This window comes from Kitasatospora sp. CB01950 (assembly GCF_001905465.1).
In the GTDB taxonomy this organism is placed as follows: domain Bacteria; phylum Actinomycetota; class Actinomycetes; order Streptomycetales; family Streptomycetaceae; genus Kitasatospora.
In genome coordinates this window covers 420,055-477,725 of the sequence record NZ_LISX01000005.1, presented here as the reverse complement: position 1 = coordinate 477,725, position 57,671 = coordinate 420,055, and the positions used below count along the sequence as shown (strand labels likewise).

Genomic DNA, 57,671 nt, shown 5'->3' with positions numbered 1-57,671 from the left:
CCGCGGACTCCGACCGCGACCGCTGGTTCACGCCGGAGGAGGCCAAGGCGTACGGCCTGATCGACGAGATCATGCACAGCGCCGCGGACGTCCCGGGCGGCGGCGGCACCGGCGCCGGCCAGGCCGGCTGACCGGTATCGAAACCCAGACCGCACGCTTCGGAGGACCAGAGAACATGAACATCCCCAGCCTGTCCGGTGCCAAGGCCCGCCTGGAGGACATGCGGGCCGAGGGCCGCTACATCGTCCCGCGGTTCGTCGAGCGCACCTCGCAGGGCGTCCGTGAGTACGACCCGTACGCCAAGCTGTTCGAGGAGCGCATCATCTTCCTCGGCTCGCAGGTGGACGACGTCTCCGCGAACGACATCATGGCGCAGCTGATCTGCCTGGAGTCGATGGACCCGGACCGGGACATCTCGCTGTACATCAACTCGCCCGGTGGCTCGTTCACCGCGCTGACGGCGATCTACGACACCATGCAGTTCGTGAAGCCCGACATCCAGACGGTCTGCATGGGCCAGGCCGCCTCGGCCGCCGCGGTCATCCTGGCCGCCGGCACCCCCGGCAAGCGGATGGCGCTGCCGAACGCCCGGGTGCTGATCCACCAGCCGTACACCGAGACCGGCCGCGGTCAGGTGTCGGACCTGGAGATCCAGGCCAGGGAGATCTTCCGGATGCGCGAGCAGCTGGAGAACATGCTGGCCAAGCACTCCAACAAGGACGTCGAGCAGGTCCGCGAGGACATCGAGCGCGACAAGATCCTCACCGCCGAGGAGTCGCTGGAGTACGGCCTGATCGACCAGATCATCTCGACCCGCAAGAACTCCTACATGGAGTGATCGCTCGCCCCGGGGCGGTGCGTACGTGATGTACGCCCCGCCCCGGGGCGTTCCGGTCGGGGCCCCGGCCCCGGCACAATGGCTGTCGGGTCATGCACCCGCGACGGCATCTGTTCGGTATCAATTCGCCCAGGGCGTAGGGCAGACCGGTCGAAGTCGACGGAAACAACGGCTCGGCAGAGTACCGTCGGATACCAGACCGACCGCCGACGGCGCAGCCGGTCTCACAGCACCAGGCCCCGACCCCCGCGGGGCCCCTGGCGAAGGGGAAGCACCTCGTGGCACGCATCGGAGACGGTGGCGACCTGCTCAAGTGCTCGTTCTGCGGCAAGTCGCAGAAGCAGGTGAAGAAGCTGATCGCCGGGCCAGGCGTGTACATCTGCGACGAGTGCATCGACCTGTGCAACGAGATCATCGAGGAGGAGCTCGCGGAGAGCTCCGAGGTGCGCTTCGAGGAACTCCCGAAGCCCCGCGAGATCTACGAGTTCCTGGACCAGTACGTGGTCGGCCAGGACCTCGCCAAGAAGGCGCTGTCGGTCGCGGTCTACAACCACTACAAGCGCGTCCAGGCGGGCGAGGCCGGTCGTTCCGGCTCCGGCCGGGACGACGCGATCGAGCTGGCCAAGTCGAACATCCTGCTGCTGGGCCCGACCGGCTCCGGCAAGACGCTGCTCGCGCAGACCCTGGCCCGGATGCTGAACGTGCCGTTCGCGATCGCGGACGCCACCGCGCTGACCGAGGCGGGCTACGTCGGCGAGGACGTCGAGAACATCCTGCTGAAGCTGATCCAGGCGGCCGACTACGACGTCAAGAAGGCCGAGACCGGGATCATCTACATCGACGAGATCGACAAGGTCGCCCGCAAGAGCGAGAACCCGTCGATCACCCGCGATGTCTCCGGCGAGGGCGTGCAGCAGGCGCTGCTGAAGATCCTGGAGGGTACCACCGCCTCGGTGCCGCCGCAGGGCGGCCGCAAGCACCCGCACCAGGAGTTCATCCAGATCGACACCACCAACGTGCTGTTCATCGTGGGTGGCGCGTTCGCCGGCCTGGAGCGGATCATCGAGGGCCGGGCGGGTGCCAAGGGCATCGGCTTCGGCGCCACCATCCGCTCCAAGCGCGAGCTGGACGCCTCGGACCACTTCCGTCAGGTGATGCCGGAGGACCTGGTGAAGTTCGGGATGATCCCGGAGTTCATCGGCCGTCTGCCCGTCATCACCAGCGTCCACAACCTGGACCGCGAGGCGCTGCTGCAGATCCTCACCGAGCCGAAGAACGCGCTCGTGAAGCAGTACCGCAAGCTGTTCGAACTGGACGGCGTGGAGCTGGAGTTCACCCGGGACGCGCTGGAGGCCATCGCCGACCAGGCGATCCTGCGGGGCACCGGCGCGCGCGGTCTGCGGGCCATCATGGAGGAGGTGCTGATGTCCGTCATGTACGAGGTGCCGTCCCGTCAGGACGTCGCCCGCGTGGTGGTCACCGGGGACGTCGTCTCCAAGCACGCCATCCCGACCCTGGTCCCGCGGGACATGATCAAGCGCGAGCGTCGCGAGAAGAGCGCCTGACCCGGCGTCAACCCGGCGACACTGAAAGGGCCCCGCACCGGTGAACGGTGCGGGGCCCTTTCGCGTGCTCGCGCGACTGGCGTGCGGTGCGGGCTACTTGGGGACCTCGGCGAGCTTGCGCAGCTCCTGGGTGTCGGCGACGACCTTCGCCTTGGAGACGCCCGACGTGCCGCCGGCGTCCGTCTCCAGGATGATCACCGCGGACGAGCTGTCGGCCCAGGCGCAGACCCCGGCGGGCTGGCCGCCCAGATCGGTGGTGCCGCAGGACATCCGGCCGCCGAACGAGCCGGTGTCCACGTCGCTGCGGTCGGTGACCGGGACGCCGAAGCTGCTGATCAGGATGTCGACCTGCTTGGACGGGAACAGCACGTGGCCGGTCAGACCGGACACCACCAGCATCTGCGTCTCGTCCGAGGAGCGGTAGATGCCGCTGACCGGCTCCGGGTTGGTGAACGAGCCCTTCTCCGAGGACAGTCCGCTCTGCAGCATGTCGGCCAGACGCTTGGCGTCCGCGTCCGCCGGGTCGCTGGTCAGGTCGTGGAAGGACGGCGGCAGGGCGATCTTGTTCTTGCCGGTGTCGGCCGCGGTGTCGTAGATCAGGTAACCGATCACGCTCGCGCCGCCGAGCACCACTGCGGCCACCACGGACAGGCCGATCCACAGGCCCTTGCGGGACTTCTTGGCCACCGGCACGCCGGGCGGGTAGTAGCCGGCGGGGGCGCCGGGCGGGAATCCCTGCGGCGGCACACCGCCGCCGCCCCACGGCTGCTGCGGTGCGGCCGGCTGTCCCCAGCCGCCCTGGGGTGCGCCGGGCGCGCCCTGCGGGGGTATCTGGCCGTCCTGGGCGGGCGACCCGAAGCCGGGCTGCGGCGGGCCGAACTGGTTGTCGGACACGGGGGCTCCGTTCGAGCGTGAACTACGGGGTGGCGAGGCCTACTTGGCGGCGGTCGCGGCGTCGCGGAACTGGCGGGCGCGGGCCGCGGCCTCGGTGGAGGTGATGCTCTTGCCGCTGGCGTCCATGGAGACGAACGCGACCACACCGATGGTGGAGTGGCTGGCGAACATGCAGATCGGGATGCCCGGCGAGGCCTTGCCGGTGCCGTTGTCGGAGGAGCCCACGCCGCAGCGGAGCTTGGCGCCCGGGTCGTTCGGGTCGTTCGCGTCGACGTCCGTCAGCTGCTCCTTCCAGACCGGCTTGTCCGAAGCGGCCTCGCCGTCGCCCTCGTTGATCTTCTGGGCGGCGAGGTCGAGCGCCTTGGCCGGGTCCGGGACCTTGCCCCAGGAGCCGCTGAAGCTGGCCACGTCGGTGGCGGTCTTCTGGTACGTCGCGCTGATCGAGCCCTCGAAGGTGCCGATGCCGTCCAGGCCCGTCAGCTGGCCCTTCTCGGAGGCGTTCTTCTGGGTGTAGCCCGCCACGCTCTGCGGCGCCGTCAGCTTGTACTTGCCCGCGGTGTCCGAGCCCTTGGAGCCGCTCAGCGCGTACCAGGCGCCACCGCCGGCGGCGGCCAGCACCAGGACCACCACCAGGGCGATGATGCCGCCCTTGCCCTTGGACGGGGCGGGCGGCGGCGGGAAGCCGCCGTAGCCGGGCTGCCCGGGCTGACCCGGCTGCTGGGGCATGCCGCCCCACTGCTGCGGGGGCGGGGGCGCCTGCTGCGGGTAGCCGTACCCGGGCTGTCCGGCCGGCGGCTGGGGAGCGCCGTAGCCGGGCTGCCCGTCGGTGGGCTGCGGGGCGCCGTAGACCGGGGCCGGCGGCTGGGGAGCACCGTACGCGGGCGGTTGCGGGGCGCCGTACGCCGGCGGTTGCGGGGCTCCGTACGCGGGCGGCTGGGGGGCGCCGTAGGCCGGCGGCTGCTGCGGGGCGCCGTAGCCGGGCTGCGGCGGGGGAGCGCCATACGGCTGCTGCGGCTGCCCCTGCGGATACTGCTGTGGTCCCTGGCCCTGGCCGTACATATGTCTTTTCTCCCCCGCCGCCCCAGTGGGCGGCCCCGTCCGGTCGACTATGCGGGCACGCTACCGTACGGCCCCCCGGCCCGCCCGGTCGGTTGCTGCACTGCCGGGTCACAACCGCTGCCCCAACTTCCGTAAACTGTGCGTCGTGACCGACACGACGAACCAGCGCCCCGTGAGCAACAACCCCGGGGACGAAGCAGCCACCCTCCCGACGACCTACACCCCCGCGGACGTAGAGGGCGAGCTGTACGAGCGCTGGGTAGAGCGTGGCTACTTCACCGCGGACGCCAAGAGCGACAAGCCCCCGTTCACCATCGTCATCCCGCCGCCGAACGTCACCGGCAGCCTGCACCTGGGCCACGCCTTCGAGCACACGCTGATCGACGCGCTGGTCCGCCGCAAGCGGATGCAGGGCTACGAGGCGCTGTGGCAGCCCGGCATGGACCACGCGGGCATCGCCACCCAGAACGTGGTCGAGCGCGAGCTCGCCAAGGAGGGCAAGTCCCGCCACGACCTGGGCCGCGAGGCCTTCGTCGAGCGCGTCTGGAAGTGGAAGGCGGAGTCCGGCGGCCAGATCTCCGGCCAGATGCGGCGCCTGGGCGACGGCGTGGACTGGTCCCGCGAGCGCTTCACCATGGACGAGGGCCTGTCCCAGGCCGTCCAGACCATCTTCAAGAAGCTCTTCGACGAGGAGCTGATCTACCGCGCCGAGCGCATCATCAACTGGTGCCCGCGCTGCCTGACCGCCATCTCGGACATCGAGGTGGAGTACCAGGACGACGACGGCGAGCTGGTCTCGATCCGCTACGGCGACGGCGAGAACTCGATCGTCGTGGCCACCACCCGCGCCGAGACGATGCTGGGCGACACCGCGGTCGCCGTCCACCCGGACGACGAGCGCTACCGGCACATGGTCGGCACCGAGATCGAGCTGCCGCTGACCGGCCGCCGGATCCCGATCGTCGCCGACGCCCATGTCGACCCGGAGTTCGGCACCGGCGCCGTCAAGGTGACCCCGGCGCACGACCCCAACGACTTCGAGATCGGCCAGCGCCACAACCTGCCGAACGTCGCGGTCATGGACGAGCACGCGGTCATCACCGTGCACGGCCCGTTCCTCGGCCTGGACCGCCTGGAGGCCCGCTCGGCGATCGTCGCCGCGCTGCGCGCCGAGGGCCGGATCGTCGCCGAGAAGCGCCCGTACGTCCACTCGGTGGGCCACTGCTCGCGCTGCAAGACCACCATCGAGCCGCGGCTGTCCATGCAGTGGTGGGTCAAGGTCGGCCCGCTGGCCGAGGCCGCCGGCGACGCCGTCCGCGACGGCAAGGTCAAGATCCACCCGCAGGAGATGGAGAAGCGGTACTTCGACTGGGTCGACAACCTGCACGACTGGTGCATCTCGCGCCAGCTCTGGTGGGGTCACCGCATCCCGGTCTGGTACGGCCCGAACGGCGAGATCGTCTGCGTCGGCCCGGACGAGCAGCCCCCCACCGGCGAGGGCTGGCACCAGGACACCGACGTCCTGGACACCTGGTTCTCCTCCGGCCTGTGGCCGTTCTCCACGCTCGGCTGGCCGGAGCAGACCGAGAGCCTCGCGAAGTTCTACCCGAACTCCGTCCTGGTGACCGGCTACGACATCCTGTTCTTCTGGGTCGCCCGGATGATGATGTTCGGCCTCTACGCGATGGACGGCACCCCGCCGTTCCACACCATCGCGCTGCACGGCATGGTCCGTGACCAGAACGGCAAGAAGATGTCGAAGTCCTTCGGCAACGTGGTCAACCCGCTGGACTGGATGGACAAGTACGGCTCCGACGCGCTGCGCTTCACGCTGGCCCGCGGCGCCAACCCGGGCGTCGACGTGCCGATCGGCGAGGACTGGGTCCAGGCGGCCCGCAACTTCGCCAACAAGATCTGGAACGCCACCCGCTTCGCGCTGATGAACGGCGCCACCGTCGAGGGCCCGCTGCCCGCGGCGGAGGAGCTGACCGCGTCCGACCGCTGGATCCTGTCGCGCCTGGGCAGCACCGTCGCCGAGGTGGACGCGCTGTACGAGGACTACCAGTTCTCCAAGCTCTCCGAGGCGCTGTACCACTTCGCCTGGGACGAGGTCTTCGACTGGTACGTCGAGCTCTCCAAGACCACCCTGGCCAAGGGCGGCCCGCAGGCCGACGCCACCCGCCGGGTGCTCGGCGAGGTCCTGGACGTCACCCTGCGGCTGCTGCACCCGATCGTGCCGTTCGTCACCGAGGCCCTGTGGACCACGCTGACCGGCGCCGAGTCCGTGGTCATCGCCGACTGGCCGACCGACAGCGGCTTCCGCGACACCGCGGCCGAGGCCGAGATCGCCACCCTCCAGCAGGTGGTCACCGAGGTCCGCCGGTTCCGCACCGAACAGGGCCTCAAGCCGGGCCAGCGCGTCCCGGCCGCCCTGGAGCTGGACGGCACCGCGCTGGCCGCCCACGAGGACGCGATCCGCTCGCTGCTGCGTCTGACCGCGCCCGAGGACGGCTTCCACGCCACCGCCTCGCTGCCGGTCGCCGGCGCCACCGTGTCGCTCGACCTGTCCGGCACCATCGACGTGCCGGCCGAGCGCAAGCGCCTGCAGAAGGACCTCGCGGCCGCCGAGAAGGAGAAGGCGCAGACCGCCGGCAAGCTCGGCAACGAGGCCTTCCTGGCCAAGGCGCCGGACGAGGTGGTCGCCAAGATCCGGGTCCGGATGGAGACCGCCGAGGCCGACATCGCCCGGATCACCGCCCAGCTCGCGGCGCTGCCGCAGGGCTGATCGCGCGTCAGGAAGGGTCGCTGCTCCCGCACCGCGGGGCGGCGGCCCTTCGCCTTTTCCGAGTTGGGGCCGTCGGGTTGTCAATTCCCTTGGCCGCGCGTCGTCGTAACGGTTTCGCTGCGGCTATTCATCGTGCATTCCCGGCAATTGGCGCACTCCGCCAAAGGGAATACGTCGCGTTGCCGCCCCCCGCGCGTTCAGCGAACTTCGTACATCGAATGTGTACGGTGGGCGGAGTTCCCATTCGGGCGGGGCATCGAACGGAGGGCAGACGCATGGTGGCGACCAGGGAGTTGGCCGACGAACTTCCGATGGAGGAGGTGGAGGCGGCCAAGGCCCGGGCGGCGACCCTCCTGCTGGCATTCCGGCACGGAAACCAGCTCGCCTTCGACACCGAACTCGACCTGCTGCTCGCCGCGAACGCCGAGCGCGAGACGACCACCCTGCTGGTGTGGATCGCCGCCGAGGCGGTCCGCAAGGCGTACGCCCCCGACGTCGCCGACCGGGTGCTGCGCGGCCTGGCCCGGCGCGCCCCGTACGGCGTCGCCGAGGTCGCGGTGGACGAGGAGGCGGCGAGCGCCGCGCAGTTGCTGGAGGCCGTCGCCGACGGGGACGTCGCGGCGGTCCGCGCCCTGGTGGCCGGCACGCCCGACACCACCTACCTGCTGGGCGGCCTGGTGCAGGCGGTGGCGATGATGCTGCCGCTGCTCCCGGACGGCGAGGCCGAGGAGATCGGCGCCGAACTGCGCCGCCGGCACGCCGCCCGACTGCCCACACCCCGCGTCACCACGTGACGGATCGTCACTGCCCGGGCCCGGCGGGGTGTCTCCCGCCGGGCCCGGCGCCGTCCGGCCGTTACGGCATGGCGTGCAGGTGGGAGCCGATGGTGTTCGCGATGCCGCCGCCCGCGAGGGCGTCCCAGTTGGTCGACCAGGTCATCGCGCCGCCGATCCCCGGCCAGGTCTTCGCGGGCTTGTAGGAGCCGCAGTTGGTGCCGGCGGCGAGGCAGTCCAGCGCCGCGTTCACGGTCGCCGGGCTGGTGTAGCCGCCACCCGCCGCACTGGTGGAGGCGGGCACCCCGAGGCCGACCTGGCTCGGGTCGAGGCCGCCCTGCAACTGGATGCAGGCCAGGCCGGTGAGGAAGTTCTCGGTGCCCTGCGAGTACACGCCGCCGTCGCAGCCGAGCATCGCGCCGGAGTTGTAGTACTGCATGTTGACGATGGTCAGGATGTCCTTGGTGGCCAGCGCCAACTTGAAGTACTCGGTGCCGGTGGACTGCATGTCGATGGTCTGCGGAGCCATCGTCAGCACGAACCCGGCCCCCACCTTGGCGGCGAGAGTGTGCAACGCCTGTGCCATGTAAGTGGAGTTGACGCCGTTCTCCAGGTCGATGTCGATCCCGTCGAATCCATAAGTCTGGATCAGGCTGTACGCGGAGTTGGCGAAGTTGGTCGCCGCGGCCGAACTCGCCACCGACACCGTGCCGTTCTGCCCGCCGACCGAAATGATCACCTTCTTGCCGGCCGCCCGCTTGGCCGCGATGTCGGCCTTGAACTGCGCGTCGGTGTACCCGTTCAGCTTCGAGGACAGTGCCGGGTCCAGGGTGAACGAGATCCCGCCCTGGGTGCCGGTGGCGTCCGCGAACGCCACCGCGATGATGTCGTACGCCGCCGGGACGTCACTGATCCGCTGCGGGGTCGCGCCGTTGTAGAAGTTCTGCCAGTAGCCGGTCAGCCGGTGCTTCTGCCCGGGCGGCGGCGGGGTGGTGTTCGAGCTGCTGGGCGAGGGCGAGGGCGAGGGCGACGGCGACGAGGAGGTCGACGTCGACGGGGACGGCGAGGCGGAGTCCGACGGCTTCGGCGTCACCGAGCCGGAGCCCGAGCCGGACGGGCTGGGCGAGCCGGTGCCCGGGCCGACCATCGAGACCTTGTCCACCAGGTACGCGGACTGCCCGTACCAGCCGTGGAACCACACCTGCACCGAGGTGGTGGACGCGCCCGTGGTGAAGGTCGAAGTGAGCGTGTTCCACCCGGTGTTGGAGCTCCAGGTGGACGGGTCGGCGCCGCCGGTGCCGGTCGCGCCCAGGAACACGTACGTGCCCTGCGCCACCGCGGACAGGGTGTACGTCGAGTTGGGCAGCACGGTGACCTGCTGGCTGCAGTTGGCGTAGTCGGAGCCGGCCGGGGTGCCCTGCAGGTCCCAGCCGGTGGCGGAGTTGTTCACCGGGGCGACGGTCGGGCCGCAGGTCCACGGCGCGATGTGGTTCGCGGACGAGAAGTCGCCGTTCTGGATCACGTCCACGTTCGCGGCGGTGGCCGTCCCGGCGCCGGTCAGCACCATGCCGACCAGGGCCAACGCGGCCGACAGCAGCCCGGCGAGCAGCGCCCGCGCGCCGCGCGGGTCTCGATGTGGTGCACGCATGCCATCTCCATGTGGGGGAGTGTCGATGGGGGTGCGGTGCGGGGAGCGGGAGCGACTCACACGGTGGACTGGACCAATTCCGGTGTCAAGAGGGCGGGTCGGGGGAACGTCGCCCCGCCGCCGGCAGCGGGGCGATCCGCAGGAAGAACAGGTCCGTACCAATCGGGCTCACCGGCCGTCTGCCACCCCGGCCGTGGTCCTCGGACCCGTCGGCCCGGGACTTCGGTCCCGGTTTCGCGGGCTCCGGGGTGGCCGTCGGGGCCGCGCGTCGGGAGTCCTTAGACTGGCGGGGTGAGCGACAAGGCCGAGCCCAACCCCTATACCGTCCGTCCCGCCGACGCCGGCGGCACCGACTCCGAACTGCGCGCCGTCGAGGCCGAGCTGGCCACCCGCTGGCCGGAGAACAAGCTGGAGCCCTCGCTCGACCGGATCGAGGCGCTGATGGACATCCTCGGCCAGCCGCAGCGCTCCTACCCGTCCATCCACATCACCGGCACCAACGGCAAGACCTCCACCGCCCGGATGATCGAGCAGCTGCTCGGCGCCTTCGAACTGCGCACCGGCCGCTACACCTCCCCGCACGTGGAGTCCGTCACCGAGCGGATCAGCCTGGACGGGGTGCCGATCAGCCCCGAGATGTTCGTCGAGACCTACCGCGACATCGCGCCGTACGTGCAGATGGTCGACGCGGCGCAGCCGGTCGCGATGTCCTTCTTCGAGGTGCTCACCGGCATGGCCTACGCGGCCTTCGCGGACGCCCCGGTGGACGTCGCGGTGGTCGAGGTCGGCATGGGCGGCTCCTGGGACGCCACCAACGTGATCGACGCCCAGGTGTCGGTGATCACCCCGATCGGCCTGGACCACACCGACAAGCTAGGCGACACCACCGGCAAGATCGCGGTCGAGAAGTCCGGCATCATCAAGCCGGGCGCGCTCGCCGTGGTCGCCCAGCAGCAGCTGGACGCCGCCGAGACCATCCTGCGCCGGGCCGTCGAGGTGGACGCCACGGTCGCCCGCGAGGGCATGGAGTTCGGCGTGCTGCGCCGCGAGGTCGCCATCGGCGGCCAGCTGGTCACCCTGCGCGGCCTCGGCGGCCACGAGTACCAGGACATCTTCCTCCCGCTGCACGGCGACCACCAGGCGCAGAACGCGGCCCTCGCGCTGAGCGCCGTCGAGGCGTTCTTCGGCGTCGGCCAGGCCGGCGCCGAGCACCTGGACGAGGACAAGGTCCGGCAGGCGTTCTCCGGCGTCTCCTCGCCGGGCCGCCTGGAGGTGGTGCGCCGCAGCCCCACCGTCATCCTGGACGCCGCGCACAACCCGCACGGCGCGCAGGCCGCGGTCTCCGCGCTGGGCGAGGCGTTCGGCTTCACCAAGCTGGTCGGCGTGATCGGCACCAGCGGCGACAAGGACGTCAGCGGCCTGCTGGAGGCCTTCGAGCCGATCCTCGCCGAGGTCGTCATCACGCAGAACTCCACCCACCGCGCGATGCCCGTCGACGAGCTGGCCGCGCTCGCCGTCGAGGTGTTCGGCGAGGACCGCGTGCAGGTCGAGCCCCGGCTGGACGACGCCATCGACGTCGCGGTCACCCTCGCCGAGGAGGAGGACCTCGGCGGCGCCGGCGTCCTGGTCACCGGCTCCGTCATCACGGTGGGCGAGGCGCGCCTGCTGTTCGGAAGGAAGAAGTAGCCGCCGATGCGCACCCTGTGCTCCTCCACCCTGATCGGCGAGGCGCTGCTGATCATGTTCGCCGGCCTGGTCGCGATGAAGCTGACCGACGTCGGCACCGGCACCATCTGGACGGTCAGCGCCATCGCCATCGCGCTGTGCGTGCTGCTGTGCGGCGTGATCACCCGCCCCGGCGCGGTCTGGGTCGGCTGGGCGCTCCAACTCGGCGTGCTGGCCAGCGGCTTGGTGCTGCCGACGATGTACGCCTTCGGCGTGGTGTTCGGCGCCCTGTGGTGGTGCTCGGTGCACTACGGCCGCAAGATCGACGAGTTCAAGGCGCAGCGCGAGGCGGCGGCCGCGGCCGCCGCCTGACCGGGCCGGGAACCGGGACGGCCACCGGGCCGGGGTAGTGTCAGGTGCACACACCGCACCGCCGACGACCTCAGGAGCCGCCCCGTGTCCCAGCGCACTCTCGTCCTGCTCAAGCCCGACGCCGTGAAGCGCGGCCTGGCCGGCGAGATCATCAGCCGGATCGAGCGCAAGGCCGGCTGGCGCTTCGCTGCGATGGAGCTTCGCACCTTCGACCGGGGCACCCTGGAGCAGCACTACGCCGAGCACGTCGGCCGTCCGTTCTACGAGCCGCTGCTGGAGTTCATGACCACCGGCCCGTCGATCGCGCTGATCGTCGAGGGCGAGAACGTGATCCCGGGCATCCGCGCGCTGGCCGGTGCCACCGACCCGCTGCAGGCGGGCGCGGGCACCATCCGCGGCGACTACGCGACGATCACCCGCGAGAACCTGATCCACGCCTCGGACTCGCCCGAGTCGGCCGAGCGCGAGATCAAGATCTTCTTCCCGGCGCACGTCTGAGAACGGCCTGCGAGGACCCGGTAGGGGTCCTGCACGGCCCGGTGCCCCTGCCTCGGCAGGGGCACTTCGCCCAACTGGGCGTTAATCCTCAAATCACGGAACCCTACTCTCCGACACGGCGTCCCAATGCCAGGAGAAGCCGATACGTCCCCGGAGAATGGGCGGCACGCCGTACCCGCCGCTCGTCATGTCCCGGCGTGATTACGATGGACCCCAACTCATGGGCTCGGAACGGCTGCTCAGCCGCCGTCAGCCCCGCTGCGGGCCCGCGCGGCCGACTCTCTCCCCCCGCCCTTGATCCACATTAGGGAAGGCACTCGACATCCCATGGCGAACAACCTGTCGTTTCTCGGCCGGGACCTGGCGATCGACCTCGGCACCGCGAACACACTGGTGTACGTCCGGGGCAAGGGCATCGTGCTGAACGAGCCGTCGGTGGTCGCGGTGAACACCAATACCGGCGGAATCCTCGCGGTGGGCGCCGAGGCCAAGCAGATGATCGGCCGCACGCCCGGCAACATCGTGGCGATCCGCCCGCTGAAGGACGGCGTGATCGCCGACTTCGAGATCACCGAGCGGATGCTGCGGTACTTCATCCTGAAGATCCACCGCCGCCGCTACCTGGCCCGCCCCCGGGTCGTGGTCTGCGTACCGTCCGGCATCACCGGCGTCGAGCGCCGCGCCGTGGTGGAGGCCAGCATGCTGGCCGGCGCCCGCCAGGTGCACATCATCGAGGAGCCGATGGCCGCCGCGATCGGCGCCGGCCTGCCGGTGCACGAGCCGACCGGCAACATGGTCGTCGACATCGGCGGCGGCACCACCGAGGTCGCGGTGATCTCGCTCGGCGGCATCGTCACCGCCCAGTCGCTGCGGGTGGCCGGTGACGAGCTGGACAACGCGATCGTCCAGCACATCAAGAAGGAGTACAGCCTGCTGCTGGGCGAGCGCAGCGCCGAGCAGATCAAGATGTCGATCGGCTCCGCGTTCGGCCTGGACGGCGAGAAGGACGAGCACGCCGAGATCCGCGGCCGCGACCTGGTCTCCGGCCTGCCGAAGACCGTGGTGATCTCCGCCGCCGAGGTCCGCGAGGCCATCGACGAGCCGGTGAACTCGATCATCGACGCGGTGAAGACCACCCTCGACCAGTGCCCGCCGGAGCTCGCCGGCGACGTGATGGACCGCGGCATCGTACTCACCGGCGGCGGCGCCCTGCTGCGCGGCCTGGACGAGCGGCTGCGCCGGGAGACCGGCATGCCGGTGCACATCGCCGAGAACCCGCTCGACTCGGTGGCCCTGGGGGCAGGCAAGTGCGTCGAGGAGTTCGAGGCACTGCAGCAGGTACTCGACGCACAGCCGCGTCGCTAGACAACTTTCCAACTGAACAACGGACAGAGCTGATGGACCGGCAGACGGACAACCGGCACGAAGGGGCGGCAGCAGCACCGTGAGGGACACCCGACAGAGTCGACTACTGCTGGTCCTACTGGTCGCGCTCGCATTCGCCCTGATCACCGTCGACATCAAGGGCGGCCAGGACTCGCCGCTCGGCGCTCCGCGCCGGGCGGCGGCTTCCGTGCTCGGCCCGGTGGAGAAGGCCGCGGCCGGAGCCGTCGACCCGGTCGCCGGATACATCCGGGCGATCCGCGACGCGGGCACGCACCAGCAGCGTCTGGACCAGATCACCCGGGAGAACACCGATCTGCGCCAGAAGCTGGCCTCCTCGGACGCTGCGGCCGGCCGCACCAAGCAGCTGGACGACATGCTGCGCACCGCCGGCACCGGCGGCTACACCGTCAAGGCCGCGCAGGTGATCGCGATCGGCGCGGCCCAGGGCTTCTCCTGGACCATCACCATCGACGCCGGCAGCGACGACGGCCTGACCCGCGACATGACCGTCATCGACGGCCAGGGCCTGGTCGGCCGGATCACCACCGTCGCCCCGACCACCGCCACCGTGCTGCTGGCCTCCGACCCCGGCTTCACCGCCGGCGTCCGGCTGGAGGGCAACAACGAGATCGGCTTCGCGGCCGGTCAGGGCGCCTCGCCGATGAAGATCGAGCTGCTGAACGGCCGCGCCCAGGTGAAGGCCGGCGACCGGCTGGTCACCTTCGGCTCGCAGAGCGGACGCCCGTTCGTCCCCGGCGTGCCGGTCGGCACCGTCAAGGAGGTGCAGGCCACCCCGGGCCAGCTCACCAAGACCATCCTGGTCGAGCCGTACGTGCAGTTCACCCGTCTCGACCTGGTCGGCGTGGTGGTCGTGCCGCCGCGCACCGACCCGCGGGACGCCGTGCTGCCGCCCGTCCCCGCCGCCTCCTCCGGCGCCGCGGGCAACCCGCAGGCACCGATCGCCGCCACACCGCCCACCACCGGGGGGAACTGATGTTTCGTCCGTCTCGGATCCTGCTGTCCGCCGTCCTGCTGGTGCTCGCCCTGGTGATCCAGGTCAGCATCCTCGGCCGGCTCCAACTGCCCGGCGCCACCCCGGACCTGCTGATGCTGGTGGTGGTCGGCCTGGGCCTGGTGTACGGCTCCGCCGGCGGCTGCCTGACGGGCTTCGCCGCCGGCCTGCTGGCCGACCTGGCCCCGCCGTCCGACCACGCGGTCGGCCGGTACGCGCTGGTGCTCTGCCTGGTCGGCTACGGCGCCGGGCTGCTCCGTCCGGAGGCCGGCCGACAGCGTTCCGCGCTCAGCGCGATCGGTGTGGTGGCGGTCGCCGCGGTGGTCTCCACCCTGCTGTACGCCACCATCGGCGCCCTGGTCGGCGACACCGCGGCCCGGCACGTCGGCCTGACCGGCCTCGTGGTCAGCGCCCTGCTGTACGACGTCCTGCTGGCCCCGTTCACGGTGCCCCTGGTGATGCTGCTGGCCCGCCGGCTCGACGGCGACCGGGTGGTCAACGAGACGCTGCGCGGAGCGGACGGCGGCTCCGGCCTCGGCGCGCTGGCCCGCTACCGCACCACCCGCGAGACCTCGCCCACCCCCTCCTACAAGAAGAAGCGCGCGCTCGGCCTCGCCAAGCGCCCCTGAGCCGGGACGGAGTCCGCGCACGTGACGAACATTCCCGACACCGGCCGCACCCGACGGGTGACGATCCGACTGGTGGTGCTGCAGATCCTGGTGCTGTCGCTGCTGGCCACCCTCGGCGGCCGGCTGTGGTACCTGCAGATCCGCAACGGCAAGGAGTTCACCGCCAAGGCCCAGGGCAACCACATCCGCGAGGTGGTGGAGCCCGCCGTCCGCGGCGAGATCCTGGACGCCGCCGGGCGGATCCTGGCCGGCAACGAGACCAAGCTGGTGGTGTCGGTGTCCCGCACCGCGCTGATGCAGCAGAAGGACCACGGCAAGGCCGTGCTGGGCCGGCTCGCCGACGTCCTCGGCGTGCCCGCCGACGACGTCAGGAACAAGGTCCGGCTGTGCGACGCGAAGACCCCGCAGCCGTGCTGGAACGGCTCCCCGTACCAGCCGATCCCGGTCACCCAGCAGGCCACCACCCAGCAGGCGATGCAGATAATGGAGCGCCGCGAGGACTTCCCCGGCGTCACCGCCCAGCCCACCGCGCTGCGCCGCTACACCGGCGCCGAGGGCGCCAGCGCCGCCCAGATCCTCGGCTACCTGTCGCCCGTCACCGACGACGAGGTCACCAAGACCGCCGACAAGTCCGGTCGTGAACGCCGCCTGCCGTCCGACCAGATCGGCCGGGCCGGCCTGGAGTCGGTCTACGACGACGACCTGCGCGGCACCACCGGCGTCGACCGGCTGGAGGTCGACAACCTCGGCCGGGTGATCGGCAGCGCCGGCACCACCCCCGCCCAGTCCGGCAACAACCTGGTCACCTCGATCGACGCCCGGGTGCAGAAGGTCGTCGAGGACCAGCTCAACCAGGCGATGGTCGAGGCGCGCACCCAGTTCGACAAGGAGACCAACAAGAACTACGTCGCCGACTCCGGCGCGGCCGTCGTGATGGACGTCCACACCGGCCGGATCGTCGCGATGGCCAGCGCCCCCACCTACGACCCCAACCTGTGGGTCGGCGGCATCTCCGCCAAGGACTACGAGGCGCTGAACAGCAAGGACTCCAACTACCCGCTGATCAACCGGGCCATACAGGGTCAGTCCGCGCCCGGCTCGACGTTCAAGGTGATCTCCACCACCGCCGCCGTGCAGGCCGGATACGACCTCAACGGGCACTACCCGTGCCCGAAGTCGCTGACCATCGGCGGCCGCGAGTTCAAGAACTTCGAGTCCGAGCAGTTCGGCGACATCTCCCTGGAGAAGGCGCTCGAAGTCTCCTGCGACACCGTGTTCTACGGTCTCGCCTACGACCAGTGGATGAAGGACGGCGGCCTCAAGCCCAAGAAGGACGCCCCGGACTGGTTCTTCAAGACCGCCCACGAGTTCGGCCTCGGCGCCAAGACCGGCATCGACCTGCCGGGCGAGGTCGCCGGCCGGGTCCCCGACCGGCAGTGGAAGCAGTCGTACTACGACGCGATGAAGCAGTCCTGGTGCGACCAGGCGGCCAAGGGCGGCCACGAGTACGCCGACGAGATCGCCCGCGAGAACTGCGCCGACGGCAACCAGATGCGCGCCGGTGACATGGTCAACTTCGCCATCGGCCAGGGCGACACCCTGGTCACCCCGCTGCAGATGGCCCGGATCTACTCGGCGCTCGCCAACGGCGGCACCCTGTACCGGCCCAGCATCGGCAAGGCCGTCGTCAGCCCCGACGGCGCCCTGGTGCGGGACATCGCCCCGCACGAGGACGGCAAGATCCCCGCCCAGGGGCAGCTGCTCGAATACATCGACCAGGCCACCGCGGGCGTCGTCACCGGCGGCACCGCCGCCTGGAAGTTCACCGGCGCCGGCTGGCCGCAGGGCAAGATCGAACTGCACGCCAAGACCGGCACCGCCGAGGTCGCCGGCAAGCAGACCACCTCCTGGCTGACGACCTACAGCAAGGACTACGCGGTGGTCATGACGATCAGCCAGGGCGGCACCGGCTCCGGCGGCTCCGGCGACTCCGTGCGCCGGATCTACCAGGCGCTGTACGGCGTCGACGACAAGGGCGCCATCGACAACGGCAAGGCGCTGCTGCCGAAGCCGCAGGCCGAACTGCCCAAGTTCAACCCGGACGGCACCGCGATCATCCAGGCCGCGTACACCTACGAGGGCGACCGGACCTTCCTGGACCCGGCCCGCCCCGCCCAGGCCGACCCCGCCACCGCGGTGGCGTTGGCCGCGCTGGAACCCCAGCGGACCGGTGGCTACGGAAGGGGCAGGGCATGAGCTCCTACGGTTCGTACCGCACCGTCCGGCTCGCCCCGCGACGCTCCTCGCTGTCGCGGGCGCTGGCCAAGGACTCCCCGCTGCGCAGGCTCGACTGGATCATGATTCTGGCGGCGCTGGCGCTCTCCCTGATGGGCTCGCTGCTGGTCTGGTCCGCGACCCGCGGCCGCGACTCGCTGACCCACGGCGACCCGCAGTACTTCCTGTACCGGCATCTCACCAACCTGGTGATCGGCGTCGGCCTGTGCGTCGCGGTGATCGCGCTGGGCACCCGGCGGCTGCGCACCGCGGTGCCGTTCGTCTACGTGGCCGTGATCCTGATGCTGTTCGCGGTGCTCAGCCCGCTCGGCTCGACCATCAACGGCGCGCACTCCTGGATCCAGCTCGGCGGCGGATTCTCCGTCCAGCCCGCCGAGTTCGCCAAACTGGCGATCGTGCTGGGCATGGCCGTGGTGCTGTCCGCCCGGGTCGACGCCGGCGAGCGCGAGTTCCCGCCCACCCGCAGCGTGCTGCAGGGGCTGGCCGTCGCCGCCTTCCCGATGGCCGTGGTCATGCTGATGCCCGACCTCGGCTCGGTGATGGTGATGGCCGTCACCACCCTCGGCGTGCTGATGGCCTCCGGCGCCGCCAACCGCTGGACGTTCGGCCTGCTGGCCGGCGGCACCGCCGGTGCGCTCGCGGTGTGGAAGCTCGGCATCCTCGACCAGTACCAGATCGACCGCTTCGCGGCCTTCGCCAACCCGGCGCTCGACCCGTCCGGCGTCGGCTACAACACCGCCCAGGCCCGGATCGCGATCGGCTCCGGCGGCCTGACCGGCATGGGCCTGTTCCACGGTACCCAGACCACCGGCCAGTTCGTGCCCGAGCAGCAGACCGACTTCGTGTTCAGCGTGGCCGGCGAGGAACTCGGATTCGTCGGGGCCCTGGTGATGATCGGTCTGCTCGGCGTCATCCTGTGGCGGGCCTGCCGGATAGCGCGCCAGGCCACCGACCTGTTCGGCACGATCCTGGCGGCCGGCGCGGTCACCTGGTTCGCCTTCCAGGCCTTCGAGAACATCGGCATGAACCTCGGCATCATGCCGGTCGCGGGCATTCCGCTGCCGTTCGTCTCCTACGGCGGCTCCTCGATGTTCGCGGTGTGGATCGCGATCGGGCTGCTGCAGTCGGTCCGTTCGCAGCGGCCGATAGCGATCTGACCCGTCCGGCCCTTGCGGACGTGGAAACAGTGACCCTCGGGGCTCGGCTACCCTGAAGGGTCACTGCTTTTTCTGCCGTAAGGGTCCTTGCGCATGACTGTCGAATCGGTCTTCCCACGCCTGGAGGCCCTCCTCCCGCACGTCCAGAAGCCGATCCAGTACGTCGGTGGCGAGCTCAACTCGACCGTCAAGGACTGGGACGCCTGCGACGTCCGCTGGGCGCTGATGTACCCCGACGCCTACGAGGTCGGCCTGCCCAACCAGGGCACCATGATCCTCTACGAGGTGCTGAACGAGCGCGAGGGCGTCCTCGCCGAGCGCAGCTACAGCGTCTGGCCCGACCTCGAGGCCCTGATGCGCGAGCGCGGCGTCCCGCAGTTCACGGTCGACGCGCACCGCCCGATCAAGGCGTTCGACGTGTTCGGCCTGTCGTTCTCCACCGAGCTCGGCTACACGAACATGCTGACCGCGCTCGACCTGGCCGGCATCCCGCTGAACGCCGCCGACCGCACCATGGACGACCCGGTCGTACTGGCCGGCGGCCACGCCGCGTTCAACCCCGAGCCGATCGCCGACTTCATCGACGCCGCCGTCATCGGCGACGGCGAGCAGGCCGTCCTCGACATCACCGACATCGTCCGCGCCTGGAAGGCCGAGGGCCGCCCCGGCGGCCGCGACGAACTGCTGCTGCGCCTCGCCAAGACCGGCGGCGTGTACATCCCGCGGTTCTACGACGTCGAGTACCTGCCGGACGGCCGGATCGGCCGCGTCGTCCCCAACCGCCCCGGCGTGCCGTGGCGGGTCTCCAAGCACACCGTCATGGACCTCGACGAGTGGCCCTACCCCAAGCAGCCCCTCGTCCCGCTCGCCGAGACCGTGCACGAGCGGATGTCCGTGGAGATCTTCCGCGGCTGCACCCGCGGCTGCCGTTTCTGCCAGGCCGGCATGATCACGCGCCCCGTGCGGGAGCGAAGCATCACCGGCATCGGCGAGATGGTCGAGCGCGGCCTGAAGGCCACCGGCTTCGAAGAGGTCGGCCTGCTCTCGCTCTCCTCCGCCGACCACTCCGAGATCGCCGACGTCACCAAGGGCCTCGCCGACCGCTACGCCGAGGACAAGATCGGCCTCTCGCTGCCCTCCACCCGGGTCGACGCCTTCAACATCGACCTCGCCAACGAGCTCTCCCGCAACGGCCGCCGCTCCGGCCTCACCTTCGCCCCCGAAGGCGGCTCCGAGCGGATCCGCAAGGTCATCAACAAGATGGTGTCCGAGGAGGACCTCATCAACACGGTGGCCACCGCGTACGGCAACGGCTGGCGCCAGGTGAAGCTGTACTTCATGTGCGGCCTCCCGACGGAGACCGACGAGGACGTCCTGCAGATCGGCGAGATGGCGAAGAACGTCATCGCCAAGGGCCGCGAGGTCACCGGCACCAACGACATCCGCTGCACCGTCTCCATCGGCGGTTTCGTCCCCAAGCCGCACACCCCCTTCCAGTGGGCGCCGCAGCTGTCCGCCGAGGCCACCGACGAGCGGCTCACCAAGCTCCGCGACTCGATCCGCGGCGACCGCAAGTTCGGCAAGAACATCGGCTTCCGCTACCACGACGGCAAGCCCGGCATCGTCGAGGGCCTGCTCTCCCGCGGCGACCGGCGCCTCGGCGCCGTCATCCGCGCCGTCTACGAGGGCGGCGGCCGCTTCGACGGCTGGCGCGAGCACTTCTCGTACGACCGCTGGATGGCGGCCGCCGAGAAGGGCCTGACCGGCACCGGCGTCGACGTCGACTGGTACACCACCCGCGAGCGCACCTACGAGGAAGTCCTGCCCTGGGACCACCTGGACAGCGGCCTCGACAAGGACTGGCTCTGGGAGGACTGGCAGGACGCCCTCGAGGAGGTCGAGGTCGAGGACTGCCGCTGGACCCCGTGCTTCGACTGCGGCGTCTGCCCGCAGATGGACACCCACATCCAGGTCGGCCCCACCGGCAAGAAGCTCCTCCCCCTGACGGTCGTCAACAACTGACGTACCCACAGCGGTCATTGCCCCCGTCGCACGCGTTGCGGCGGGGGCTTTTCGCTGGGTCGGAAAAACGGCTCGGCCTACCATCGGTCGATCGGCGGACGGGGAGCGGCAGCGGTGGAACAGCAGCAACAGCAGGGCGGCGGCGGGTGTTTGGTGGCCGTGGTGCGGCCGGTGGTGGTGGCGGTGGTGGTGCCGTTGCGGCTGCTGTGGGAGTTGCTGGTGCTGGTCGCCCGGGGGATCGGGTGGGTGTGCGACAAGGTGCTGCTGTGGCCGTTACGGCTGCTGTGGCGGTACGTGCTGAGGCCGCTGTTGAGGTGGCTGGTCGTCATTCCGCTGTGCGGGCTGTGGCGTTGGGTGGTGCGGCCGATGCTGGAGTGGCTGTGGCGCTACGTGCTGGCGCCGATCGGCCGCGGCGTGCGCGCGGTCGCGGCGGGGCTCGGCAAGGTGGTGGCCTGGCTGGCCCGGTACCTGGTCGCGGTGCCGGCCCGGACGGTGTGGCGGTGGGTGCTGGTGCCGCTCGGCAAGGCCTTCCACCACGGGCTGTGGCGGCCGGTGCTGTTCCCGGTGCTGCGCGCGCTGTGGGTGGCGTTCGTGTGGGCCTGGCGACTGGGCGGCCGGATCTGGCGGTTCACGGTGATGCGTCCGTGCCGCTGGGTGCGCCGTGAGGTGTGGTGGCCGGTCAAGGCGGAGATCCGGCGGGTCGCCCGGGAGGTACGTCGGACACTGCTGGGCTGAGGCACCGCGTACCCTTGGAGCGACAGAGTTCGGCCGGAGCCGCAAGCGGTGTGAGGCCGGACGGGGACACACTGACGAAGGACTGAGCTCCCTGGCACGCCGCACGCCCGACGGTCCGCCGCCCGCGCCGACGGTGCAGCGCATCCGTCTGCGCTACACCAAGCGCGGCCGTCTGCGCTTCACCAGCCACCGGGACTTCCAGCGGGCGTTCGAGCGCGCGCTCCGCCGCTCGGCCGTCCCGATGGCCTACTCCGCGGGCTTCACCCCGCACCCGAAGGTCTCCTACGCGAACGCCGCCCCCACCGGTACCGCCAGCGAGGCCGAGTATCTGGAGATCGGCCTCGCGGTCACCCGCGACCCGGAGGCGCTGCGCCGCCAACTCGACGAGTCGCTGCCGCCCGGCCTGGACATCACCGACGCCGTCGAGGCCCGCACCAGCAACTTCGTGGAGCGACTGGAGGCCTCCGAGTGGCTGCTGCGGCTGCCCGGTGTGGAGCCGGAGCAAGCCGAGCGGGCCGCCGCCGTGTTCCTGGCCGCCGAGGCCGTCGAGGTGCAGCGGATGACCAAGAACGGCCTGCGCACGTTCGACGCGCGCGGCGCCGTCGCGGCCCTTGAGCTGCTTCCGGAGGGCACCGCGCAGGTCGGGATCGGTGACGACACACTCACCGACGGTGCGGGCGATGTTCGGACGGGCGCTCCCTGTGCGATACTGCGCCTGGTAGTACGACACGCCACACCCGCCGTACGACCCGACGACGTATTGTCCGGCCTCCGTTCGACGGCCGACCTCGCGCCGCCGGTCCCCGCAGAGGTGACCAGGCTGGCGCAGGGGCCGCTCGACGAGCAGACCGGCACGGTGACCGACCCGCTGGCGCTCGACCGCGCCGCGGCCGAGGTCGGCCGGTAGGCCGCCCCGCCGCGCGCATCCGCCGTCCGCCGAGTGGGCGGGAGCGCAGGCACGGAGCACATCTCCGGACCTGTGGCTCCCCGGCCTCCGCGGCTCCCCAGGGGAGCGAGCGTCGTCGCGCGCAGGCCGGGCCACTCTCGGCCCGACCGCTTGAAAACTGAGAAGACTGGTCAGACCAGAAGACTTTTCGACTTCCCGCGCCGTGCGGGGGTCGAGCGAGACTACGAGCCCCTGTGCGGCCTCGCGTCCGAACGACGGCACCGTTGGAGCCGGAACCGCCCGAATAGCGCGGCCGGCTGGTGAATGCGGTGGCACGTCGTGCCCGGATGCGGAGCCCGGGGGCCTGACGGGAGATACACCCGCATGCTCGAAAACACCGATCCGCAGTCCGCTGCGGCCGACAACACCGACGACGGCTCCTCCGCCGCCCCGCCGCGCCGCCGTCGCCGGGCGGTCTCCCGCCCGGCCGGCTCCCCGCAGGGCGCCGCGAGCGAGAGCGCCGAGACCGTCGTCGCCGCCCCGGCGAGCGCCGAGGAGCCGCCGGCCGCCGAGAAGCCCGCCCGGGCCCGGCGCGCCCGCAAGCGTGTCGAGTCCCCGGCCGGTGCGCCGGAGGCCACCCCCGCCGCCGAGCCGGTCGCCGAGGCCCCCGCCGAGCCCGCTGCCGAGCCGGTGGCGGAGGAGAAGCCCTCCCGTGCCCGTCGGGCGCGCAAGCGTGTCTCCGCGCCGGCCCAGAGCCCCGTTGCGACCGAGGAGCCCGTCGAGGAGCCCGCGGCCGTCGAAGAGCCGGCCGAGCCCGTCGCCGAGCCGGTGGCGGAGGAGAAGCCCGCCCGTGCCCGTCGGGCGCGCAAGCGTGTCTCCGCGCCGGCCCAGAGCCCCGTGGTGGCCGAGGAGCCCGTCGAGGAGCCCGCGGCCGTCGAAGAGCCGGCCGCCGAGGAGCCCGTGGTCGAGGAGCCGCCGGCCGCCGAGCCGCCGCGCGCCCGCCGTCGGGCCGTCCGTCCCTCCACCGCGATCTTCCAGGCGCCGGTGTTCCAGGAGCCCGCGTCCCACACAGCCCCCGCCGCGAAGGCCGCCCCTGCTGCGAAGGCCGCCCCTGCCGCGAAGGCCGAGCCCGCCGCCAAGGCCGAGCCGGTTCAGGCGCAGGCCGCCGCGCAGCAGGACGAGGGCGGGCGCGACGAAGAGTTCGAGTACAGCGGCGTCGGCCGCCGCCGCCGGGTGCGTACCCAGGTGCGCGTCCAGCAGCCCGCGAGGGGTGCCAAGGCCGCGAAGGCTGCCCAGGCCGCGAAGGCCGCCGAGCAGCCCGTGAAGGCCGCGAAGGCCGTCGAGCAGCCCGTGAAGACCGCCCCGGAGCCGGTGAAGGTCGAGGCCCCGGCCGAGGTCGAGGCGCCCGCCGCCGGTCCCGAGCAGGAGTCGGAGTGGGAGGAGGACGGCCGTCCGTCCCGCCGCCGCCGTCGGGGCGGCCGTCGTCGCCGCCGCGGTGACGCCGAGGACGGCAACGAGCCGGCCGAGACCGCCGAGACCGAGGCCGAGGACACCCACGAGGAGCCCGAGGCCCAGGACGACGAGGACGAGGACGACGACCTGGCCGCCGGCCTGTCCTCCTCGCGCCGCCGCCGTCGCCGTCGCCGCCGCAGCGGTGAGGGCGGTGCCGACACGGGTGAGACGACCGAGGACGGCGTCCGCACCGTGGTGAAGGTCCGCGAGCCGCGCCGCCGTTCCACCGAGCCGGCGTTCGACCCGGACGAGGTGCAGTCCATCAAGGGCTCCACCCGCCTGGAGGCCAAGAAGCAGCGCCGCCGCGAGGGCCGCGAGCTGGGCCGCCGCCGCGTGCCGATCATCACCGAGGCCGAGTTTCTGGCCCGCCGCGAGTCCGTCGAGCGCGTCATGGTGGTGCGCCAGACCGGCGCCCGCACCCAGATCGGCGTGCTCGAGGACGGCGTGCTGGTCGAGCACTACGTCAACAAGGAGCAGGCCACCAGCTACGTCGGCAACGTGTACCTGGGCAAGGTGCAGAACGTGCTGCCGTCGATGGAGGCCGCGTTCGTCGACATCGGCAAGGGCCGCAACGCCGTGCTGTACGCCGGCGAGGTCAACTTCGGCGCGCTCGGCGGCCACGGCGGCCCGCGCCGGATCGAGTCGGTGCTGAAGTCCGGCCAGTCCGTGCTGGTGCAGGTCTCCAAGGACCCGATCGGCCACAAGGGCGCCCGCCTGACCAGCCAGATCTCGCTGCCCGGCCGCTACCTGGTGTACGTGCCCGAGGGTTCGATGACCGGCATCTCCCGCAAGCTGCCGGAGAACGAGCGGGCCCGCCTCAAGCAGATCCTCAAGAAGATCGTCCCGGACGACGCGGGCGTGATCGTCCGCACCGCCGCCGAGGGCGCCTCCGAGGAGGAGCTGACCCGCGACGTCCAGCGCCTCCAGCAGCAGTGGGAGGAGATCCAGAAGAAGGCCGCCACCGGCAACGCCCCGGCGCTGCTCTACGGCGAGCCCGACATGACGGTGCGCGTGGTCCGCGACATCTTCAACGAGGACTTCACCAAGGTCATCGTCAGCGGCGCGGACGCCTGGAGCACCATCCACGACTACGTCTCCAACGTCGCCCCCGACCTCACCGAGCGCCTGCAGAAGTGGACCTCGGACGTCGACGTGTTCGCCACGTACCGGATCGACGAGCAGCTGATGAAGGCGCTGGACCGCAAGGTCTGGCTGCCCTCCGGCGGCTCGCTGGTGATCGACCGGACCGAGGCGATGGTCGTCGTCGACGTCAACACCGGCAAGTTCGTCGGCCAGGGCGGCAACCTCGAAGAGACCGTCACCCGCAACAACATCGAGGCGGCCGAGGAGATCGTCCGCCAGCTGCGGCTGCGCGACCTCGGCGGCATCATCGTGATCGACTTCATCGACATGGTGCTGGAGTCCAACCGGGACCTCGTGCTGCGCCGCCTGCTGGAGTGCCTGGGCCGTGACCGGACCAAGCACCAGGTGGCCGAGGTCACCTCGCTGGGCCTGGTCCAGATGACCCGCAAGCGGGTCGGCCAAGGCCTGCTGGAGTCCTTCTCCGAGCCCTGCGTGCACTGCAACGGCCGTGGCGTGATCGTCCACATGGACCAGCCGCACAGCCACGGCGGCGGCGCCGCCGCGAGCACCCCCGCGGCCGGCGAGGGCGGCGGCAAGCGCCGTCGTCGGGGCCGCGGCGGGGTCGGGCAGGCCGAGGCGGAGTCCGTCGAGACGATCGAGATCGTCGAGCCGGTGGAGGCCGTCGAGGAGCTGGAGCCGGTCGTCGAGGCGCCGGACGAGGCCGAGGTCGAGGAGATCGTCGAGCCGGTCGCGGTCGAGCAGGCCCCGGTGGCAGAGCCGGCCGTCGAGGCCGTGGTCGAGGAGAAGCCGAGCCTGGTGGAGATCCCGCCGGCCGCGTCGGCCGCCCCGGCCCGTACCCGGCGTCGTGCGGTGCGCAAGGCCACCGCTCCGGCCGGGGCGTCCGGCGAGGCCGAGATCGTGGTGCTGCAGGCCCGTGCCGAGGCCGCGATGGAGGCCGCGCTGAGCGCCGCGGAGCAGTCCGCCGATCAGCCGGTCGCCGAGACCGCCGCCGAGGTGACGGCCGAGGCCGTGGCCGCGGTGGAGCCCGAGGCCGAGGTCGCCGTGGCGGTCGAGACCGAGGAGCCCGCGCCGAAGAAGCGTGCCGCCCGCAAGACGGCCGCCAAGACGACCGCGGCGAAGAAGACCACCACCGCCAAGAAGGCCGCGGCGAAGAAGACCACCACCGCCACGGCCGCCAAGAAGACCACCGCCCGCAAGACCGCCACCAAGCGGACGAGCGCGGCGGCCAAGAAGGCCGCGGCCGCCGAAGGTGACGGCGCCGCAGAGTGAGCCACGGAGGGCCGGGACCTCGGTCCCGGCCCTCCGTACGGCCCGGTTTGTCTTCGGATGGACAGGTCCGTATTCTTGACCATCGGCGTGTTGACGCCATGCTCCTGAGCATCTCACCTCCCGGGTGGGAGCCGTTTTCGGCTCTTTTTCGGGGGAGGCAGCCTGTGTCCATACCCAGGCCGCTGGCATCCGGAGTTCCGACCGAGTTAGGAAAGTAGGTACCGCATGTACGCGATCGTTCGCGCCGGCGGCCGCCAGCACAAGGTCGCCGTGGGCGACGTGCTGGAGATCGACCGTATCGAAGCCAAGCCGGGTGACTCGGTCGAGTTCTCGACCATCCTCGTCGTCGACGGTGAGTCCGTCACCTCCGACCCGTGGGTGCTCGGTGGAGTGAAGGCTCACGCCGAGGTCGTCGACCAGACCAAGGGCGACAAGATCGTCATCCTGCGCTACAAGAACAAGACCGGCTACCGCCGTCGTCAGGGCCACCGCCAGAAGCACACCGCGGTGCGCATCACCAGCATCGACTCGGTCAGCAAGTAATCACACTTACTGCGGTCTTCCTAGAAAGGGGCTAGCCAGATGGCACACAAGAAGGGTGCGAGTTCCACTCGCAACGGTCGTGACTCGAACGCCCAGCGCCTCGGCGTGAAGCGCTTCGGCGGTCAGGTCGTCTCCGCCGGCGAGATCATCGTCCGCCAGCGCGGCACCCACTTCCACCCGGGTGCGAACGTCGGCCGTGGCGGCGACGACACCCTGTTCGCGCTGACCGCCGGTGCCGTTCAGTTCGGCAACCGTCGCGGCCGCAAGGTCGTCAACATCGTGGCCGTCGAGGCCTGAGTCTGTACTGACTCGCAGTGAAGGGTGGGCCGGGACTATCCGGGCCCACCCTTTGCGCTTTACCAGCAGGACCACCTTTTCCTTGTTGCACTGGAGGCACACATGACCACCTTCGTGGACCGCGTCGAACTGCACGTCGCCGCGGGTAACGGAGGCCACGGCTGCGCCTCCGTGCACCGCGAGAAGTTCAAGCCGCTAGGCGGCCCCGACGGGGGCAACGGCGGCGAGGGCGGCTCGGTGACGCTGGTGGTGGACTCGCAGGTCACCACCCTGCTCGAGTACCACCACTCGCCCAAGCGCAAGGCCACCAACGGCAAGCCCGGCGCGGGCGGCCACCGCACCGGCGCCGAGGGCCAGGGCCTGGTCCTGACCGTTCCGGACGGCACCGTCGTCATGGACCGCAAGGGCAACGTGCTGGCCGACCTGGTCGGCCACGGCACCACCTTCGTCGCCGCCCAGGGCGGCCGCGGCGGCCTCGGCAACTCCGCGCTCGCCTCCGCCCGCCGCAAGGCCCCCGGCTTCGCCCTGCTCGGCGAGCCCGGCGAGGCCCGCGATATCGTGATGGAGCTCAAGTCCGTCGCCGACGTCGCGCTGGTCGGCTACCCGAGCGCCGGCAAGTCCTCGCTGATCTCGGTGCTCTCCGCCGCCAAGCCGAAGATCGCCGACTACCCGTTCACCACCCTCGTCCCCAACCTCGGCGTGGTGACCGCCGGTTCGACCGTCTACACGATCGCCGACGTGCCCGGCCTGATCCCCGGCGCCAGCCAGGGCAAGGGCCTCGGCCTGGAGTTCCTGCGGCACGTCGAGCGCTGCGAGGTGCTCGTCCACGTCCTCGACTGCGCCACCCTCGAACCCGGCCGCGACCCGCTCACCGACCTCGAAACCATCGAGGCCGAGCTCGCCCAGTACGGCGGTCTGGAGGACCGGCCGCGACTGGTCGCCCTCAACAAGATCGACGTCCCGGACGGCCAGGACATCGCCGACCTCACCCGCGCCTCGCTCGAGGAGCGCGGCTACCGGGTCTTCGAGGTCTCCGCGATCGCCCACAAGGGCCTGCGCGAACTCTCCTTCGCCCTCGCCGAGATCGTCTCCGAGGCCCGCGCCGCCAAGCCGGTCCAGGAGAACACCCGCATCGTCATCCGGCCGACCGCGGTGGACGACGCCGGCTTCACCATCGAGGAAGTGGACGGCGCGTACCACATCCGCGGCATCAAGCCCGAACGCTGGGTCCGCCAGACCGACTTCGCCAACGACGAGGCCGTCGGCTACCTCGCCGACCGGCTCGCCCGCCTCGGCATCGAGCAGGAGCTCTGGAAGGTCGGCGCGAAGGAGGGCGACACCGTCGTCATCGGGCCCGAGGAGAACGCGGTCGTCTTCGACTGGGAGCCGACCATGGCCTCCGGCGCGGAGATGCTCGGCCGCCGCGGCGAGGACCACCGCTTCGAGACCCAGCGGCCGGCGGTCGACCGCCGTCGCGAGAAGCAGCGCGGGCGGGACTCGGCGGAGCAGGAGTACCTGGACTTCGAGGCGCTCAGCTCCGACCGGGAGCAGCTGGAGCAGTAAGGAGCGCACCACCGCGGAGCGCACCACCAGGGGCGCGGGAGACTGCGCGAGCAACCGGCATCCATCAGCCAGGTCGCGATCAACGGCAAGCCGTTGCCCGCGTCGCGACCTTGCCGGTGGGTGCCTTCCGCCTCGCGCAGTTCTCCGCGTCCCCGGTTTCGCGCCCGCCTGCCCCGGACCGGATTTCGTACCCCGCCTGCCGAATGGCTACATTGCGGGCGTACAGGCGTCGTGTCGGAAAGGTCGGACTGATGGTGGATCAGTTGCTCCGTGAGGAGGTCGTTTCGGCGCGGCGGATCGTGGTGAAGGTCGGTTCGTCGTCGTTGACGACCGCCGCCGGCGGGCTGGACGCGGACCGGGTGGACGCGCTGGTGGATGCGCTGGCGAAGGTGCGGACGGGGAAGGACGCGCCGGAGATCGTGCTGGTCTCGTCCGGTGCCATCGCCGCCGGTCTCGCGCCGCTCGGGCTGGAGAAGCGGCCCAAGGACCTGGCCCGGCAGCAGGCGGCGGCGAGTGTCGGGCAGGGCCTGCTGGTGGCCCGTTACACGGCGTCGTTCGCGCGGTACGGGGTGCGGGTCGGGCAGGTGCTGCTGACCGCCGAGGACGCCAGCCGGCGGGCGCACTACCGCAATGCGTTCCGGACGCTGGAGCAGCTGCTGACGATGGGCGCGATGCCGATCGTCAACGAGAACGACACGGTGGCCACCGCCGAGATCCGGTTCGGCGACAACGACCGGTTGGCGGCGCTGGTGGCGCACCTGGTGCGGGCCGATCTGCTGGTGCTGCTGTCCGACGTGGACGGCCTGTACGACGGCGACCCGTCGAAGCCCGGCAGCAGCCGGCTGGACGTGGTGCGCGGCCCGGCGGACCTGGCCGGGGTGGAGGTCGGCAGCGCCGGCAAGGCGGGCGTCGGCACCGGCGGCATGGTGACCAAGGTGGAGGCGGCCCGGATCGCCACCGGCGCGGGAATCCCGGTGGTGCTGACGGCGGCCAGCCACGCGGCCGACGCGTTGGCGGGCCGGCCCACCGGCACGCTGTTCCTGCGAACCGGCACCCGCTCCGCGGACCGACTGCTCTGGCTGGAGCACGCGTCCTCGCCGCGCGGCGCGCTGACCCTGGACGACGGGGCGGTCACGGCGGTGGTGCACGGCGGAAAGTCGCTGCTCCCGGCCGGAGTGACCGGGGTGGAGGGGGAGTTCGTCGCGGGTGATCCGGTCGACCTTCTTGGCGAAAACGGTCACATCGTCGCCCGCGGACTGGTCAACTTTGATGCGAGGGAGTTGCCCCGTCTGCTCGGCCGGTCCACGCGCGATCTGGCCCAGGAGCTCGGTGCGGCGTACGAACGGGAGGTCGTCCACCGCGACGACCTGGTCGTGCTGCGCGGCTGAGCGCGGGCGGCGGGGCCGGTACGGGGGGTGGGAGCAGCGGGCCGGGGGGCCCGCGCGACACGCTGAATGGGAGGCCGCCGGTGGTTCGCAGGCGGGAGGAAGCGCTGCCGGGGCAGAGGCCCGAGCGGCGGCTCACCAGCATCGAGGGCGGCCGGGGCGTCGAGGAGCGGGAGGACGTGCGGGAGCCGGAGCAGGGCCGGCTGTGGCACGTGGTGCTGAGTGTGGCCGGGGCGGCGACGCCGCTGCCGGAGCTGCGGGCGTCGCTGGAGACGCTGGCGCACGACCATTCCTTCTTCCTCACGGCCCGTTACGCCGCCGACCACGCCGAGCTCCGGTACTGGGAGGAGGCGCGCGACCTGCACGACGCGGCGGCGATCGCGCTGCGGCTGTGGGGCGAGCACAAGGTCAGCGCGAAGCTCCCGGCGTGGGAGATCGTCGGGCTGGAAGTGGTCGACCGTCCGACGTACCACAAGCGGGTGGCGGAGGGTTTCGGCGGTCCGCCGCCGCAGTTGGGCGGGGTGTTCCCGTACTGACCGGGCCGGGGCGCGGCCTGGTAGGCCTCCGGGGCGTCTCAGCGGGCGAAATGTGCGCCGGGGCGGTGCCGCTGTCTCGCTAGGCTGGGGGCCATGAGCGACCTCACCGCCACCGTCGACAGCCCCGTCCTCGCCGCCGCGCGCCGTGCCCGGGAGGCGGCCGCCGCCCTGGCGCCAGTGCCGCGATCGGTGAAGGACGCCGCGCTGCTGGCGATCGCGGACGCGCTGGTCGCCCGGGCCGCGGAGATCACCGCCGCCAACGCCGAGGACGTCGCCCGGGCCCGCGAGGCCGGCACCGCGGAGTCGGTGATCGACCGGCTGACGCTGACCGAGGAGCGGATCGCCGCGATCGCCGCCGACGTGCGCAGCGTGGTCGGCCTGCCCGACCCGGTGGGCGAGGTGGTGCGCGGCTACACCCTGCCGAACGGGCTGGACGTCCGCCAGGTGCGGGTGCCGCTCGGCGTGGTCGGCATCATCTACGAGGCCCGGCCGAACGTCACGGTGGACGCCGCGGCGCTCTGCCTGAAGTCCGGCAACGCGGTGCTGCTGCGCGGCTCCGGCTCCGCGTACCGCTCCAACACGGCGCTGGTGGAGGTGCTGCGCACGGCGGTTGCCGGGGCGGGCCTGCCGGCCGACGTGATCCAGCTGGTGCCGGGGGAGAGCCGCGAGTCGGTGCAGCAGCTGATGCGCGCCCGCGGCCTGGTCGACGTGCTGATCCCGCGCGGCGGCGCCTCGCTGATCCGCACTGTGGTGGAGGGCTCCACCGTCCCCGTGATCGAGACCGGCACCGGCAACTGCCACGTGTACGTGGACGCGCAGACCGACCTGGCGATGGCCGTCGGCGTGCTGCTGAACTCCAAGGCACAGCGGGTCAGCGTCTGCAACGCCGCCGAGACCCTGCTGGTGCACCAGGACGTCGCGGACGCCTTCCTGCCGCTCGCGCTGGCCGCCCTGGCCGGGGCGGGCGTCACCGTGCACGGCGACGGCGCGGTGCTGAAGGCCGCCGAGGGCACCGGCGTGACGGCCGTCCCGGCGACCGAGGAGGACTGGGGCACCGAGTACCTGTCGCTGGACCTGGCGGCCGCCGTGGTGCCCTCGCTGGAGGCCGCCGTGGACCACATCCGCCGGTACTCCTCGGGCCACACCGAGGCGATCGTCACCACCTCGCAGGCCGCCGCCCGCCGCTTCACCCAGCTCGTCGACTCCACCACGGTGGCCGTCAACGCTTCGACGCGGTTCACCGACGGGGGCGAATTCGGCTTCGGCGCGGAGATCGGCATCTCCACCCAGAAGCTGCACGCCCGCGGCCCGATGGGTCTGCCGGAGCTGACCAGCACCAAGTACATCGTGACCGGCGACGGCCACGTGCGCGGCGAGGCCGAGCAGACCGTCGGCGGCGCCGACGGGCACGGCGGCCGGTAGCCGAAAGCGTCACAGACCCGATCGGCCCGACCCACAGACAAACGCCCCGGCCGGTAATACATTGAGTTCCATGGCTGAGGACGTGGGGGGCTCGCCGTACTCCGACGGCGCCGACCACGGTGGTGCGGACGACGAGTTCGCCACCGTGGTCTTCGACGAGAGCTTCGTCCGCTCCGCCGCCGTGCACGAGCCGAGCGCCCGGGAGCGGCAACTCGCCGCCGCCGAGACCAGGTTCGAGCCGGAACAGGCCGGTGCGGCTCGGAGCTACGAGTTCACCTCCGGGAGCGAGGTGCTGCCGTTGGAGCTGCGCCCGCCGCCCGGAGGACTGGACGAGGACCGCTTCTACCCCGACCCGTGGTCGGGCGGCGACCGGCAGCACCGGCGCACCCGCCGCTCGCGCCTGCGGCCCTTCGACCCGCTGCGCGGCGGCACCGTCGCCCAGCAGCGCTGGCACCGGCCGGTGGCCTGGGTGCTGGCCGTGGTGATGGGCATCGGCGTGGTCGCGCTGGCCGTCGCCGCCGTGTATCGGGGTGTCGGCAACGCCCCCGAGTCACCCGCCCGGCCGTCCAGCGGGACCAGCAGCCCCGGCGCGACGCCCTCCGTGCAGCCGCCCGTGACGGTGGCCGTCCCGGCGGGCTGACCGGGCCGGCCGTCGCTCGGCCGCCGTGGCGGTCTCGTTATTCGCGCGCGTCTCGTCGCGGGCGGTGCGCGAGCCTACCCTGGTGTCATGGGTGACCGGCGCGAGCCTCCCGAGGGCACGCCCGACGGTGGTTCCGACGATGACGAGTTCCGGTCCGTCGTCTTCGACGAATCGTTCGTAAAAGCTGCCCGGATCCAGGAGCTCTCCGCGCAGGAACGGCTGGCCGGCGCGTTCGGCCGGGCCACCCGGACACGCGGCTGGGGCTGGTTCGGGTCGCTGCCCCGGCAGGCCGTGATCCTGCTGCTCCTGGTGGTGATGGCATTCGCCGCGGCCGTCTACTTCGGGGTCAGCTCCCCGCACGGCCAGATCGTCCCGCCCAGCGGGACCCAGCTGACCGCCGCCGTCACCCCGCTCAGCCCGTCCGGCACGGTCGGGGCCGTTTCCGACCCCGCCCACCCGTTCGCCGCGCTGCCACCCGGCTACGCGGACGGCCGGGCGGGCCTCGGCATGCCCCCCGCCTCGTCCACCGCGCACTTCGCCGGGACGGACGTCCAGCGTGCCCTGAACGCCACCCAGCAGTACCTGGTGGTCTCCGAGCTGACCCCCGCCACCCTGACCGCCAACGAGACCGGCCAGGTTCGGGACCTGATCACTTCCGGCGAACTCGCCCAGTACGACGACAGCATCAACGCCCCGCGCGACGACCAGCACCACGCCGCCACCGGCTGGATGGTGCGCTTCGACCCCGGACAGGTCGCGCTGGCCAGCAACACCGTGATGGTCACCGGCAACGTCCAGGTCGGCGAACTCGACCCCGCCACGCTGGAGATCACTGCCGACCACACCCTGATCTACGCGCTGCGCCCGGCCGGCACCACCAGCGACACCTCCGTCACGCTGTACGCGGTGCGCCGCGAGGTGCGGATCGACGTCGACCGGGCCGACCTGGATGCCGGGCGGGTCCGGGTCGTCGACTCCACCGTCCAGGCCGGGCCCACCGGGTGCGGCACCGTGCAGAGCGACTACCTGCAGCCGATGTTGGCCACGGCGGCGGGCGTGCACCCGAGCACCCCGCCCGCCGTGAACCCGACCGACCACAGCCGGCCGGCCTGGCAGAGCTGCGGGGTGCTCGGGCCGATCACCGGCTGAGCGCCCCGCGCTGCCGGATCAGTCCTGCTGCTCGCTCTTGTCGGAGCTGCTGCCGTTGGTGCGGCCGGCGCCGGCGCCGGTGAAGGTGTCGCGGAGCTTGCCGCCGACCGTGCCGACACCGTTGGTGAACTCGCGCAGCAGGCCCATCAGCGGGTCCTTGCTTTCCTTCACCGACTGCGAGTACGAGTCGGCGGCGGCCTTCCACTGCGCGCCGATCGAGGTGTCCGGGTCGTCGCCGCGGCGCGGGTACGCGCCCGCCATGATCGAGCGGTACTCCTCGCTCTCCGCCCACTTCTTCAGCGCCGCCACCCGCACCACCGCGAACGGGTGGGTCTGCGGCAGCACCTGCAGCAGCTTCAGCACGCTGTCGCGCAGGTCGCCCGCCTTGTCGTACTCGGCGGCCTGCTCCAGGAACGCGTCCACGTTCATCTCGGCCATGTTCGCGCCGCCGGCCAGCTTCATCAGGCCGCGCATCGACGCCTGCAGGTCCTGACCGGCCAGCAGGCCTGCCCGGTCGCTGGAGAGCTCGGCCTTGCGGAACCACTCCTTGAGCGCCGTGATGACCGCCATGATCGCCAGGTTGCCCAGCGGCAGCCAGCCGATCCGGGTCGCCAGGTTGGTGAGGATCAGCAGCATCGTCTGGTAGACCGCGTGCCCCGACATCGCGTGACCGACCTCGTGGCCGATCACCGCGCGCAGCTCCTCCTCGTCCATCAGGTCGACCAGGCCGGTGGTCACCACGATGACCGGGGTGTCCATGCCGATGCAGTACGCGTTGACCTTCGGGTCCTGGGTCACGTACAGGTCCGGGACCTTCTCCAGGTCCAGCACGTACGCCGCGTCCCGGACCATGTCGTACAGCTCCGGGAACTGGCGCTCCGAGGTCTTGACCGCCGTGGCCAGGAACAGCAGTCGCACGCTGCGCTCGGACACCAGGCCGGCCAGCTTCTTCAGGATGTCGTCGAAACCGCTCAGCTTGCGGAGCGCCACCAGGCCCGAACGGTCCGCCGGGTGCTCCCAGGCGCGGGTGGAGATCTCCGGGAACCGCTGACGGCGGCGGCTCGGCGCGGTGCCCTTGGTCATGTCGGTCATTGCGTACCCTCCTGGATCGACGCCGGCACCGGCTCCCGTGGCCGGCCCCCGCTGCTTTTCTGATGAACGTCGGTGTGCCCGCACTCGTCCCCGGGCGTCACGGTACGCCGTCGGTCATGGCGGGTCGGGGGCCGGGCCGGGGCTCCGGGTACCGCGGCGGGGCGGGTTCGGGTGCGGTGCGGTGCTGGGCCGGTGCTTGTCGGGGCGGGGTGTGGGGCGGGCGTGGCGGTAAACGGGTCTACGCTGGCTGTGCCGTACCGAAAAGGAGCCCGTGATGTCCCCTGCCGACCTGGTCCAGCTCGCCGGACCGATCTCCAGCGAGAACGGCCCCGGCCTGTTCCTGAGGATCATCCTGATCGCCTCCTTCGTCGGAGTCGGTCTGCTGGTGTGGGCGATCGCGCGGGCCGGCCGCGACGGCGCCAAGCGCGACGCCGAGCGCGAGCAGGTGCGCGCCGAGGCCGCCGACCGGAGCTGAACTCCCGTACCGGTGCTGCCTGTGGGCGCGGGACCGAGGGCCGGGCGGTGGCCGGGGACGGCTCACGGGTGGTCAGACGCGGTGGGCCGCCATGCGGTTGCGTGTCAGGCCCCCGTACGATGAGCCCGCGGGCCGCACGGTCCGTGACCGCCTGGTCCTCACCGAGCCGAGAAGGTCCCGCCGATCATGAGCACTGCTGCCCTGCCCGCTCTTGCCGTCCTCGCCGAAGAGGGCGGTAACCACGACAGCCTCAACCCCTTCCTGACGGGCGGCGCGGCTCTGTTCATCCTGCTGCTGCTGCTGTTCCTCACCACGCGCTTCAACCGCGACCGCTGACCCCGGCCGCACCGCCGCCCCCGCGCGGCGGCGGACACGGAGTGCCCGGGGCCCGCGAACGGGCGGAATCCCCGGGACACCCGGGTCGCGTAATGTGTAGCGCCATGAGAGAGCAGGTCGACACCTCCGGGACGGACACCGCGCCGGGCACCCCTGCGCCGTTCAGTACGCCGCGTGAGCGACGTCGGCTGGGAGTGATGGGCGGCACCTTCGACCCCATCCACCACGGGCACCTGGTCGCCGCGAGCGAGGTGGCCAGCGCCTTCCACCTGGACGAGGTGATCTTCGTCCCCACCGGGCAGCCCTGGCAGAAGTCCGACCGGCACGTCTCGCCGGCCGAGGACCGCTACCTGATGACGGTGATCGCCACCGCAGAGAACCCCCAGTTCTCCGTCAGCCGGATCGACATCGACCGCAACGGCCCCACCTACACCGTCGACACCCTCCGCGAGCTGCAGGCCCTGCACCCCGACGCCGAACTCTTCTTCATCACCGGTGCCGACGCCCTGGCCCAGATCATCTCCTGGCGCTCCCCCGAGGAACTCTTCGACCTCGCGCACTTCATCGGCTGCACCAGGCCGGGCCATACTCTCTCCGACACCGGTCTGCCGGTCGGCGGCGTCTCCCTCGTCGAGGTGCCCGCCCTCGCCATCTCCTCCACCGACTGCCGGATGCGGGTCGCCAAGGACGAACCCATCTGGTACCTGGTGCCGGACGGCGTGGTCCGTTACATCCACAAGCGGGCGCTGTACGCGTCGGCCCGGCCCTGATCCCCCGGAGGGAAGACATGACCGGAACGTCCGACGACGAACAGTGGTACGGCCGCCAACCCCAACCGCCCTACCCGCAGCAGCCCGGGCACTACCCGCAGCAGGGGTACGAACAGCAGGCCTACGAGCAGCAGCCGTACGAACAACAGCCTTACCAGCAGCAGGGGTTCGAGCAGCAGGGATTCGAGCAGCCCGGGTACGACCCGTCCGGATACAACTCGGCGGGGTACGACTCGTCGGGGTACGGGCAGTCCGACTACGGGCAGCAGGCGTACGGGCAGCAGCAACAGCCGTACGGGCAGGCCGATCCCTACGGCCGGTACGACCAGCAGGGCGCGCAGCAGTCCGGGCAGCAGTCCGGGCAGCACGGGGCGTACCCGCAGGAGTCGTACGGCGGTGACCAATCCGGTTACGGGCAGCAGCAGTTCGGCGGCCAGCCGGGTCAGCCGGGTCAGCAGTGGGCCGGGCAGCCGTCGGCCGGTGACTCCTACGGGCAGCAGTCCGGTGACGCCTACTACGGGCAGCAGCCCGCGCAGGGGTACTTCCAGCAGCCGCCGCAGGCACCGGGTCAGGTGCCGGGCGGTCAGACGCCGGGCGGGCAGGTGCTCGACGGCCGGGTGACCGAGCGACAGGGAGCCGAGGGGCGGGTGCCTTCGCAGGCCGGGGCGGCCGGGCGGGCCGTGCCGTCGGTGAGCCCGGTCGCTGCACCGGCCGGTGCGGGGATGCCGCCCCGGGCGCGGGCGGCTGCGGCGGCGTCGGGGCCGGCGGCGGACGCGGAGGAGCCGTCCGAACTGGTCGGCGGACGGGCTGCCTCGGCGGCTGCGGCTCGGGCCAAGTCCGCAGCGGACGACTCGTACACCACGGGTGAGTTCAACTTCGTCGACGAGGAGACGGAGGACTCCGAGGACGCCATCGACTGGCTGAAGTTCGCCGAGTCCCGCAGCGAGGTCCGGGCCGAGCGGCGGCGACGGCTGCGCAACCGGGTGATCGCGCTGGTGGTGGCACTGGCGGTGCTGGCGGCCGGCGCGGTGGGCTACCTGTGGTGGTCCGGCAAGTTCGACGACTCCAACGACGCGACCAAGGCGGCCGGCGGCCGGTACGTCAACGTTGTCCACCTGATCGACCCGCAGCAGAAGGTCACCACCGCACTGCTGGTCGACGACCAGGGCGGGCAGAAGGCGACCGTGCTGCTGCTCCCCGACACCCTCCAGCTGCCCAGCAACGGCGATACCTCCACCACCACGATGGGTCAGTCCCTGAGCGCGGTCGGCGCGTCCGCCACCCGCGACGGCCTGTCCGCCGTGCTCGGCGCGAAGGTGGCCGGCACCTGGCGACTGGACACCCCCTACCTGCAGCTGCTGGTCTCCCAGCTCGGCGGCATCAAGGTGGACACCAACACCGAGATCCGCGAGAACAACAAGCCCGACGGCAAGGTGGCCGCTCCGGCCGGCAAGGACATCACGCTGAGCGGCCGCGCAGCCGTCGACTACGCCACCCTGCAGGCCCCCGGCGAGTCCCGGGACGCCCAACTCGCCCGCTTCGGGCAAGTGATGGCGGCAGTGATCAACGCGATGCCGGTCACCATGGCGGACGCCACCGACGACGTGCACCGGATGATGTCCGTCGCCGACCCGTCGCTGCCGGAGAACGCGCTCGCCGGCGTCCTGGTCAACCTCTCCAAGCAGGCGAAGGCCGGGCACCTGACCACCACGCTGCTCACCGCCAAGCCGGACGGCACCCTGGACGACGCCACCGCCGGCAAGCAGGTGAAGGACCTCCTCGGCGGCACCCTCGGCAAGGCCAAGGGCACCGGCGGCAGCACCCGCGTCACGGTGGTGAACGCGGCTGGCAACGACACCTCGGCGGCCGCCGCGCAGGTGGTCGTCCTCAACTCGGGCATGGACGCACTGCCGTCCAGCGCGAAGGCGCCCGCGCAGGCGACCTCCGAGATCCGGTACACCGACGATGCCAAGAAGCCCGCGGCCCTCAGCCTGGCCACCAGCCTGGGGCTGCCGGACACCGTGGTGAAGAAGGTCACCGACGCGCAGAACGCGGACCTGGTGCTGATGGTCGGCAAGGATTACCAGCCGCCGCAGAAGTCCACGCAGTAGCGGTTCGGCGGCGTCCCAACGGCGTCGCAGGGTGTGCTGTCCGGCGGCCGGGGCCCCGGGGCGGAAATCGCTCCGGGGCTCCGGCGCGTTCGTGAGATCCTGGGTAGGTATCCCCACAGCCGATCTGGAAGAGCATCGTGACCGTCACCGACCGAAGCCAGGAACTGATCACCGTCGCCGCACAGGCGGCGGCCGACAAGCTGGCGCACGACATCATCGCCTTCGACGTCAGCGAGGTGCTGTCGATCACCGACGCCTTCCTGATCGCCTCCGCCGCCAACGACCGCCAGGTTCGTGCGATCGCCGAGGAGATCGAAGACCAGCTGCGCGACAAGCTCGACATCAAGCCGGTGCGCCGCGAGGGCGAGCGAGAGGGCCGTTGGATCCTGCTCGACTACCTGGACATCGTCGTGCACGTCCAGCACTCCGAGGAGCGCTCCTTCTACTCGCTCGACCGCCTGTGGAAGGACTGCCCCGAGCTGCCGCTCCCCAAGGACGCGCTGGCGAGCCGCAACCGGCCCGAGAACGCCGTCACCGACGCCGCCGGCAATGCCGTCTCCGGGGGCGACCTCTGAGCCGCTCGGCGGCGGGGCCGCGCATCGTCCTCTGGCGGCACGGTCAGACGTCCTGGAACCTCGAATCGCGGTTCCAGGGCACCACTGACGTCGACCTCACCGACCAAGGTGTGTTCCAGGCGCAGCGGGCCGCTCGGCTGCTCGCTGCGCTCCGCCCCGACCTGCTGATCTCCTCCGACCTGACGCGGGCCCGGCGCACCGCCGCCGAGCTGGCCGCGCTCACCGACCTGGAGGTGCACCACTACGAGGGCCTCCGCGAGACCTTCGCGGGGGAGTGGCAGGGGCTCACCAACTCCGAGATCCGGGAGCGGTATCCGGAGGAGTACGAGGCCTGGTCGCGCGGCGAGCCGGTCCGGCGCGGCGGCGGCGAACTCTCCACCGAGGTGGCCGACCGGGCCGTCCCGGTGGTGCTGGACGCCGTCGACAAGCTGCCCGAGGGCGGCACCCTGGTGGTGGTCAGCCACGGCGGCACCATCCGCACCATGATCGGCCGACTGCTGGGCATTGATCCGCAGTTGTGGGAGCGCTTCGGCGGTCTCTCGAACTGCTGCTGGTCGGTGCTCGGCCAGGACGCGCGCGGTTGGCGGCTCCAGGAGCACAACGCGGGCACGCTCCCGCAGCCGGTCATCGGCGACGAGACCTGAGGCCCACCCGGCCCGGATTTCACAGTTCCGGCTCTGACCAGCTAGAGTCTTCCTCGTTCGCAGTGAGGAACGCAGACGGGAAACCGGGGGCGGGAGTCGCGGAACTGCGGGGCTATAGCTCAGTTGGTAGAGCGATTGCATGGCATGCAATAGGTCAGGAGTTCGATTCTCCTTAGCTCCACTCCGCACCGATGGTCCGTGAGTGGTCGTCAGTGTTGCGGGGCTATAGCTCAGTTGGTAGAGCGATTGCATGGCATGCAATAGGTCAGGAGTTCGATTCTCCTTAGCTCCACAGCAGTTCCGCGAGGCCGCTATCCGAGACGGGTAGCGGCCTTCGGCGTTTCCGGGACTGCCTTCGGCGGCGCCTTCGAGGCAGGCTCCGGGGTCGGCTCCGGAGCACCCGGAACGGATTAGGGCCTGGACCGTCAACCGTGTACAGTTGTCGATGTCGCCAAGGGAAACCGCAAGGGAAACCAAGGATGACAGCAGTAACAACGCGGGGCTATAGCTCAGTTGGTAGAGCGATTGCATGGCATGCAATAGGTCAGGAGTTCGATTCTCCTTAGCTCCACAGTAGTCCGAAGGCCGTCCCGCAAGGGGCGGCCTTCGGTCGTTCACGTGGCTCCTCTGCCGTCCGGCGCGTGGGGCCGCTACCGTCGTGCCATGGCCGATCTGGTGCGAAAACGGAACGACGAGCTCGCCCGGATACTCCACCAGCTCGGATGGAGCCCGGAGCGGCTGGCCCGTGAGGTGAACGCGGTGCTGCCGCCCGGCATGGCGATCAGCTCCACCGCGCCCTACAAGTGGCGTGACCGGGGCATGGTGCCGCGCTCGCCGCACGACCAGACCGTCTGCGAGGTCCTCGCCCGTAGCGTCGGCATCGCCGTCACGTACGAGCAGCTGTGGGGGCAGATGGGCTCCAATCGGGGCGCCAAGATGCTCTCGCCCCGATTGCTGACCGACCCGTGGACCGCCGACACCGCGCAGACCGCGCTCCGCGAGGCCGGCGCGGACGGCGCGCCGGTGCGGCTCACCGACCTGTTCCGCGGCGACGAGCTGGAGCAGGCGGCCCGGCACTGGGCCTCCCCGCCGCCGCACGTCACCGGCGGCGAGGGCGCGCTGCGGATCGCCCCCGAGCAGCTGGCCGACCTGCGGTTGTCCTACGAGTCCAAGCAACGCCTGGAGCGCGCCTACGGCGGCGGACTGATCCTCGACCTCGCCAAGGCCGAACTTGCCATGGTGGGGAAGCTGCTGGAACTCGGCAGCTACGACGAGCCGCTCGGCCGTGAACTGTACGGAGCCGCCAGCCGACTGGCCCGGCTGGTCGGCTGGGCGAACTACGACATGGGCAACGACGCCGCCGCACAGCGCGCGTTCGTCGCGGCCCTGCGCGCGGCCCACGTCTCCGGCGACTCCCGGCTCGGCGTCGGCGTGGTCGGCTGCCTCGCCGTCCAGGCGACCTACAACTCCGGTGGGCGAGGCCTGGATCCGGTGGCGATGCTGTCCACCGCGCTGCGCGCGGCCGACGACGTGCTGACACCGTGTGAGCGGGCCCTGCAACTCGGCCGGATCGCCCGGGCGCACGGCCGCAAGGGCGAGCAGATCAGCGCCGAGGCCGTCGCCGAACGGGCCTTCCGAGTACTTGAGGGGTTGGACGGGCACGACCAGGAACGCGCCGATCTGGAGGGCATGGTCGGCGAGGGCTTCCTGCTGCTCGGCGACCACGAGCAGGCCCGCGGTCTGCTGCAGGCTGCGATCGAGACGCTCACGGCGGAACGCGCCCGGGTCAAGGCGCTGTTGATGGTCCGCCTCGCCGACTCCTATCGCCGCACCGAAGAACGCACGGAGGCCGAGCAGACCGCCGACCGGGCCCGCCGACTCGCCGCCGGCATGCAGTCCGCCCGCGTGGCGCGAGCCCTGCGCGAGTTCGACACCGCGATGCGGGCCGAGACGTAGCGACGGCCCAGGTGGACGACTCGGCGGGGCGAGTGGGGCAGTGGTAGTGGGAACGGAGGCATGGGCGGTCGGGGGAGTGGTCGGTGCGGTGGCCGTGGGGGCGGTGGCCGACGTGGCCCTGAACGCAGACGGGGGCAGGGGCGGGGTTGCGGACCTGGACAGGGGCGCGGACGCGGTTGTGGAGGTGGACGCGGCCGAGGGATTGACGCGGTGACGCGAAACGGTGTTGAGGGGGTGCGGTACCCTGAGCCCATGCGAACCGTGCGCCTGCTTCTTAGCCGGCCGCGCTGACAAGGACCGGCCCAAGGGCCGGAGTCGGCGTGGCGTCCCCTCCTGTGGAGGGGCTTTCTGCTTTCTACGGCCTGTTCGCTGACTGATGACGATGGAGCCTGAAGGACCATGAGCGAGACGACCCCCGCTTCCGGCGCGGCCGAAGCCGCTACCGAGCCTTTCCGCTACGGCGCCGCGCTGGCCGCCGAGATCGAGTCCCGCTGGCAGGACCTGTGGGAGAAGGAGGGGACGTTCAACGCCCCCAACCCGGCCGGCCCGCTGGCCGACGGGACGTCCGTCGCCACGAAGCCGCACAGCTTCATCATGGACATGTTCCCGTACCCGTCGGGCTCCGGCCTGCACGTGGGCCACCCGCTGGGCTACATCGCCACCGACGTGTACGCCCGCTACCAGCGGATGACCGGCCACAACGTGCTGCACACTCTGGGCTACGACGCCTTCGGTCTGCCTGCCGAGCAGTACGCCGTCCAGCACGGCGTGCACCCGCGGGTGTCCACCGAGGACAACATCGCCAACATGCGCCGTCAGCTGCGCCGGCTGGGCCTGGGCCACGACTCGCGCCGCTCGATCTCCACGATCGACCCCGAGTACTACCGCTGGACCCAGTGGATCTTCCTGCAGATCTTCAACTCCTGGTACGACGAGGACGCCGCCAAGGCCCGCCCGATCGCCGAACTGGTCGCCCAGTTCGAGTCCGGCGAGCGCGAGGTACCGGGCGGCCGCGTCTGGGCCGAGCTGACCGGTGTCGAGCGCGACGAGGTGCTGGGCGAGTTCCGGCTGGCGTACTCCAAGGAGGTGCCGGTCAACTGGTGCCCCGGCCTGGGCACCGTGCTGGCCAACGAGGAGGTCACCGCGGACGGCCGCTCCGAGCGCGGCAACTTCCCGGTCTTCAAGTCCAACCTGCGCCAGTGGATGATGCGCATCACCGCTTACGCGGACCGCCTGATCTCCGACCTGGACCTGCTGGACTGGCCCGAGGCGATCAAGCTGCAGCAGCGCAACTGGATCGGCCGCTCCGAAGGCGCCCGGGTCGACTTCGCCGTCGGCGACGACACCGTCACCGTCTTCACCACCCGCCCCGACACCCTGTTCGGTGCCACCTACATGGTGCTGGCTCCCGAGCACTCCCTGGTCGACACCGTCGTCCCGGCCGAGTGGCCGGCCGGCACCCGTGAGGAGTGGACCGGCGGTGCCGCGACCCCGGCCGAGGCCGTCGCCACCTACCGGGCGGCCGCCGCCGCCAAGTCCGACGTCGAGCGCCAGGCCGACGCCAAGGTGAAGACCGGTGTGTTCACCGGCGCCTACGCGACCAACCCGGTCAGCGGCGAGCAGATCCCCGTGTTCATCGCCGACTACGTGCTGATGGGCTACGGCACCGGCGCGATCATGGCCGTCCCGGCGCACGACAGCCGCGACTTTGCCTTCGCCCAGGCGTTCAACCTGCCGATGCGCTGCGTGGTCCAGCCCACCGACGGTCGCGGCGACGACCCGCACGGCTGGGACGACGCTTTCGACACCTACGACTCGGTGCTGATCAACTCCGAGCGCGACGGGGTGTCGCTGAACGGCCTGTCCGTGGTCGACGCCAAGGCCCGGATTACCGCCTGGCTGGCGGAGCAGGGCATCGGCGAAGGCACCGTGAACTTCCGGCTGCGCGACTGGCTGTTCAGCCGTCAGCGCTACTGGGGCGAGCCCTTCCCGATCGTCTACGACGAGACCGGCGCGATGCACGCGCTGCCCGAGTCGATGCTGCCGGTCGAGGTCCCCGAGGTCGACGATTACTCGCCGCACACCTACGACGCCGACGACGCCACCTCCTCGCCGAAGACCCCGCTGTCCCGCAACGAGGACTGGGTCAACGTCGAGCTGGACCTGGGCGACGGCCCGAAGACCTACCGCCGCGAGACCAACACCATGCCCAACTGGGCGGGTTCGTGCTGGTACGAGCTGCGATACATCGACCCGGTCAACTCGACCTCCGTCGTCGACCCCGTCAACGAGGCCTACTGGATGGGCCCGACCGCCGAGAAGCCCGCCGGTGGCGTCGACCTGTATGTCGGCGGTGCCGAGCACGCCGTGCTGCACCTGCTGTACGCCCGCTTCTGGCACAAGGTGCTGCACGACCTGGGCCACGTCTCCTCGGTCGAGCCGTTCCACAAGCTGTTCAACCAGGGCATGATCACCGCCGACGTCTTCCGCGACGACCGGGGCTTCCCGGTGCCCGCCGCCGAGGTCGAGGAGATCGACGACGAGTTCTTCTGGAACGGCGAGAAGGTCCGGCGCGAGGCCGGGAAGATGGGCAAGTCGCTGAAGAACGCGATCGCCCCTGACGAGTTCGCCGACGAGTACGGTGCCGACACCCTGCGCCTGTACGAGATGTCGATGGGCCCGCTGGACGTCTCCCGCCCCTGGGACGCCCGCGCCGTGATCGGCTCGTACCGCTTCCTGCAGCGGATGTGGCGCAACATCGTCTCGGAGGTCACCGGCGAGCTGGTGGTCACCGAGGAGGCGCCGGACGAGGCGACGCTGCGCGCGCTGCACAAGGCGATCGACGGCATCCGCGGCGACATGGCCGGCATGCGGTTCAACACCGCCGTGGCCAAGGCCATCGAGCTGAACAACTTCCTGGTGAAGCGCGGCTCCACCCCGCGCCCGGTCGCCGAGCAGATCGTCCTGCTGATCGCCCCGCTGGCGCCGCACATCGCCGAGGAGCTGTGGCGCCGCCTGGGCCACGAGCAGTCGCTGGCCTTCGCCGACTACCCGGTCGCCGACCCGGCGTACGTGGTCGACGAGACCGTGACCTGCGTCGTGCAGATCAAGGGCAAGGTCAAGGCCCGCCTGGAGGTCTCGCCGTCCATCTCGGACGCCGAGCTGGAGGCGCTGGCCCTGGCCGACCCCACCGTGGTCGCGGCCATCGGTGACGCAGAGGTGCGCAAGGTCATCGCTCGCGCCCCGAAGCTGGTGAACATCGTCACCGGCTGACGACACCTCCGCTGAGGCATCGCCAGATCGGCAGGGCCGGTTGCCCCGAACTTGGGGCGGCCGGCCCTTCGCCGTTCCTGGACCCGGAACGTCCGAGCCTTGGGCGAGCGGGAGCGGGAAGGTGAGCGGGAAGGCGAGAACAAGGGCAAGGAGCAGGACGCATCCGGCTCGTCCGACAAGCGGGGAACGGTGGAGAAGTTCGAACAAGGTGGCTCCGTTCTTCGTAGGGGTATTGAGCGCCGGCTATGTGCTGGCGGTCTCCGGGTGATCGCTTGGGGGAAATCCCTGAGCTGTCCCTGATCTCCGTCCTCCCGGTGGTTGAAGGCCTGCTGTCCGCTGCCGGGCCGAGCTACGGTGGAGACCGGTGGACAGGACGGGCCGCACTCGGCGGACCGCCGCCGGTCACGAGCGGAAGGTGGGCTCCCGATGGAAGCGCTCGGTATCGTCGTAGCGCTGGTCGCGCTGCTCGGAGTGACGCTGCTGGTGATGGCGGTGGTGGGGACGGTCAAGGCGGCGAAGGCCGTGGCTGCCAAGGTCGAGCGGCACAGCTCCAACGCCCAGCGGGCGGTGGAGAACGCCACCCTCAGGGCGAAGACCATCACCAAGCCCGGCGACCAAGGCAGGATCGCCGGCCTCCGGCTTTCGCTTCGCACCGCGCTGGACTCGACCCGCCAGGTCCTGCAGGGTGGCCTCCCGCAGGACGGTCAGCTCGGTGACGCGCTCCAGCTCCTCGCCCGGCTCGACTCGCACGCCGCCGAACTCGACGCCGAGCTGCGCCTGTTGGAACGCGAGCCGATGAGCAGTCGAGTCACCGCCAAGCTCCCCGAACTGCGCGAGCGCACCGAGCGGATCACACACTCTGCGGATTCGCTTCGCTGGGCCGCCCAGGACCGCATGCGCCGGTTCGCCGACGACGAGCTCGCCCGCCTCAGCCAGGAGTGCCAGGACGAGGCCGGAGCTCTGCGGCACTGGACTCCTTCCGAGCCCGCCGCCGACCGCGGCGCCGAGTTTGCCGCCGGCCCTGCCCCCACTGCCGATGCCCGGAGCGCCGCCTCCGCCGATGGCCCCGCCGACCGTCGGAAGGGAATCGGTGCCGGTCGCCAGACCAGTGCCGAGGAACTGCTCGGACTGGCTGCCGAGCCGCTCTCCCGACTCGCCGACCGCTTGCGCAAGCCGAACCCGGCCGGGCCCAACCACCGCTGACCCCGCGTCACGAGGTGGTCACCGTCCGCGACGCAAGAGTTACCCACTGCTGTGGAGGTCAAACCACCACAGGGCGGGCACTGTCATCCTGGCTCGGCGGAGGGTAACCTCCGCCTCATGCTCGGCCACCTTGCGATCGTCACGGATTCCACCGCGTATCTGCCCCAAGAAGCGGTGGACCGGCACCGCATCCAGGTGGTACCGCTCAGTGTCGCGGTCGGTGACGAAGTCTTCGCAGAAGGCGTCGAGATCTCTCCCAAGGACGTCGCCGAGGCCCTGAGGGCGAAGAGCCGGGTGACCACTTCCCGGCCGAGCCCGGAAACGTTCGCCGCCGCCTATCGGGCCGCTGCTGCGGTCGGCGCGCGTGGAATCGTCTCCGTCCACCTGTCCGCCGAACTCTCCGGCACCGTGGAAGCGGCCCAGCTGGCGGCCGCGGCGGCGCCGATCCCGGTCAGGGTGGTCGACAGCCGGCTGGTCGGTATGGCGCTCGGAAGTTGTGTGCTGGCCGCCGCCGAACTCGCCGACACCCTCGACGCGGCCAGGTCGGGGGCGTCGGCCGGTGACGTCGACATCGAAGCAGTCGGTGGCGCAGAAGCGGACCTCGACCAGGTCGTCTCCGCTGCCGAGCGACGGGCCGAAGTCACCAACGGCTTCTTCTACGTCGACACCTTGGAGCACCTGCGGCGCGGAGGCCGGATCGGAACCGCCCAGGCTCTCGTCGGCTCCGCGCTGGCTGTGAAACCCCTGCTTCACCTGGCAGGTGGTCGAATCGAGCCGCTGGAGAAGGTCCGCACCGCCTCCCGTGCCATCGCACGGCTCGAGGAGATCGCCGTCGAGCACGCTGGGGCGCAGAGGGTGGACATCACGGTCCACCACCTTGCCGCAGAGCAGCGGGCGGAGGCGCTGGCCGAGCGGCTGCGGGAGCGGGTGCCTGCGATGAACGAGCTCTACGTCAGCGAAGTCGGAGCCGTCATCGGGGCGCACGTCGGGCCCGGGCTGCTGGCCGTCGTGGTCGCGCCCGTCGTCGCCTCCCCGCGCTGAGCAGGACCAGACTCACTCGTTCGAGCGACGAGAGTTATCCACAGCCCCGAGTTATCCACAGGGGCGGGCCGATTTCCTGAGCGCACCTCAGGACGGCCCTACTGTCCTCGCCATGAGGACCATCACCACACCCCAGGCCCGCCGCCGGCAGACACTCGCCACCGCCCGGGCTCGCCTCGGCCTGATCTTCCCGCCTGGCCCCGTCCAGCCCGACGATCTCCACAGTTCCAAGCCGATTCCCGATCAGACCACCGAATCGGCGGTCAGAGCTCCGGAGCTCACGAGGACGGTGGAGAAGGGAAGTGGCGAGTCGTCACCGGCTCTGGGCCGTGCGGAGACCACTGCCGTTTCCGAATCGGAACGGGCGGCGGCACGTGCGGCACTCGTCCCCGATCCGCCGTACGCACTGTCGTCGCCACGCATCCTGGCGATGTACGGAGCGTCTGCGCGTTCGGCGGGTGCGGCCGCCCCGAACCGTGCCGATACGGCTTTCGGCCGGCCGGCGGCTCAGCCCGGCGCGATCCCGGAGAGGGACCCGCCTGCCTTCGAGCCCGACACCGATCCGCAGACGGCACCAGTTCCCGACACCCCGCTGGGCAACTGGGCCGACCTCCAGTCGGATCCGGATCCGCCGCCCCAGCCCAATGCCCTGTCACCTCCGGAACCTGCGGCTGTGCCGCACCGCACCCACCGGCCACGACTACCGCTGCGCTTCCGCCTCCCTACTGCCTTCGCCTTCGACCGCCGTGCCGTTCTCGGCCTCACCGTCCTGCTCGTACTTGCCATCGGCTACGCCGCGCAGCACTTCTGGCTGGGTCGGCCACACCCCGTCGCCGTTCCCGCCATCTCCATCACCGAGTCCACCGCCGACCCCGCAACGGATGGAGCACCCGCACACCACCCGGCTGAGCTGTCGCTGGTCATCGACATCTCCGGCAAGGTCCAGAATCCCGGCTTACGAACCCTCCCCGCAGGTTCACGGGTCGCCGATGCGCTGACCGCCGCAGGCGGCCCGATCCCCGGGACGGACACCAGCACCCTCAACCTCGCCCGCCCACTCACGGATGGAGAACAGATCCTCGTAGGCATCGAGAACGCCAACGCCGGTGCGCCTGCCGTTCCCACCGGACCAGTCAGCCTCAACCACTCCAGCGCCGAACAACTCGACTCACTGCCGGGCGTGGGGCCGGCCCTGGCCCAGCGCATCCTCCAGTACCGCTTGATGCACGGCCCCTTCCAGTCTCTCGACCAACTCCGCCACGTCCCCGGAATCGGCCCCCGAAAGTACGAGGACCTCAAGCCGCTTCTGACGTTGTGATCCCCACCGTCCCTCTCCTGCCAGGAGGTTGCTCACGCCGTGTTCTAGCTCCTCAACTCGCTGAGCGGAGCCACCCACCAGGGAGGCGTGACCGCCCACACGACGCTCTGTTCGGGCCTGACCCGCCGCCACCCACGACTCGCCTGCCGGATACGGAGCTGCCTATCACCCGAGAGCCTCCAAAACGACAAGTCGACCAATGAGTACTGAGAGGAGGTGCCCCGTGCCGGCCCTGCCCTCCGCCGTCCCCGACCGAGCCGACTACCGGCTCCTCCTCCCGGCCGTCACCGCCTGGCTGGTCACCGCCGCCGTCCTCGACCTGGACGGGAGACACCAATCGGCGCTGCTCGTCAGCGCCTTGGTAGGTGGCGTGATCGCCATGGGCCTCCTTGCATCGAAGGGACCTCGCCGTTCGGTTCACCGACTCGCAGCCGCTGTCCTGCTCACCGCAGTAGCGGCGGCGACCACCACCGTCCTCCATACCGCCGACCTGCATCGCGGCCCGCTGCCCGCCCTCGCCCGCCCAGCGGGAACACCGGCTTCAGGGGAGCCGATGTCCCCTGGTGGCCGGCCGGAGCCCCAGGAGGTGGCCGGTCAGTCGGCTCAACCTCACTCCGGAGGGGGCAGAACGACCAAACCGGAGGTCGCCGTTGAGGCGACCATCACCGGTGACCCCAAACTGCACGGGTCCCACACTCGCGGCAGCGCCCTCTCCCAACCGACCCTCACCGTCTCCGCCCTCGTCACCCGTGTCCTCTCAACCACCGGTACCGAGCAGTCGAGCACGATCCCCGTCGAGACCAGAACACCTGTCACGTTGCTCGTCCGAACCCAGGACGCGGCGCAGTGGCAACAGTTGATTCCCTCCACCCGCGTGGAGGTCCGCGCAGAAGTGCTGCCGGAGCGGCAGACGAGCCCCTCCACGGGCGAGGGCCCGATCGTCCGACCCCGGACCGATTCGGCGGCGCTGCTCGCCCCGCAAGGGCGGCCAAGGATCCTTGCGCCGCCCAGCCTTTCGCAACGCCTTGCCGCCCAGCTCCGCAAGGGACTCCGGGACGCCTGCGATCACCTGTCGCCGGACGTTCGGGGGCTGCTCCCGGGCCTGGTGGTGGGCGACGTGACCAGGCTTCCGGACGACCTGGCGGACGCCTTCCGAGCCACCGACCTCGGGCACCTGGTGGCGGTGAGCGGCGCCAACCTGGCGATCATCCTGGCGGTCCTGGTCGGAGGTACCCCGACCGACCCGGACACGCCCGGACGGGGAGGAGTGGCCGGGTTGCTCGGACTCTCCTTCCGGACCACAGCAGCGCTCGGAACGGGCCTGACGCTGGCGTTCGTCACCATCTGTCGACCCGACCCGAGCGTGCTCAGAGCAGCCGCTACCGGCCTGATCGGGCTGCTGGCACTCGCCACCGGCAGACCGAGACGGGGCCTGCCCACACTGGCCGGCGCCGTGCTGATCCTGCTCCTGGTGGATCCCTACCTGGCCCGCTCCTTCGGGTTCCTGCTCTCCGCGCTCGCCACGGCAGGCCTGCTGATCCTCGGCCCGAGGTGGACGGCCGCGCTGCGCGCGCGTCGATGGCCACACCACCTCGCATCGGCGGTCGGCGCCACCGCGGCTGCGCAGGCCTTCTGTTCGCCCGTTACCGTCCTGCTGGCACCGCGAGTCAGCCTGGTCGGCATTCCGTGCAACCTCCTGGCGGAGATCGCGGTCGCACCCGCCACCCTGCTCGGGTTCGGCGCGCTCGCGGTCGCGCCGCTCTCGAAAGGGGCGGCCGAGTTCCTGACGGACCTTGCCGCGCTGCCCGTTGGATGGCTGGCCGCCGTGGCACGGCGGGGTGCCGAGCTACCCGGTGCTGAACTCGCCTGGCCCGGCGGGCTGTTCGGATCAGTGCTACTGGTGGTGGTCATCGTTGCGTTGGCCTGGGCGCTGCCACCGTTGCTGGGCGGGCGACGATCCGGGCGCCGGTGGCCCAGGGTATGGCTCGTGCTCGTGGTCGTCGTTGTGCTGCCGATGGTCCTGCTGCGTCCGCCCGTTGTCACTCGGTTGGCGACCGGTTGGCCGGCCGAGGGGTGGCGGCTGGCGATGTGTGACATCGGGCAGGGCGACATGACAGTTCTGCCGGTCGAGCCCGGCAGCGCGGTGGTGGTGGACACCGGGCCCGACCCGAGGTCGGCCGACGCGTGTCTGCGGGAACTCGGGGTGACCAAGGTGCCGGTCCTGATCCTCACGCACTTCCACGCCGACCATGTCGAGGGCGTCCCCGGGGTGCTGCGCGGCCGGTCGGTCGGCGCGATCGAGGTGACCACCTCGGACGAGCCGGCAGGCGAGCAGAGCAGGGTGGCGCGCTGGGCGGCCGACGACCGGGTGCCGGTGCGGCGGGCCCGGCGGGGCGAGCGTCGAACGGCCGGCGCCCATCTCGCCTGGCAAGTGCTGTGGCCGGCCTCGCCACTGGACCCGGACGCGACCGGCCCCAACAACTCCAGCATCGCGATCCTCGCCACCCTCGGCCCACCCGCCGCCCCGATCCGAGTGGCTCTACTGGGGGACCTGGAACCACCGGCCCAGGCGGCCCTGCTCACCCTCGGCCTGCCGCCGCCGGTTCGCCCGGACGAACGGGCTCCACCATCATCGGCAGGGACGGCGTCCACACCGCTGCACGGCACGAGGCGTACGTCCGACGGCCGGGCGGGAGCGCTGAACGCGGTCGGCCCGGCCGGCCCCGACGGAGGTCCCGGCCCATCCGGTCTGGGGCGGGTGGACGTCCTGAAGGTGGCCCATCACGGATCGGCGAACCAGGACTGGGCGTTGATGGCCGCGCTCCGTCCGAGGCTGGCCCTGATCTCCTGCGGTACCGGCAACCCGTACGGGCACCCGGCCCCGCGGACGGTGGCTGGGCTCAGGGGGCTGGGTGCAACGGTGGTCCGCACCGACCGGGTGGGGGACATCGCGGTGCTGGGGGACAAGCTGAGCCTGGCCGTGGCGTCCCATCTGCGCTCCGCCCGCGGCTGAGACCGAAGCGCCCCGGGGCTTCCGGTGCGTCGGCAGCGTGGATCGGCGGCCCGGGACGGGCGCGGACAGAGCGCCCGTCCGAGCGGGTGGGACCACCCCGCTCGGGCGAGAACCAGGGCGGGTCCGGAGAGCAGGGGTCAGTCCTGCTCGCGCCACCCGTCCTGCTCGGCGACGAGCCGGTCGAGTTCGGTCAGCAGCTGCGGAGTCCAGCCATCGTCCTCGGGTGCTTCGACGACCACGATCCACTGGGCGTCCTCGGCGTCGTCCTCCCCGGCGAGGGAGTCCCGGACCACCTCCACCTCGCCCAGGTTCGGCCAGCGTGCACTCAACTCCTCGGCAACCTCATCCGCCGCGTCGCGGTCAGGAAGGACGAGCAATTGACGGTCATTGTTCTTGATCACGGCAACATTCTCCCCAGCCCCGTGGGCGGTGCGGCGGCGACCCCGCTCCTCATCCCGCCCCGAGGTATCGGCCCGGTGGAACGTGCTGGTGAAGGGGGACGGGGACGTGCTGGGGCAGGGCTGTCGGCACAGCGTGCGATCCTGGTAGGCGATGGCCAGGAAGAGTGCACCCGACGACCTGCTCGCCCCGCTGACCGTTGCGGTCGGCCAGGAGGAGCTGCTGCTGGACCGTGCGGTCGCCGAGGTGGTGGCGGCGGCGAAGAAGGCGGACCCGGAGACGGACGTGCGCGATCTCGCGCCGGGCGGGCTGCAGGCCGGGCAGCTGGCCGAACTCACCACGCCCTCGCTCTTCGCGGAGCGGAAGGTGATCGTGGTCCGGGCCGCGCAGGATCTCGCGGCCGACGCGGTCAAGGAGGTCAAGGCGTACCTGGAGGCGCCGGCCGAAGAAGTGATCATGGTGTTGGTGCATGCGGGCGGCGCCAAGGGCAAGGGTCTGCTGGACGCGGCGAAGAAGGCGGGCGCGCGCGAGGTCCTGTGCGCCAAGCTCACCAAGGCGAGCGAGAAACTGGCCTTCATCCGCGGCGAGTTCCGCACCCTCGGTCGGGCCGCGAGTCCGGAGGCGTGCCAGGCGCTGTTCGACTCGCTGGGCAGCGACCTGCGCGAACTGGCAGCCGCCTGCAGTCAGTTGACGGCCGACATCGAGGGCCCGATCGACGAGGCCGCGGTCGCGAAGTACTACAGCGGCCGGGCCGAGGCGACCGGCTTCGAGGTGGCCGATCTCGCCGTCACCGGTCGGGCCGCCGAAGCGCTGGAGCGGCTGCGCTGGGCGCTGGCCGTCGGCCAGCCGCCCACGGGCATCACGTACGCGCTCGCCTCCGGGGTCCGCAGCATCGGCCGACTCGCCACTGCCGGCCGCAACCTGCGCCCCGCCGACCTGGCCCGCGAACTGGGCATGCCGCCGTGGAAGGTGGACCGCGTCCGCCAGCAGATGCGCGGCTGGACGGGCGACGGCGTGGCGGCGGCTCTCACGGCCGTGGCCGAGGCCGATGCCGCCGTCAAGGGCGGCTCGGACGACCCCGCGTACGCCCTGGAACGTGCCGTGGTCGCCGTGGCCCGGGCCTCGCGGATCAGCTCTCGCCCGTACTGAGCCGCTCCGGCGGTGCCCCGAACACCTGGGGAGCCGGCTCGGGCGGATTCCGGGTTCCGGTCAGACGGATCCGCCGAGGGCGTGCAGGAGTTCGCGGGTGTCGGACAGGAGCGCGGTGCGGACCTGCTCCCGGTCGGGGGCGGTGCCCCTGCCGTCCTGGTAGGAGGCGGACCAGCTGGTGTAGCAGGTCATGCCGCCCTTGCGGACGTACAGGACCTGGGTGAGGTAGTGCCAACTCGGGTCGCTGCCGTTGGGGTCGTCGAGGTAGCCCACGTAAGCCGCGTCGCCGAGGCCGGGCACCGGGCTGACCTGATAGTGGCGTTGCGTCAGCCCGTCGCGCTGCGCGTCGAACTCCGGGCGCGGGTCCACCTCGTGGTGGAGCTGCACCTGCAGGTAGAGCGTGTAGTAGTCCTGATCGCCGCCGACCTTCTTGCGGTACTGGCTGCAGTACATCTCCTCCAGCGCCCGGTGACGTGTCGTGTAGTGGTAGGGGGTGCCCGACGGGGCCGGGTACAGCCGGCCGAAGGTGGTCAGGCGGGCGGTGGCGCACAGGTCGTCGACCACCCGGAAGCCGGCCGTGCTCCGGGCGCCCGACGTCGAGTCGCCGTTGATCAGGGAGGGGACGGTCAGGACGGCTGCCGCCCACACCGCCGAGGCCGCGAGAGCACCGCCGATGCCCCACCACACTCCGCGCCCGGGGCGAATCCGGCCCGGACCCGACTGATCCGCACCCGTCCCGGAGGGATTGCCGTCGCCGCCGGAAGGCCCGTCGGGACCGATGGTGGTGGCCGTGCCCGTCCTGGTGCCCGTGGCCGGGGAGATGCGGGAGTTGCGCGAGAAACTGCTGGTGGAGCGCTGGCCCTGGAGCTGATGCGGCGGCGGAGTCGACATCGTTCCCCCGAGTAGTTGGTCACGCACGGGCAGTGTCAGGCACCCCGCACCCTACCTTGCCGCATCGTGCGCGCCGATCTCCTTTTCCGGCACGGTGGTTGACCACCCGGTGCGGTGCCGCGGCAGGGGCGGAAACGCGAACTGCCCGCCCGGTGGGGACCGGGCGGGCAGTCGGGAGAAGTGCCCCGAGTGGGGACTTCCCATGGTTCATCGGGTACCGCACCCGCGTGGCGAACGCAGGCCGCGTGCGGTACGGGTGGTGCAGCTCGTCGGAAATCCGGTTAGAGGGCCGGATTCCCGGGAGCGGACGGGCGGCGGTGGCGGGTAGAGGGCCGCTGAGTCACGCCGTCCGGAGTGGTGCCGGAGCACCGTTTCGTACGGCCGGGCCGTACGGGAAGGACCAGGATCAGGCAGCGACGTTGACGCGCTTGGTGATCGCCGACTTCTTGTTGGCGGCCTGGTTCTTGTGGATGATGCCCTTGCTGGCGGCCTTGTCGAGGGCCTTGGAGGCGGCGCGAGCCAGCTCGGCGGCCTTCTCGGTCTCGCCGGCGGCAGCGGCCTCGCGGGCCTTGCGCAGAGCGGTCTTCAGCGAGGACTTGACGGCCTTGTTGCGCAGGCGCGCCTTCTCGTTGGTCTTGTTGCGCTTGATCTGGGACTTGATGTTCGCCACGAAAGAGCCTCAGTCTGTGTGAATCGGCAGTTCAACGGGTTGCACCGCCCGCCGCCCGGACCTGCTGAGAGGGCATGCCGAGGGCGGAGTGCAGCCGCCCACGCTACCAGGGCCGCCCCGCCCCGCCCAAACCGGACCGGTGCGCCCGGTGCGGGGCCGAACACGACCGCTGTCCCGTCAGGCGCTGATCAGCGGCTCGCCGTAGTGCTCGACCATAGGGAACGGGTCGTAATAGTGGTGCAGCAGCTCGCGCCAACGCCTGTACTCGGGGGAGCGGCGGAAGCCATCGGTGTGGTCCTCCAGGGACTCCCATCCGACCTGCAGCAGGAAACGCGAGGTGCGGCCGTCGTCCAGACAGCGGCGCAGTTCGAGGGATCGGAATCCGCGCTGGGCGGCGATCAGCGGGCGGGCCTCGGCCAACGCGGCGAGGAAGTCGACCTCCTGTCCCGGGAGGACGTCGAGCAGGGCACTTTCCAGGATCATGCGGCGATCGTGCCCGATGCGAGCCAGGGTGGAAAGACCGGTCGGCCTCGGCATGGGAGGATGGACGGAACCATATTGATCGGATCAGAAATCGGACCAAGGTGCCCGCGACCCCCAGCAACGTGCCAGAGCCCAGCCGTACTGACCCGGCGGTGATTCGCAATTTCTGCATCATCGCCCACATCGACCACGGCAAGTCGACGCTCGCCGACCGGATGCTGCAGATCACCGGCGTGGTGGACCCCCGTCAGATGCGCGCCCAGTACCTCGACCGGATGGACATCGAGCGCGAGCGCGGCATCACCATCAAGTCGCAGGCCGTCCGCCTTCCGTGGGCGCCGCGGACCGGTGAGGACGCGGGCAAGACGCACATCCTCAACATGATCGACACCCCCGGCCACGTGGACTTCACGTACGAGGTGTCCCGCTCCCTCGCGGCCTGCGAGGGAACCGTCCTGGTGGTCGACGCCGCCCAGGGCATCGAGGCGCAGACCCTCGCCAACCTGTACCTGGCGCTGGAGAACGACCTCACCATCATCCCGGTGCTCAACAAGATCGACCTGCCGGCGGCCCAGCCCGAGAAGTACGCGGCGGAGATCGCGCACATCATCGGCTGCGACCCGAACGACGTCCTGAAGGTCTCCGCGAAGACCGGCCTCGGCGTCGAGGACCTGCTCGACCACGTGGTCGAGAAGATCCCGGCCCCGGTCGGCGTCAAGAACGCCCCGGCCCGCGCGATGATCTTCGACTCGGTGTACGACGCCTACCGCGGCGTGGTCACCTACGTGCGAGTGGTCGACGGCCAGCTCACCAAGCGTGAGCGGATCGCCATGATGTCCACCGGCGCCACTCACGAACTGCTGGAGATCGGCGTCATCTCGCCCGAGCCGAAGGTCGCCGACGGCCTCGGTGTCGGCGAGGTGGGCTACATCATCACCGGTGTGAAGGACGTCCGGCAGTCCAAGGTCGGTGACACCATCACCTCGCAGCACAAGGGTGCCACCCAGGCGCTCGGCGGCTACAAGGACCCGCGCCCGATGGTGTTCTCCGGCCTGTATCCGCTGGACGGCTCGGACTACCCGCTGCTCCGCGACGCCCTCGACAAGCTGCGCCTGAACGACGCCGCGCTGGTCTACGAGCCGGAGACCTCGGTCGCCCTCGGCTTCGGCTACCGATGCGGCTTCCTCGGCCTGCTGCACCTGGAGATCATCCGGGAGCGCCTGGAGCGCGAGTTCAACCTCGACCTGATCTCCACCGCCCCGAACGTGATCTACCGGGTGATCATGGAGGACGGCACCGAGCACACCGTCACCAATCCGAGCGAGTTCCCCACCGGCAAGATCGCCGAGGTGTACGAGCCGGTCGTGCGCGGCACCATCCTGGCGCCCAACGAGTTCGTCGGCGCGATCATGGAGCTCTGCCAGTCCCGCCGCGGCAACCTGCAGGGCATGGACTACCTCTCCGAGGACCGGGTGGAGCTGCGCTACACCCTGCCGCTGGCCGAGATCGTCTTCGACTTCTTCGACCAGTTGAAGTCCAAGACCCGCGGCTACGCCTCGTTGGACTACGAGCCCATCGGCGAGCAGTCCGCCAGCCTGGTCAAGGTCGACATCCTGCTGCACGGCGACGCGGTGGACGCGTTCTCCGCGATCGTGCACAAGGACAAGGCCTACAGCTACGGCGTGATGATGGCCGGCAAGCTGCAGAAGCTGATCCCGCGCCAGCAGTTCGAGGTGCCGATCCAGGCCGCGATCGGCTCCCGGGTGATCGCCCGTGAGACGGTCCGCGCGATCCGCAAGGACGTTCTCGCCAAGTGCTACGGCGGCGACATCTCGCGTAAGCGCAAGCTGCTGGAGAAGCAGAAGGAAGGCAAGAAGCGGATGAAGATGGTCGGCCGCGTGGAGGTCCCGCAGGAGGCCTTCATCGCCGCACTGTCGACGGACGCGGAGGCTCCGAAGGAGAAGAAGTAGCTCCTACGGTCGGCCGGGCAACGGGCCGGGCCCCCTTCGTGGGGGCTCGGTCCGTTGCTGTTCCCCGGTGGCGGGTCAGCGCAGCGACAGCGGCAGGGCGTTGACGATCACCGACTTGACCAGCCGCCCGACCGGCCCGGTCACCACCCGGGGCCGCATCGAGTCGTCGCCGTGGATCAACTGCACCAGTGCCTCGCCGCGGCCCAGGCTCAGGCACTGGGTGAGGTAGCGGAACGAGAACGGCTTGTCGGTGCGTCCGCTGAGCAATTTGCCGAGGTAGCGGCCCTGTGGCTGGGCGGTGGCGCAGGCCATCCGCAGGTGGCCGACGCCGGGCACGTCGACGGAGGCGGCGTCCCCGGCCACGTACACCTCGGGGTGCGACACCGAACGAAGGTGGTCGTCCACCACGGCCTGGCCGCGTTCGGTGACGGCCAGGCCGGAGTCGGCGGCCAACGGGTGCGGTTCCAGCGAGCCGGCCCACACCACCACGTCCGCGGGGACCGGGCCGCCCGAGGTCTCCAGCCCGGCGGCGGTGACGGCGGTGACCCGGTGCGCCTCGTCCACCCGGGCCCCGAGCCGGCCGAGCACCGCCAGGACGTGGGCCCGACCGCGTTCCGACAGCCAGCCGCCGACCGGGCCGGACGCCACCAGCCGGACCTGCCA

Annotated in this window: 48 protein-coding genes and 3 tRNA genes (2 of these 51 only partly in view); 42 read left to right on the top strand and 9 right to left on the bottom strand. The window is 71.1% G+C overall.

Features of this window, described 5'->3' with window-relative positions; translation table 11 throughout:
• From AMK19_RS16650 to clpX, 3 genes are all read left to right on the top strand, one after another.
• A protein-coding gene (locus AMK19_RS16650; RefSeq protein ID WP_073812512.1) for an ATP-dependent Clp protease proteolytic subunit crosses the window boundary here: on the top strand, positions 1 to 131 show its end. Its footprint begins 499 nt before the window's first position; the window shows 131 of its 630 coding nt (coding positions 500-630); its start codon lies beyond the left edge, outside the window; its stop codon occupies positions 129 to 131.
• A 44-nt stretch (positions 132 to 175) separates the two neighbouring features.
• Entirely contained in the window at positions 176 to 838 is a 663-nt protein-coding gene (locus AMK19_RS16645) for an ATP-dependent Clp protease proteolytic subunit (RefSeq protein ID WP_073812377.1), read from the top strand.
• A 278-nt stretch (positions 839 to 1,116) separates the two neighbouring features.
• Positions 1,117 to 2,403 (top strand): ATP-dependent Clp protease ATP-binding subunit ClpX, encoded by a 1,287-nt coding sequence (clpX, locus tag AMK19_RS16640; protein ID WP_073812376.1) that lies wholly within the window; start codon positions 1,117 to 1,119, stop codon positions 2,401 to 2,403.
• 93 nt (positions 2,404 to 2,496) lie between these two features.
• Here the strand turns inward: clpX and AMK19_RS16635 are convergent, their stop codons facing one another.
• On the bottom strand, positions 2,497 to 3,297 hold the full coding sequence (locus AMK19_RS16635; RefSeq protein WP_073812374.1) for a hypothetical protein: 801 nt from the start codon (positions 3,295 to 3,297) through the stop codon (positions 2,497 to 2,499).
• 39 nt (positions 3,298 to 3,336) lie between these two features.
• Positions 3,337 to 4,356 carry a resistance to Congo red protein gene (locus AMK19_RS16630; protein ID WP_073812372.1) on the bottom strand — a complete coding sequence of 340 codons (1,020 nt, stop codon included), beginning with the start codon at positions 4,354 to 4,356 and terminating at the stop codon, positions 3,337 to 3,339.
• 145 nt (positions 4,357 to 4,501) lie between these two features.
• Between AMK19_RS16630 and AMK19_RS16625 the strand changes: the two genes are divergently transcribed.
• Positions 4,502 to 7,141: a valine--tRNA ligase gene (locus AMK19_RS16625; RefSeq protein WP_073812370.1), complete on the top strand. Its 2,640-nt coding sequence runs from the start codon at positions 4,502 to 4,504 to the stop codon at positions 7,139 to 7,141.
• Between the two features lie 275 nt (positions 7,142 to 7,416).
• Positions 7,417 to 7,935 carry a hypothetical protein gene (locus AMK19_RS16620; RefSeq protein WP_073812367.1) on the top strand — a complete coding sequence of 173 codons (519 nt, stop codon included), beginning with the start codon at positions 7,417 to 7,419 and terminating at the stop codon, positions 7,933 to 7,935.
• Positions 7,936 to 7,996: 61 nt separating this feature from the next.
• Here AMK19_RS16620 and AMK19_RS16615 read toward each other — a convergent pair whose 3' ends face one another.
• Complete coding sequence (locus AMK19_RS16615) at positions 7,997 to 9,562, bottom strand: chitinase (protein WP_073812365.1); 1,566 nt, start codon at positions 9,560 to 9,562, stop codon at positions 7,997 to 7,999.
• Positions 9,563 to 9,853: 291 nt separating this feature from the next.
• Between AMK19_RS16615 and folC the strand changes: the two genes are divergently transcribed.
• The 20 genes from folC (at position 9,854) to AMK19_RS16515 (ending at position 33,639) form a co-directional block, all read left to right on the top strand.
• On the top strand, positions 9,854 to 11,248 hold the full coding sequence (gene folC / locus AMK19_RS16610) for a bifunctional tetrahydrofolate synthase/dihydrofolate synthase (protein WP_073812362.1): 1,395 nt from the start codon (positions 9,854 to 9,856) through the stop codon (positions 11,246 to 11,248).
• Between the two features lie 6 nt (positions 11,249 to 11,254).
• The gene (locus tag AMK19_RS16605) at positions 11,255 to 11,599 is read left to right on the top strand and encodes a DUF4233 domain-containing protein (protein WP_073812360.1); all 345 of its coding nucleotides are present in this window, start codon (positions 11,255 to 11,257) and stop codon (positions 11,597 to 11,599) included.
• Between the two features lie 84 nt (positions 11,600 to 11,683).
• Positions 11,684 to 12,097, top strand: a complete 414-nt coding sequence (gene ndk, locus AMK19_RS16600; RefSeq protein ID WP_073812357.1) for a nucleoside-diphosphate kinase — start codon at positions 11,684 to 11,686, stop codon at positions 12,095 to 12,097.
• A 339-nt stretch (positions 12,098 to 12,436) separates the two neighbouring features.
• A complete protein-coding gene (locus tag AMK19_RS16595) occupies positions 12,437 to 13,462 on the top strand; it encodes a rod shape-determining protein (RefSeq protein ID WP_073812510.1) in 1,026 nt (341 codons plus the stop codon).
• A gap of 79 nt (positions 13,463 to 13,541) precedes the next feature.
• A complete protein-coding gene (gene mreC, locus AMK19_RS16590; protein WP_073812354.1) occupies positions 13,542 to 14,477 on the top strand; it encodes a rod shape-determining protein MreC in 936 nt (311 codons plus the stop codon).
• The gene (mreD, locus tag AMK19_RS16585) at positions 14,477 to 15,124 is read left to right on the top strand and encodes a rod shape-determining protein MreD (protein ID WP_073812352.1); all 648 of its coding nucleotides are present in this window, start codon (positions 14,477 to 14,479) and stop codon (positions 15,122 to 15,124) included. Before mreC ends, mreD begins: the two co-directional genes overlap by 1 nt.
• Before the next feature lie 21 nt (positions 15,125 to 15,145).
• Entirely contained in the window at positions 15,146 to 17,380 is a 2,235-nt protein-coding gene (gene mrdA, locus AMK19_RS16580) for a penicillin-binding protein 2 (protein ID WP_073812349.1), read from the top strand.
• The gene (gene rodA / locus AMK19_RS16575) at positions 17,377 to 18,576 is read left to right on the top strand and encodes a rod shape-determining protein RodA (protein ID WP_073812347.1); all 1,200 of its coding nucleotides are present in this window, start codon (positions 17,377 to 17,379) and stop codon (positions 18,574 to 18,576) included. The genes mrdA and rodA overlap by 4 nt, the downstream gene beginning before the upstream one ends.
• 93 nt (positions 18,577 to 18,669) lie before the next feature.
• Positions 18,670 to 20,598, top strand: coding sequence for a TIGR03960 family B12-binding radical SAM protein (locus AMK19_RS16570; RefSeq protein ID WP_073812345.1), 1,929 nt, complete (start codon positions 18,670 to 18,672; stop codon positions 20,596 to 20,598).
• Positions 20,599 to 20,712: 114 nt separating this feature from the next.
• The gene (locus tag AMK19_RS16565; protein ID WP_143200233.1) at positions 20,713 to 21,333 is read left to right on the top strand and encodes a hypothetical protein; all 621 of its coding nucleotides are present in this window, start codon (positions 20,713 to 20,715) and stop codon (positions 21,331 to 21,333) included.
• A 133-nt stretch (positions 21,334 to 21,466) separates the two neighbouring features.
• Positions 21,467 to 22,240 (top strand): TIGR03936 family radical SAM-associated protein, encoded by a 774-nt coding sequence (locus AMK19_RS16560; protein WP_073812341.1) that lies wholly within the window; start codon positions 21,467 to 21,469, stop codon positions 22,238 to 22,240.
• 363 nt (positions 22,241 to 22,603) lie between these two features.
• Positions 22,604 to 26,104, top strand: coding sequence for an Rne/Rng family ribonuclease (locus AMK19_RS16555; protein WP_073812339.1), 3,501 nt, complete (start codon positions 22,604 to 22,606; stop codon positions 26,102 to 26,104).
• Between the two features lie 225 nt (positions 26,105 to 26,329).
• Positions 26,330 to 26,647 carry a 50S ribosomal protein L21 gene (rplU, locus tag AMK19_RS16550; RefSeq protein WP_073812337.1) on the top strand — a complete coding sequence of 106 codons (318 nt, stop codon included), beginning with the start codon at positions 26,330 to 26,332 and terminating at the stop codon, positions 26,645 to 26,647.
• Between the two features lie 39 nt (positions 26,648 to 26,686).
• Positions 26,687 to 26,944 carry a 50S ribosomal protein L27 gene (gene rpmA, locus AMK19_RS16545; RefSeq protein WP_014135732.1) on the top strand — a complete coding sequence of 86 codons (258 nt, stop codon included), beginning with the start codon at positions 26,687 to 26,689 and terminating at the stop codon, positions 26,942 to 26,944.
• A gap of 102 nt (positions 26,945 to 27,046) precedes the next feature.
• Positions 27,047 to 28,507: a GTPase ObgE gene (obgE, locus tag AMK19_RS16540; RefSeq protein ID WP_073812334.1), complete on the top strand. Its 1,461-nt coding sequence runs from the start codon at positions 27,047 to 27,049 to the stop codon at positions 28,505 to 28,507.
• 251 nt (positions 28,508 to 28,758) lie between these two features.
• A complete protein-coding gene (gene proB, locus AMK19_RS16535; protein ID WP_073812332.1) occupies positions 28,759 to 29,895 on the top strand; it encodes a glutamate 5-kinase in 1,137 nt (378 codons plus the stop codon).
• Positions 29,896 to 29,975: 80 nt separating this feature from the next.
• The gene (locus AMK19_RS16530; protein ID WP_083646897.1) at positions 29,976 to 30,428 is read left to right on the top strand and encodes a hypothetical protein; all 453 of its coding nucleotides are present in this window, start codon (positions 29,976 to 29,978) and stop codon (positions 30,426 to 30,428) included.
• A gap of 93 nt (positions 30,429 to 30,521) precedes the next feature.
• Complete coding sequence (locus tag AMK19_RS16525; RefSeq protein WP_073812330.1) at positions 30,522 to 31,850, top strand: glutamate-5-semialdehyde dehydrogenase; 1,329 nt, start codon at positions 30,522 to 30,524, stop codon at positions 31,848 to 31,850.
• 70 nt (positions 31,851 to 31,920) lie between these two features.
• A complete protein-coding gene (locus AMK19_RS16520) occupies positions 31,921 to 32,490 on the top strand; it encodes an SCO2584 family spore wall biosynthesis protein (protein ID WP_073812328.1) in 570 nt (189 codons plus the stop codon).
• A gap of 87 nt (positions 32,491 to 32,577) precedes the next feature.
• Entirely contained in the window at positions 32,578 to 33,639 is a 1,062-nt protein-coding gene (locus AMK19_RS16515; protein WP_073812326.1) for an SCO2583 family membrane protein, read from the top strand.
• A gap of 18 nt (positions 33,640 to 33,657) precedes the next feature.
• On the opposite strand, the gene AMK19_RS16510 is transcribed toward AMK19_RS16515, so the two are convergent.
• Positions 33,658 to 34,731: a M48 family metallopeptidase gene (locus AMK19_RS16510; RefSeq protein WP_073812324.1), complete on the bottom strand. Its 1,074-nt coding sequence runs from the start codon at positions 34,729 to 34,731 to the stop codon at positions 33,658 to 33,660.
• Positions 34,732 to 35,005: 274 nt separating this feature from the next.
• Here AMK19_RS16510 and AMK19_RS16505 point away from each other — a divergent pair, with 274 nt between their 5' ends.
• The 15 genes from AMK19_RS16505 to AMK19_RS16440 all read left to right on the top strand — a co-directional run bounded on the left by AMK19_RS16505 (position 35,006) and on the right by AMK19_RS16440 (position 51,446).
• Positions 35,006 to 35,206 (top strand): hypothetical protein, encoded by a 201-nt coding sequence (locus AMK19_RS16505; RefSeq protein ID WP_073812322.1) that lies wholly within the window; start codon positions 35,006 to 35,008, stop codon positions 35,204 to 35,206.
• A 186-nt stretch (positions 35,207 to 35,392) separates the two neighbouring features.
• Positions 35,393 to 35,542 carry a hypothetical protein gene (locus AMK19_RS36530; protein ID WP_198953343.1) on the top strand — a complete coding sequence of 50 codons (150 nt, stop codon included), beginning with the start codon at positions 35,393 to 35,395 and terminating at the stop codon, positions 35,540 to 35,542.
• A 104-nt stretch (positions 35,543 to 35,646) separates the two neighbouring features.
• On the top strand, positions 35,647 to 36,312 hold the full coding sequence (gene nadD, locus AMK19_RS16500; protein WP_073812321.1) for a nicotinate-nucleotide adenylyltransferase: 666 nt from the start codon (positions 35,647 to 35,649) through the stop codon (positions 36,310 to 36,312).
• A 17-nt stretch (positions 36,313 to 36,329) separates the two neighbouring features.
• Positions 36,330 to 38,423 (top strand): LytR C-terminal domain-containing protein, encoded by a 2,094-nt coding sequence (locus AMK19_RS38080; protein ID WP_073812319.1) that lies wholly within the window; start codon positions 36,330 to 36,332, stop codon positions 38,421 to 38,423.
• 137 nt (positions 38,424 to 38,560) lie between these two features.
• Positions 38,561 to 38,998, top strand: coding sequence for a ribosome silencing factor (gene rsfS / locus AMK19_RS16490; RefSeq protein WP_073812318.1), 438 nt, complete (start codon positions 38,561 to 38,563; stop codon positions 38,996 to 38,998).
• On the top strand, positions 38,995 to 39,642 hold the full coding sequence (locus tag AMK19_RS16485; protein ID WP_073812507.1) for a histidine phosphatase family protein: 648 nt from the start codon (positions 38,995 to 38,997) through the stop codon (positions 39,640 to 39,642). Before rsfS ends, AMK19_RS16485 begins: the two co-directional genes overlap by 4 nt.
• A gap of 108 nt (positions 39,643 to 39,750) precedes the next feature.
• A tRNA-Ala gene (locus AMK19_RS16480) sits at positions 39,751 to 39,823 on the top strand.
• Between the two features lie 38 nt (positions 39,824 to 39,861).
• Positions 39,862 to 39,934 (top strand) — tRNA-Ala (locus AMK19_RS16475).
• A 206-nt stretch (positions 39,935 to 40,140) separates the two neighbouring features.
• Positions 40,141 to 40,213 (top strand) — tRNA-Ala (locus AMK19_RS16470).
• A 92-nt stretch (positions 40,214 to 40,305) separates the two neighbouring features.
• On the top strand, positions 40,306 to 41,598 hold the full coding sequence (locus tag AMK19_RS16465) for a hypothetical protein (RefSeq protein WP_073812316.1): 1,293 nt from the start codon (positions 40,306 to 40,308) through the stop codon (positions 41,596 to 41,598).
• Positions 41,599 to 41,997: 399 nt separating this feature from the next.
• Positions 41,998 to 44,871, top strand: coding sequence for a leucine--tRNA ligase (gene leuS / locus AMK19_RS16460; protein WP_073812315.1), 2,874 nt, complete (start codon positions 41,998 to 42,000; stop codon positions 44,869 to 44,871).
• Between the two features lie 426 nt (positions 44,872 to 45,297).
• A complete protein-coding gene (locus tag AMK19_RS16455; RefSeq protein ID WP_073812313.1) occupies positions 45,298 to 46,074 on the top strand; it encodes a hypothetical protein in 777 nt (258 codons plus the stop codon).
• Between the two features lie 117 nt (positions 46,075 to 46,191).
• Positions 46,192 to 47,115, top strand: a complete 924-nt coding sequence (locus AMK19_RS16450; RefSeq protein ID WP_073812312.1) for a DegV family protein — start codon at positions 46,192 to 46,194, stop codon at positions 47,113 to 47,115.
• 112 nt (positions 47,116 to 47,227) lie between these two features.
• Positions 47,228 to 48,433 carry a ComEA family DNA-binding protein gene (locus AMK19_RS16445; protein ID WP_143200232.1) on the top strand — a complete coding sequence of 402 codons (1,206 nt, stop codon included), beginning with the start codon at positions 47,228 to 47,230 and terminating at the stop codon, positions 48,431 to 48,433.
• A gap of 223 nt (positions 48,434 to 48,656) precedes the next feature.
• A complete protein-coding gene (locus AMK19_RS16440; RefSeq protein ID WP_073812311.1) occupies positions 48,657 to 51,446 on the top strand; it encodes a ComEC/Rec2 family competence protein in 2,790 nt (929 codons plus the stop codon).
• A gap of 137 nt (positions 51,447 to 51,583) precedes the next feature.
• Here the strand turns inward: AMK19_RS16440 and AMK19_RS16435 are convergent, their stop codons facing one another.
• Complete coding sequence (locus AMK19_RS16435; RefSeq protein WP_073812310.1) at positions 51,584 to 51,847, bottom strand: hypothetical protein; 264 nt, start codon at positions 51,845 to 51,847, stop codon at positions 51,584 to 51,586.
• A 151-nt stretch (positions 51,848 to 51,998) separates the two neighbouring features.
• Here AMK19_RS16435 and holA point away from each other — a divergent pair, with 151 nt between their 5' ends.
• Positions 51,999 to 52,994, top strand: a complete 996-nt coding sequence (gene holA, locus AMK19_RS16430) for a DNA polymerase III subunit delta (protein ID WP_073812308.1) — start codon at positions 51,999 to 52,001, stop codon at positions 52,992 to 52,994.
• A 60-nt stretch (positions 52,995 to 53,054) separates the two neighbouring features.
• On the opposite strand, the gene AMK19_RS16425 is transcribed toward holA, so the two are convergent.
• The 3 genes from AMK19_RS16425 to AMK19_RS16415 form a co-directional block, all read right to left on the bottom strand.
• Positions 53,055 to 53,681, bottom strand: a complete 627-nt coding sequence (locus AMK19_RS16425) for a hypothetical protein (protein WP_073812307.1) — start codon at positions 53,679 to 53,681, stop codon at positions 53,055 to 53,057.
• A 610-nt stretch (positions 53,682 to 54,291) separates the two neighbouring features.
• Positions 54,292 to 54,555 carry a 30S ribosomal protein S20 gene (rpsT, locus tag AMK19_RS16420; protein WP_073812305.1) on the bottom strand — a complete coding sequence of 88 codons (264 nt, stop codon included), beginning with the start codon at positions 54,553 to 54,555 and terminating at the stop codon, positions 54,292 to 54,294.
• Positions 54,556 to 54,732: 177 nt separating this feature from the next.
• Entirely contained in the window at positions 54,733 to 55,038 is a 306-nt protein-coding gene (locus tag AMK19_RS16415) for an antibiotic biosynthesis monooxygenase family protein (protein WP_073812303.1), read from the bottom strand.
• A gap of 101 nt (positions 55,039 to 55,139) precedes the next feature.
• On the opposite strand from AMK19_RS16415, the gene lepA reads away from it, so the two are divergent.
• Positions 55,140 to 57,008 (top strand): translation elongation factor 4, encoded by a 1,869-nt coding sequence (gene lepA / locus AMK19_RS16410; RefSeq protein WP_073812302.1) that lies wholly within the window; start codon positions 55,140 to 55,142, stop codon positions 57,006 to 57,008.
• Between the two features lie 75 nt (positions 57,009 to 57,083).
• On the opposite strand, the gene AMK19_RS16405 is transcribed toward lepA, so the two are convergent.
• Positions 57,084 to 57,671, bottom strand: partial view of an NAD(P)/FAD-dependent oxidoreductase gene (locus AMK19_RS16405; RefSeq protein ID WP_073812301.1) — the 3' portion only. The gene runs 483 nt beyond the window's last position; only the last 588 of its 1,071 coding nucleotides appear in the window; the start codon falls outside the window, past its right edge; the stop codon is at positions 57,084 to 57,086.

Coding starts and splice junctions, on each gene's coding strand:
- AMK19_RS16615 (WP_073812365.1), bottom strand. CDS start 9,562: ATGCGTGCACCACATCGAGACCCGCGCGGCGCGCGGGCGCTGCTCGCC.
- obgE (WP_073812334.1), top strand. CDS start 27,047: ATGACCACCTTCGTGGACCGCGTCGAACTGCACGTCGCCGCGGGTAAC.
- AMK19_RS16450 (WP_073812312.1), top strand. CDS start 46,192: ATGCTCGGCCACCTTGCGATCGTCACGGATTCCACCGCGTATCTGCCC.
- AMK19_RS16645 (WP_073812377.1), top strand. CDS start 176: ATGAACATCCCCAGCCTGTCCGGTGCCAAGGCCCGCCTGGAGGACATG.
- AMK19_RS16465 (WP_073812316.1), top strand. CDS start 40,306: ATGGCCGATCTGGTGCGAAAACGGAACGACGAGCTCGCCCGGATACTC.
- mreD (WP_073812352.1), top strand. CDS start 14,477: ATGTTTCGTCCGTCTCGGATCCTGCTGTCCGCCGTCCTGCTGGTGCTC.
- AMK19_RS16630 (WP_073812372.1), bottom strand. CDS start 4,356: ATGTACGGCCAGGGCCAGGGACCACAGCAGTATCCGCAGGGGCAGCCG.
- AMK19_RS16525 (WP_073812330.1), top strand. CDS start 30,522: ATGAGCGACCTCACCGCCACCGTCGACAGCCCCGTCCTCGCCGCCGCG.
- AMK19_RS36530 (WP_198953343.1), top strand. CDS start 35,393: ATGAGCACTGCTGCCCTGCCCGCTCTTGCCGTCCTCGCCGAAGAGGGC.
- leuS (WP_073812315.1), top strand. CDS start 41,998: ATGAGCGAGACGACCCCCGCTTCCGGCGCGGCCGAAGCCGCTACCGAG.
- rplU (WP_073812337.1), top strand. CDS start 26,330: ATGTACGCGATCGTTCGCGCCGGCGGCCGCCAGCACAAGGTCGCCGTG.
- AMK19_RS16510 (WP_073812324.1), bottom strand. CDS start 34,731: ATGACCGACATGACCAAGGGCACCGCGCCGAGCCGCCGCCGTCAGCGG.
- AMK19_RS16515 (WP_073812326.1), top strand. CDS start 32,578: ATGGGTGACCGGCGCGAGCCTCCCGAGGGCACGCCCGACGGTGGTTCC.
- nadD (WP_073812321.1), top strand. CDS start 35,647: ATGAGAGAGCAGGTCGACACCTCCGGGACGGACACCGCGCCGGGCACC.
- holA (WP_073812308.1), top strand. CDS start 51,999: ATGGCCAGGAAGAGTGCACCCGACGACCTGCTCGCCCCGCTGACCGTT.
- AMK19_RS16570 (WP_073812345.1), top strand. CDS start 18,670: ATGACTGTCGAATCGGTCTTCCCACGCCTGGAGGCCCTCCTCCCGCAC.
- AMK19_RS38080 (WP_073812319.1), top strand. CDS start 36,330: ATGACCGGAACGTCCGACGACGAACAGTGGTACGGCCGCCAACCCCAA.
- AMK19_RS16555 (WP_073812339.1), top strand. CDS start 22,604: ATGCTCGAAAACACCGATCCGCAGTCCGCTGCGGCCGACAACACCGAC.
- AMK19_RS16505 (WP_073812322.1), top strand. CDS start 35,006: ATGTCCCCTGCCGACCTGGTCCAGCTCGCCGGACCGATCTCCAGCGAG.
- rpmA (WP_014135732.1), top strand. CDS start 26,687: ATGGCACACAAGAAGGGTGCGAGTTCCACTCGCAACGGTCGTGACTCG.
- proB (WP_073812332.1), top strand. CDS start 28,759: ATGGTGGATCAGTTGCTCCGTGAGGAGGTCGTTTCGGCGCGGCGGATC.
- AMK19_RS16445 (WP_143200232.1), top strand. CDS start 47,228: ATGAGGACCATCACCACACCCCAGGCCCGCCGCCGGCAGACACTCGCC.
- AMK19_RS16605 (WP_073812360.1), top strand. CDS start 11,255: ATGCGCACCCTGTGCTCCTCCACCCTGATCGGCGAGGCGCTGCTGATC.
- AMK19_RS16620 (WP_073812367.1), top strand. CDS start 7,417: ATGGTGGCGACCAGGGAGTTGGCCGACGAACTTCCGATGGAGGAGGTG.
- AMK19_RS16455 (WP_073812313.1), top strand. CDS start 45,298: ATGGAAGCGCTCGGTATCGTCGTAGCGCTGGTCGCGCTGCTCGGAGTG.
- rodA (WP_073812347.1), top strand. CDS start 17,377: ATGAGCTCCTACGGTTCGTACCGCACCGTCCGGCTCGCCCCGCGACGC.
- AMK19_RS16415 (WP_073812303.1), bottom strand. CDS start 55,038: ATGATCCTGGAAAGTGCCCTGCTCGACGTCCTCCCGGGACAGGAGGTC.
- AMK19_RS16520 (WP_073812328.1), top strand. CDS start 31,921: ATGGCTGAGGACGTGGGGGGCTCGCCGTACTCCGACGGCGCCGACCAC.